Annotated in this window: 47 protein-coding genes and 1 pseudogene; 19 read left to right on the top strand and 29 right to left on the bottom strand. The window is 69.1% G+C overall.

Features of this window, described 5'->3' with window-relative positions:
* Nucleotides 1-333 precede the first annotated feature (333 nt).
* On the top strand, nucleotides 334-792 hold the full coding sequence (locus ACWCP6_RS33305) for a hypothetical protein (RefSeq protein ID WP_450936352.1): 459 nt from the start codon (nucleotides 334-336) through the stop codon (nucleotides 790-792).
* Nucleotides 793-1,726: 934 nt separating this feature from the next.
* Nucleotides 1,727-3,979, top strand: a complete 2,253-nt coding sequence (locus ACWCP6_RS33310; RefSeq protein ID WP_450936353.1) for an FG-GAP repeat domain-containing protein — start codon at nucleotides 1,727-1,729, stop codon at nucleotides 3,977-3,979.
* Between the two features lie 286 nt (nucleotides 3,980-4,265).
* On the opposite strand, the gene ACWCP6_RS33315 is transcribed toward ACWCP6_RS33310, so the two are convergent.
* From ACWCP6_RS33315 to ACWCP6_RS33335, 5 genes are all read right to left on the bottom strand, one after another.
* Nucleotides 4,266-4,730 carry a nuclear transport factor 2 family protein gene (locus ACWCP6_RS33315; RefSeq protein ID WP_450936354.1) on the bottom strand — a complete coding sequence of 155 codons (465 nt, stop codon included), beginning with the start codon at nucleotides 4,728-4,730 and terminating at the stop codon, nucleotides 4,266-4,268.
* A gap of 161 nt (nucleotides 4,731-4,891) precedes the next feature.
* Nucleotides 4,892-5,758: an RNA polymerase sigma-70 factor gene (locus ACWCP6_RS33320; protein ID WP_450936355.1), complete on the bottom strand. Its 867-nt coding sequence runs from the start codon at nucleotides 5,756-5,758 to the stop codon at nucleotides 4,892-4,894.
* Nucleotides 5,755-6,333: a carboxymuconolactone decarboxylase family protein gene (locus ACWCP6_RS33325; RefSeq protein WP_450936397.1), complete on the bottom strand. Its 579-nt coding sequence runs from the start codon at nucleotides 6,331-6,333 to the stop codon at nucleotides 5,755-5,757. The genes ACWCP6_RS33320 and ACWCP6_RS33325 overlap by 4 nt, the downstream gene beginning before the upstream one ends.
* Nucleotides 6,334-6,581: 248 nt before the next feature.
* Nucleotides 6,582-7,433, bottom strand: coding sequence for a putative RNA methyltransferase (locus ACWCP6_RS33330; RefSeq protein ID WP_450936356.1), 852 nt, complete (start codon nucleotides 7,431-7,433; stop codon nucleotides 6,582-6,584).
* Nucleotides 7,434-7,748: 315 nt separating this feature from the next.
* Nucleotides 7,749-7,940 carry a hypothetical protein gene (locus ACWCP6_RS33335; RefSeq protein WP_450936357.1) on the bottom strand — a complete coding sequence of 64 codons (192 nt, stop codon included), beginning with the start codon at nucleotides 7,938-7,940 and terminating at the stop codon, nucleotides 7,749-7,751.
* Nucleotides 7,941-8,298: 358 nt separating this feature from the next.
* Between ACWCP6_RS33335 and ACWCP6_RS33340 the strand changes: the two genes are divergently transcribed.
* Nucleotides 8,299-11,865, top strand: coding sequence for a tetratricopeptide repeat protein (locus ACWCP6_RS33340; RefSeq protein WP_450936358.1), 3,567 nt, complete (start codon nucleotides 8,299-8,301; stop codon nucleotides 11,863-11,865).
* 254 nt (nucleotides 11,866-12,119) lie between these two features.
* Here the strand turns inward: ACWCP6_RS33340 and ACWCP6_RS33345 are convergent, their stop codons facing one another.
* Together ACWCP6_RS33345 and ACWCP6_RS33350 are read right to left on the bottom strand one after the other, a co-directional pair.
* Nucleotides 12,120-13,127 (bottom strand): NADP-dependent oxidoreductase, encoded by a 1,008-nt coding sequence (locus ACWCP6_RS33345; protein WP_450936359.1) that lies wholly within the window; start codon nucleotides 13,125-13,127, stop codon nucleotides 12,120-12,122.
* Between the two features lie 528 nt (nucleotides 13,128-13,655).
* Complete coding sequence (locus tag ACWCP6_RS33350; RefSeq protein ID WP_450936360.1) at nucleotides 13,656-13,862, bottom strand: cold-shock protein; 207 nt, start codon at nucleotides 13,860-13,862, stop codon at nucleotides 13,656-13,658.
* 1,005 nt (nucleotides 13,863-14,867) lie between these two features.
* On the opposite strand from ACWCP6_RS33350, the gene ACWCP6_RS33355 reads away from it, so the two are divergent.
* A complete protein-coding gene (locus ACWCP6_RS33355; RefSeq protein WP_450936361.1) occupies nucleotides 14,868-16,220 on the top strand; it encodes a phosphatase PAP2 family protein in 1,353 nt (450 codons plus the stop codon).
* A gap of 695 nt (nucleotides 16,221-16,915) precedes the next feature.
* Here ACWCP6_RS33355 and ACWCP6_RS33360 read toward each other — a convergent pair.
* Entirely contained in the window at nucleotides 16,916-17,191 is a 276-nt protein-coding gene (locus ACWCP6_RS33360; protein WP_450936362.1) for a helix-turn-helix domain-containing protein, read from the bottom strand.
* A 59-nt stretch (nucleotides 17,192-17,250) separates the two neighbouring features.
* On the opposite strand from ACWCP6_RS33360, the gene map reads away from it, so the two are divergent.
* Nucleotides 17,251-18,018, top strand: coding sequence for a type I methionyl aminopeptidase (gene map / locus ACWCP6_RS33365; protein ID WP_450936363.1), 768 nt, complete (start codon nucleotides 17,251-17,253; stop codon nucleotides 18,016-18,018).
* 59 nt (nucleotides 18,019-18,077) lie between these two features.
* On the opposite strand, the gene ACWCP6_RS33370 is transcribed toward map, so the two are convergent.
* The 3 genes from ACWCP6_RS33370 to ACWCP6_RS33380 form a co-directional block, all read right to left on the bottom strand.
* A complete protein-coding gene (locus ACWCP6_RS33370; protein ID WP_450936364.1) occupies nucleotides 18,078-19,406 on the bottom strand; it encodes an ATP-grasp domain-containing protein in 1,329 nt (442 codons plus the stop codon).
* A 105-nt stretch (nucleotides 19,407-19,511) separates the two neighbouring features.
* Complete coding sequence (locus tag ACWCP6_RS33375; RefSeq protein WP_450936365.1) at nucleotides 19,512-19,871, bottom strand: hypothetical protein; 360 nt, start codon at nucleotides 19,869-19,871, stop codon at nucleotides 19,512-19,514.
* A 128-nt stretch (nucleotides 19,872-19,999) separates the two neighbouring features.
* Complete coding sequence (locus ACWCP6_RS33380) at nucleotides 20,000-20,251, bottom strand: hypothetical protein (protein ID WP_450936366.1); 252 nt, start codon at nucleotides 20,249-20,251, stop codon at nucleotides 20,000-20,002.
* A 67-nt stretch (nucleotides 20,252-20,318) separates the two neighbouring features.
* Here ACWCP6_RS33380 and ACWCP6_RS33385 point away from each other — a divergent pair, with 67 nt between their 5' ends.
* The 6 genes from ACWCP6_RS33385 (at nucleotide 20,319) to ACWCP6_RS33410 (ending at nucleotide 25,890) form a co-directional block, all read left to right on the top strand.
* The gene (locus tag ACWCP6_RS33385; protein WP_450936367.1) at nucleotides 20,319-21,281 is read left to right on the top strand and encodes a hypothetical protein; all 963 of its coding nucleotides are present in this window, start codon (nucleotides 20,319-20,321) and stop codon (nucleotides 21,279-21,281) included.
* A gap of 173 nt (nucleotides 21,282-21,454) precedes the next feature.
* Entirely contained in the window at nucleotides 21,455-21,988 is a 534-nt protein-coding gene (locus ACWCP6_RS33390; RefSeq protein ID WP_450936368.1) for a hypothetical protein, read from the top strand.
* Nucleotides 21,989-21,992: 4 nt separating this feature from the next.
* Nucleotides 21,993-23,216 carry an MAB_1171c family putative transporter gene (locus ACWCP6_RS33395; protein ID WP_450936369.1) on the top strand — a complete coding sequence of 408 codons (1,224 nt, stop codon included), beginning with the start codon at nucleotides 21,993-21,995 and terminating at the stop codon, nucleotides 23,214-23,216.
* Nucleotides 23,213-24,442, top strand: a complete 1,230-nt coding sequence (locus ACWCP6_RS33400; RefSeq protein WP_450936370.1) for a cytochrome P450 family protein — start codon at nucleotides 23,213-23,215, stop codon at nucleotides 24,440-24,442. The genes ACWCP6_RS33395 and ACWCP6_RS33400 overlap by 4 nt, the downstream gene beginning before the upstream one ends.
* A 224-nt stretch (nucleotides 24,443-24,666) precedes the next feature.
* On the top strand, nucleotides 24,667-24,912 hold the full coding sequence (locus ACWCP6_RS33405) for a hypothetical protein (protein ID WP_450936371.1): 246 nt from the start codon (nucleotides 24,667-24,669) through the stop codon (nucleotides 24,910-24,912).
* A 42-nt stretch (nucleotides 24,913-24,954) separates the two neighbouring features.
* The gene (locus ACWCP6_RS33410; RefSeq protein WP_450936372.1) at nucleotides 24,955-25,890 is read left to right on the top strand and encodes a phytoene/squalene synthase family protein; all 936 of its coding nucleotides are present in this window, start codon (nucleotides 24,955-24,957) and stop codon (nucleotides 25,888-25,890) included.
* Nucleotides 25,891-26,075: 185 nt separating this feature from the next.
* Here ACWCP6_RS33410 and ACWCP6_RS33415 read toward each other — a convergent pair whose 3' ends face one another.
* The 4 genes from ACWCP6_RS33415 to ACWCP6_RS33430 all read right to left on the bottom strand — a co-directional run bounded on the left by ACWCP6_RS33415 (nucleotide 26,076) and on the right by ACWCP6_RS33430 (nucleotide 29,414).
* The gene (locus tag ACWCP6_RS33415) at nucleotides 26,076-26,867 is read right to left on the bottom strand and encodes an alpha/beta fold hydrolase (protein ID WP_450936373.1); all 792 of its coding nucleotides are present in this window, start codon (nucleotides 26,865-26,867) and stop codon (nucleotides 26,076-26,078) included.
* Between the two features lie 31 nt (nucleotides 26,868-26,898).
* Nucleotides 26,899-27,222 (bottom strand): winged helix-turn-helix transcriptional regulator, encoded by a 324-nt coding sequence (locus ACWCP6_RS33420; RefSeq protein WP_450936374.1) that lies wholly within the window; start codon nucleotides 27,220-27,222, stop codon nucleotides 26,899-26,901.
* A 131-nt stretch (nucleotides 27,223-27,353) separates the two neighbouring features.
* Complete coding sequence (locus ACWCP6_RS33425) at nucleotides 27,354-28,259, bottom strand: NADP-dependent oxidoreductase (RefSeq protein WP_450936375.1); 906 nt, start codon at nucleotides 28,257-28,259, stop codon at nucleotides 27,354-27,356.
* A gap of 84 nt (nucleotides 28,260-28,343) precedes the next feature.
* Nucleotides 28,344-29,414, bottom strand: coding sequence for an alkene reductase (locus ACWCP6_RS33430; protein WP_450936376.1), 1,071 nt, complete (start codon nucleotides 29,412-29,414; stop codon nucleotides 28,344-28,346).
* Between the two features lie 250 nt (nucleotides 29,415-29,664).
* On the opposite strand from ACWCP6_RS33430, the gene ACWCP6_RS33435 reads away from it, so the two are divergent.
* Complete coding sequence (locus tag ACWCP6_RS33435) at nucleotides 29,665-30,198, top strand: MarR family winged helix-turn-helix transcriptional regulator (protein WP_450936377.1); 534 nt, start codon at nucleotides 29,665-29,667, stop codon at nucleotides 30,196-30,198.
* Between the two features lie 130 nt (nucleotides 30,199-30,328).
* On the opposite strand, the gene ACWCP6_RS33440 is transcribed toward ACWCP6_RS33435, so the two are convergent.
* Nucleotides 30,329-30,688, bottom strand: a complete 360-nt coding sequence (locus ACWCP6_RS33440) for a hypothetical protein (RefSeq protein ID WP_450936378.1) — start codon at nucleotides 30,686-30,688, stop codon at nucleotides 30,329-30,331.
* Between the two features lie 260 nt (nucleotides 30,689-30,948).
* Here ACWCP6_RS33440 and ACWCP6_RS33445 point away from each other — a divergent pair, with 260 nt between their 5' ends.
* Nucleotides 30,949-31,956, top strand: a complete 1,008-nt coding sequence (locus tag ACWCP6_RS33445) for a hypothetical protein (RefSeq protein ID WP_450936379.1) — start codon at nucleotides 30,949-30,951, stop codon at nucleotides 31,954-31,956.
* On the opposite strand, the pseudogene ACWCP6_RS33450 reads toward ACWCP6_RS33445, so the two are convergent.
* Nucleotides 31,938-32,181 (bottom strand): annotated as a pseudogene (locus ACWCP6_RS33450) (transposase); the annotation flags it as partial. The gene ACWCP6_RS33445 and the pseudogene ACWCP6_RS33450 overlap by 19 nt on opposite strands.
* Nucleotides 32,182-32,281: 100 nt before the next feature.
* Here ACWCP6_RS33450 and ACWCP6_RS33455 point away from each other — a divergent pair.
* Together ACWCP6_RS33455 and ACWCP6_RS33460 are read left to right on the top strand one after the other, a co-directional pair.
* Complete coding sequence (locus tag ACWCP6_RS33455) at nucleotides 32,282-32,839, top strand: hypothetical protein (protein WP_450936380.1); 558 nt, start codon at nucleotides 32,282-32,284, stop codon at nucleotides 32,837-32,839.
* Nucleotides 32,839-33,381, top strand: coding sequence for a transcriptional regulator (locus tag ACWCP6_RS33460; protein ID WP_450936381.1), 543 nt, complete (start codon nucleotides 32,839-32,841; stop codon nucleotides 33,379-33,381). The genes ACWCP6_RS33455 and ACWCP6_RS33460 overlap by 1 nt, the downstream gene beginning before the upstream one ends.
* Nucleotides 33,382-33,552: 171 nt before the next feature.
* Here the strand turns inward: ACWCP6_RS33460 and ACWCP6_RS33465 are convergent, their stop codons facing one another.
* The 4 genes from ACWCP6_RS33465 to ACWCP6_RS33480 all read right to left on the bottom strand — a co-directional run bounded on the left by ACWCP6_RS33465 (nucleotide 33,553) and on the right by ACWCP6_RS33480 (nucleotide 36,901).
* Complete coding sequence (locus ACWCP6_RS33465) at nucleotides 33,553-34,356, bottom strand: HEAT repeat domain-containing protein (RefSeq protein WP_450936382.1); 804 nt, start codon at nucleotides 34,354-34,356, stop codon at nucleotides 33,553-33,555.
* 306 nt (nucleotides 34,357-34,662) lie between these two features.
* Nucleotides 34,663-35,709 (bottom strand): threonine/serine dehydratase, encoded by a 1,047-nt coding sequence (locus tag ACWCP6_RS33470; protein WP_450936383.1) that lies wholly within the window; start codon nucleotides 35,707-35,709, stop codon nucleotides 34,663-34,665.
* Between the two features lie 71 nt (nucleotides 35,710-35,780).
* Nucleotides 35,781-36,230, bottom strand: coding sequence for a hypothetical protein (locus tag ACWCP6_RS33475; protein ID WP_450936384.1), 450 nt, complete (start codon nucleotides 36,228-36,230; stop codon nucleotides 35,781-35,783).
* A 14-nt stretch (nucleotides 36,231-36,244) separates the two neighbouring features.
* Complete coding sequence (locus ACWCP6_RS33480; protein WP_450936385.1) at nucleotides 36,245-36,901, bottom strand: hypothetical protein; 657 nt, start codon at nucleotides 36,899-36,901, stop codon at nucleotides 36,245-36,247.
* 490 nt (nucleotides 36,902-37,391) lie between these two features.
* Between ACWCP6_RS33480 and ACWCP6_RS33485 the strand changes: the two genes are divergently transcribed.
* Nucleotides 37,392-38,090, top strand: coding sequence for a TetR/AcrR family transcriptional regulator (locus ACWCP6_RS33485; protein ID WP_450936386.1), 699 nt, complete (start codon nucleotides 37,392-37,394; stop codon nucleotides 38,088-38,090).
* Between the two features lie 6 nt (nucleotides 38,091-38,096).
* On the opposite strand, the gene ACWCP6_RS33490 is transcribed toward ACWCP6_RS33485, so the two are convergent.
* The gene (locus tag ACWCP6_RS33490) at nucleotides 38,097-38,471 is read right to left on the bottom strand and encodes a DoxX family protein (RefSeq protein WP_450936387.1); all 375 of its coding nucleotides are present in this window, start codon (nucleotides 38,469-38,471) and stop codon (nucleotides 38,097-38,099) included.
* 117 nt (nucleotides 38,472-38,588) lie between these two features.
* Here ACWCP6_RS33490 and ACWCP6_RS33495 point away from each other — a divergent pair, with 117 nt between their 5' ends.
* A complete protein-coding gene (locus ACWCP6_RS33495) occupies nucleotides 38,589-39,101 on the top strand; it encodes a MarR family winged helix-turn-helix transcriptional regulator (RefSeq protein WP_450936388.1) in 513 nt (170 codons plus the stop codon).
* 138 nt (nucleotides 39,102-39,239) lie between these two features.
* Here the strand turns inward: ACWCP6_RS33495 and ACWCP6_RS33500 are convergent, their stop codons facing one another.
* The 3 genes from ACWCP6_RS33500 to ACWCP6_RS33510 form a co-directional block, all read right to left on the bottom strand.
* Entirely contained in the window at nucleotides 39,240-40,241 is a 1,002-nt protein-coding gene (locus ACWCP6_RS33500) for a BtrH N-terminal domain-containing protein (protein WP_450936389.1), read from the bottom strand.
* Nucleotides 40,229-41,062, bottom strand: coding sequence for a MerR family transcriptional regulator (locus ACWCP6_RS33505; protein WP_450936390.1), 834 nt, complete (start codon nucleotides 41,060-41,062; stop codon nucleotides 40,229-40,231). The genes ACWCP6_RS33500 and ACWCP6_RS33505 overlap by 13 nt, the downstream gene beginning before the upstream one ends.
* Before the next feature lie 266 nt (nucleotides 41,063-41,328).
* Entirely contained in the window at nucleotides 41,329-42,132 is an 804-nt protein-coding gene (locus tag ACWCP6_RS33510; RefSeq protein ID WP_450936391.1) for a hypothetical protein, read from the bottom strand.
* A gap of 193 nt (nucleotides 42,133-42,325) precedes the next feature.
* On the opposite strand from ACWCP6_RS33510, the gene ACWCP6_RS33515 reads away from it, so the two are divergent.
* Complete coding sequence (locus ACWCP6_RS33515; RefSeq protein ID WP_450936392.1) at nucleotides 42,326-45,166, top strand: AAA family ATPase; 2,841 nt, start codon at nucleotides 42,326-42,328, stop codon at nucleotides 45,164-45,166.
* 208 nt (nucleotides 45,167-45,374) lie between these two features.
* Here ACWCP6_RS33515 and ACWCP6_RS33520 read toward each other — a convergent pair whose 3' ends face one another.
* The gene (locus tag ACWCP6_RS33520; RefSeq protein ID WP_450936393.1) at nucleotides 45,375-46,511 is read right to left on the bottom strand and encodes an RICIN domain-containing protein; all 1,137 of its coding nucleotides are present in this window, start codon (nucleotides 46,509-46,511) and stop codon (nucleotides 45,375-45,377) included.
* Between the two features lie 472 nt (nucleotides 46,512-46,983).
* Here ACWCP6_RS33520 and ACWCP6_RS33525 point away from each other — a divergent pair, with 472 nt between their 5' ends.
* Nucleotides 46,984-47,730 (top strand): VC0807 family protein, encoded by a 747-nt coding sequence (locus tag ACWCP6_RS33525; protein WP_450936394.1) that lies wholly within the window; start codon nucleotides 46,984-46,986, stop codon nucleotides 47,728-47,730.
* A gap of 274 nt (nucleotides 47,731-48,004) precedes the next feature.
* Here ACWCP6_RS33525 and ACWCP6_RS33530 read toward each other — a convergent pair whose 3' ends face one another.
* From ACWCP6_RS33530 to ACWCP6_RS33540, 3 genes are all read right to left on the bottom strand, one after another.
* Nucleotides 48,005-48,349: a VOC family protein gene (locus ACWCP6_RS33530; RefSeq protein ID WP_450936395.1), complete on the bottom strand. Its 345-nt coding sequence runs from the start codon at nucleotides 48,347-48,349 to the stop codon at nucleotides 48,005-48,007.
* Nucleotides 48,350-49,032: 683 nt separating this feature from the next.
* Complete coding sequence (locus ACWCP6_RS33535; RefSeq protein ID WP_450936398.1) at nucleotides 49,033-50,679, bottom strand: protein kinase domain-containing protein; 1,647 nt, start codon at nucleotides 50,677-50,679, stop codon at nucleotides 49,033-49,035.
* Between the two features lie 285 nt (nucleotides 50,680-50,964).
* The gene (locus ACWCP6_RS33540; RefSeq protein WP_450936396.1) at nucleotides 50,965-51,450 is read right to left on the bottom strand and encodes a hypothetical protein; all 486 of its coding nucleotides are present in this window, start codon (nucleotides 51,448-51,450) and stop codon (nucleotides 50,965-50,967) included.
* Between the last annotated feature and the right edge of the window lie 480 nt (nucleotides 51,451-51,930).

Raw genomic sequence — 51,930 nt, forward strand, 5'->3', positions numbered from 1 at the left:
GCTGGAGCGCGGCCAGCGCTCCATCACGCTCTACGCCCAGGCCGCCGCCTACCTGGAGGCGTCCCCGTGTGCGTACGAACACGCCGTGGCCCGCGCGGTTGAGGTTCACGTGGCAGCGGGGAGAGGTGGGTCCGTGCCCAGCGCCCGGGCCGGGAGAAGCTCGCCACCATGCAGCCGGGTCGCTCTCTTTGTGTTGGCAGATTACGTAGTTTCACCGATGTGCCCGGAGTCCGGATCAAGCAGCATCGACTCCGCCATGGGGCCCGGCCGTCTGCCGTCCACCGCAGTGTGCGGCTGCGGAATCCAACGGGGTTGTGGCCGCTCTTCTTCGTCATGACCGATCCAAGGGGTTCCATGCGTTTCCGCGCCCTCGCACTCACCAGCGTCGCCGTCACCACCGCCGCCGTGCTGATCACCGGCTGCGGCTCGACCCCGGCGGAGGACCTCAAAGGCTGGTACTCCTCAGGGGGCTCGGACCAGATAAGGAATCTTGGCGACGATGCGAAGAAGGTCAACGACCTGAGCATGACAACCAGCGATGTCCTCGCGCCCGCCTGTCAGACGCTGCTGGCTCACGTCGCCGCGGCCAAGAAGCACGACCCCATCCCGGACAAGGACACCCAGAGCTACTGGTCGAAGGCTCTCGCGAGCTTCACACGAGGGGCCTCCGACTGCACCGCCGGAGCACGCAAACAGGATGACTCGCAGGTCTCCCAGGGTGTCCGGGAGATCCAGACCGAAGGTATCCCCGACCTTGCGAGCACCGTGTCCATGATCAAGGGCAAGGTCTAGGCCGTTTCGGCCGGACAGTCCGATCGCTGGTCCGAGTGTGCCGTTGACCGACGCGCAGTGGGCGCGGATCGAGCCGTTGCCTCCGGACCGTGGGAGGTACTCCCAGCCGCGTTGTCGGGATCGCCCGCGTACACCCAGTACGCGGGCGACCCTGCGCCTTGCGATGCTCCCCCACAGCCTGAACGGCGCGGGAGGTACCCCCAGCACCAGACGCCGCGAGCCCTGCCCTCCGGGCAGACGGCGCTACTCTGCGGACACGACCTAGCAGTGGTTCATCGAGCCGGGACCCCTGTGAACGTCGGCGAAGTACACTCAGCCGGCGGTCTCGGTGCCCTTGATACGCGCCCAGAACCACTGGTTCCCGTAGGAGTTGGTGTCCCAGCACCAGGCGTACAGCTGTGTTCCACCGTCCATCCACCGCACGTTCCCGCATTCCGCGGCAGGTGCCTTCTTGAGGTGGATACCCTTCTTGGTAGTGAGCACGGCGCTGGAGTTGTTGGTTACGCCCCAGATGTAGCCGCAGTCGCCCGATGCGCTGGCAGTGCCCGCCCCGGTGGTGTGACGAGCCCCGTCAGCAGGGCGGTGGGGCCAGGAGCGTTGCGACTCGCTTCTTGACCCGCATGACTTCCTTTCGCGGTAGCGCATGGACGATGGCGTCCGATGGCATGGATGCGCCAAAGGAGCGAGCCTAGCAGTAATGATCATGGTGCTCGTGGTGGTGGCAGCGCCTCCACGTGGGCGCTGCAGACGGGGGCCGCGCCGGACACGCAAGACCCCGTGGAGGGCCACCCCGGCGCACCCACCCGTACTCCCGGGCCGCTCCCCCCGCCGTCTGCCGCGGGGGCGTGTTCATCGCAACGCCGGAGTCGTCACTCCACTCATATAAGATCCACACACTTTGATCACCAAGTCTGGAGCCTGGGGGGACCGGATCGTGAACTCGCGTGTCATCAGAGGGACTTTCGCACTCGTGCTGAGCGGGAGCCTGGTGGGGGCGTTGACCGCCGAGGCGGCGGCCGCGCAGACCGCGGGCACCGCGGCCGGGGCGACGCCGAAGACGGCGGAGACAGCCACGGTGGGCACCGACCCCGTACAGCCCGGCGTCTGGGGCACGGCCACCGAGCTCGCCCCCGCCGCCCAGCACCGCGTACTGGACCTCCAATCCCGTGCCGACGGCGCCCTCGTCGCCCTGCGCGACCAGCCGCAGGACCCGGCGCACACCGCGGAGGTCCGTCGGCTCACCGTCCAGGTCCGCCCGGCGGGCACCACCACCTGGGCCGCGCCCCAGACACTGTCCACCACCGCCGAGTACTACCTCGGCGCCAGCACCCTCGCCCCGCAGGCCGACGGCTCCTTCGTCGCCTACTGGCGAGAAAGCCTCCCGGGAGGCAAGAGCCTCTTGAAGGCCGCCACCCTGGCCCCCGGCGCCACCCGCTGGTCCGAGCCGACCACCGTCGCCGCTCTCTCCTGGATCGACTCCTCGCCGTTGGTCTTCGGCAGCGCCACCGGCCGCCTCACCGCCGTCTGGGCCGCCCCGGTCCCGGGCGGCCGCGAGCTGCGCATGTCCGAGCGGCCGGCCCCGGGCGACGCCTGGTCCGAGTCCACCGTGTTCGACACCGTCACGAGCGAGGAGGAAGACGGGGAGTGGTTCCTGACCGGGCTGACCGCTGCCGTCGACAAGGCGGGCAACGCGGCCATCGCATGGAATCTCGACGACCGCCCACGCGACGGCGGCGGCATCGCCCCCACGGCCGGGGCCACCTACCACTCCCGGATCATGGAGCGCAAGGCCGGTGCGGCTGCGTGGGGCGATGCCGAGGACCTGACCCCCCTCGCCGGCACCCAGCCTGGTGCTCTCCGCCTCGACGCCGACCCCGCCGGCGGCCTCACCCTTCTGTGGGCGAGCGTCCACGGCCCCGTCCGCTTCGCCCGCAAGGGCACGCCCGGTGACGCGTGGAGCGCCACCGAGCAGACCGGACTCACGGGCTGGTACGCCCCCAGCGCCCTGCCCCGTCCGCTTACCGCCCCGAACGGCGACGTCACCCTCGTGGGGACCGCCGACAAGGCGGTGATCTCCACCACCCGCACCGCCCGAACCGGTTCATGGGGAACCGTCGAGCAGGCCGACGACCGCCGTCCCCTCGGCTCGGCCGTCAGCTCCGGCATCGCCACCGACGGCACCGTCCACGCGGGCTGGACCGTGTCCATCGGCAACGGCTCGTACCGGTTCGTCGCCGGTTTCCGCACCCGCGGCGGCTGGTCGGCCCCCAGGACGCTTGGCACCACCACCGATCACCGGACCGTCGGCGGCACCCTCACGGTCGCGGGCACCCGCCCCACCGCGCTCTGGTACGACAGCTCCGCCCTCGGCGGCCCGCTGCACGCCGTCTCCGGCACCACCCGCCCGATGCCCCGCACCCGGGACTACGGCGACGACCGCCGCGCCGACGTGCTGGCCCAGACCGGCACCGCCCTGACCCGGTACGACGGTGACGCCGCCGGCCACCTCGCCGCGGGCTCCGTGCACAGCGGCGCGGTCACCACGGGCTGGCCCACCGGCACCCGGTTCACCGGCTTCGGCGACATGAACGGGGATCGCCTCAACGACGTCCTCGCCGTGCTGCCCACGGGCGAGGCACGCATGTACGAGACCCCGGCGGGCCGGCTGCCCGCGCCGGTGTCCCCGTACCGCAAGACCGGCACCGACTGGCGTGGCTACGACGTCCTCACCACCCCCGGCGACCTGACCGGCGACGGCCGCGCCGACCTGCTGGCCCGCGCGGCCACGACCGGTGACATCTACCTGTACGCGGGCAACGGCAGCGCCGGATTCGCGCCGCGCGTCAAGATCCGGTCCGGCTGGAAGGCCTACACCCGGGTGATCGGCGCCGGAGACCTCAACGGCGACGGGCATGGGGACGTGCTGGCCCTCGACGGCTCCGGCGAGCTGTGGCGCTACAACGGCAACGGCACCGGCAAGCTCGCCGACCGCGTACTGGTCTTCCGCGACTGGGGCAAGACCTACCGTCAGGTGCTCGGCGCCGCCGACCTGAACGGCGACGCCAAGGCCGACCTGATCTCGGTCGACTCCGACGGCGTGGCCTGGCTCAACCCGGGGACCGGCCACGGCACCTTCGGCAGCCGGGTCCGTGTCGGCTCGGGCTGGGTCGGCCGCACCCTCTCCTGACCGGCGGCCCGCACCGGGGGACACCCCTGGTGCGGGCCCACACCCCCTGTCCCGGAACCCCGCCAAGGCCCGTGCGAGCGTGTCATGCGCCTCCTGCTCCCGGGCGCGGCGGGCGAACCGCCCGCGCACTCCGGTGGCCGTCACATGCCGGTGACGAAGGCTATCCATGCACGGTTGGCGGGAGCGAGGACGTAGTCGTCGGTCGGCTCTTTGAGCGGGGCCGTGGTTGACATGCCGGGACGTTCCGCGTGGGAATCGGGTTGTTGAGCTCTCGGTTCCGCCGCGGTCACGGCTCGCGGACATGCCCGGTCTGTGTGCGTGGCGCTGCGCCTGCCAGTGGGGAGGTGTCGAGGTATCTCACCTCGTAGAGGCGTTCGACGAACTTCCAGCCGTCGGGAGTGCGCCGGTAACGGTCGTGGTAGAGGGCGTAGTTCAGGTGTGAGCTGCCGTTGCGCATGCGCCCGAACTCCGCGATGTACGCGCGGCCGACCGCGGTGTCGCCGTCGATCCGGATCAGGCCCGGGTGCACGGTCTGCACGAAGTAGTCCCAGTGGTCCTGCAGCCGCTCGATCGCGGCGCGGATCTGCGGACGGCCGACGAACTCGGCCGGGATCTGGGGAATCCGCCACGCGCCGTCGTGGGCGAACAGCGACGCGAAGCGGTCGTAGTCGTGCATCATCCCCGCGTCGGTGAACTCGCCGCGCAGCGCCTCGATCTCGACGCGGTCGGCGATGGCCTGCATGTCAGTCATGGTTGATGTAGGTCTTTCCTGTTCGGTGGATGGGTGTTCGTCTCGGTAGTGCGAGGGGACGGCCGCGCGACATGTCATGCCGCCGTACCGCCTCACTTACGTGGGTGTTCCGGGCGGTTCCCATGGCCCGGAACACCCACGGCACCGGAGCAGCGGCGGGTCTATCGGGCGAGTGCGGCGGGTTCGTCGAGCCGGGTCAGCTTCAGCGGGTTGCGCACCACGTAGATCCGGGTGACCCGTCCGTTGTCCACCACCAGGCTCACCGCGGACGGCTCACCGTCGATCTCGATCCGGCCGGCCGGCGCACCGTTGAGCCACACGGTCGTCGCCTCGAACGCGCCCACCACCCGGTTCGCGCGCGCCAGCAGCGGCACCACCGCTTCGGCCCCGTGGAGCGGAGCCAGCGCGGCGGCGGCCAGCCCGCCGCCATCGGCGATCATGACCACGTCCGGCGACAGGACCTCCATCAGCTCCTGCAGCTGCCCGGTGCGCAACGCTGCCAGGAACCGCTCCACCACAGCCTGCTGCTCCGACCGGCTCACCCGCACCCGTGGCCGCCGGGCCGCCACATGCTCGCGTGCCCGCCGCGCGATCTGCCGCACCGCGGCCGCGGACTTCCCGACGGCCTCGGCGATCTCGCCGTAGGGCAGCTCGAAGACTTCGCGAAGCACGAACACCGCCCTCTCCGCCGGCCCGAGCGTTTCCAGCACGGTCAGCATCGCCATCGACACGCTCTCCGCGAGTTCGACGTCCTCGGCGACATCGGGGCTGGTCAGCAGCGGTTCAGGCAGCCACTCGCCGACGTAGTCCTCGCGGCTGCGCGACAGCGTCCGCAGTCGGTTGAGCGCCTGCCGCGTGACGACGCGGACGAGGTAGGACCGCGGGTCACGCACCTGCGACCGGTCGGCGCCGGCCCACCGCAGCCAGGACTCCTGCAGCACGTCCTCCGCATCGGCGGCCGACCCGAGCATCTCGTAGGCGACGGTGAACAGCAGGCTGCGATGGGCGACGAACGGGTCCCCGCTCATGCCGGCGACACCACGCCGGACGCCTCAGGACGCGGGGCCAGCGGAATCTCGCACGCGTCCGAGAAGCCCTGCGACTCGACCCCGTTCGCCACATTGGCCCTCGTCGCCAGGTTGACGTAGGCGATGAACGCGGTGAGTTCGACCATCGCCGCCGGGCCGAGCCGCTGCAGCAGAGCCGCGTACAGCTCGTCGGTGACGGTCGGCGGCGTGTTCGTCATGGCCTCGGCGTACTCCATCACGTCCCGCTCCAGCGGCGTGAACACCTCCGACTCCCGCCAGCGCGGCACCTGGCTCGCCTTGGCCAGGTCAAGGTTGTCGTTCTGTGCCTGGAAGTAGCCCATGTCCAGGCACCAGCTGCAGCCGACCTGCGCCGCAACCGCCATGTGCGCAAACGACTTCAGGCCGGCGTCGGCCGTATCCCACGCGCCCACCCTGCCACCGAACTCCACGCTGTCCTGCATGACCTGGGGACTGTGCCACAGCACCTCGACGTTCTCGGGCACGGCACCGAGCTGCTTGATCATGCTTTCCCTGAGCTCGGGCGGGAGCTCGGCCTTCGCAACGCGCAACACCATCATGTCCTCCTTGGGCGTGTGCCTGTTCGACATGAAGACACCGCCGAACCCGCGGATGTGACACCCGCCGCCGCCACAGCACCGAGGACGATGCCCTCGTCCCGTGAGCGCGAAGCCTCACAGGATTGCGTGAGCAGCACGGGAGTCCGGATCGGCCTGGCGCCCTGCCTTCCCTGCGTTGCGGGGAAGGCAGGGCGCCAGACGTGCCCACTGCTCGTCGGTCAGCGGACGCAGGCGCCCGCTCGTGGTCACCGAGGCCTGTAGGCGGTGGCCAGCACGGAGACGGTGACCCGGTCAGGCAGGAGGCCGTCATCGTTCAGGTCTGCACGGTTCAAGTGGCGTGCGCTCGGCGTCATCCCCACCAGGTCCAGGGCCTCCAACCCGACCAGGGTCATGGGGTACTTCACCTGTTTGGTGGCGATGGCCTCGAAGTAGGGGTCCATCGCCCGGTGCAGGCGCTGTTCCTTGGCCGGGTCGATGGTGACCATCGCAGGGACCCGGCCGCGTAGCTCGGCCAGGTGAAGCCCGGTGGGACGGACCACGATCAGCCGGCCGGCTGGACGGAGTATTCGGTGGAACTCGGCTGGATTGCGCGGGGCGAACACGTTCAGCACCACGTCTGCCATCTCGTCGGCCAGCGGGAAGTGACGGAAGACGTCCCAGGTCGCCGCAGCGGCTCGTTCATGGGATCGGGCTGCCGAGCGCAGCGCGCGCACCGACGTGTCCAGGCCCAGACCTCGGGCGCCGGGCAACTGGTCGAGAACGCCGGCCAGGTAGTAGCCCGTACCGCACCCGACGTCGACGACCGTGCCCCTCGCCGGCGCGTAGTCGGCCGCCAGGCGGGCCACGGCCTGGCGGATGGGCGCGTACCTGCCGGTGGCCAGGAAGCGGTCCCGAGCCTGGACCATGGCCGCGTCGTCACCGCTGGTCGCGCGGGTGCCGGTCAGGAGGCCGGCATAGCCGTGGCGGGCGATATCGAAGGTATGGCCCGCCTCACAGCGCAGTGCTCCGCGGTCGGGGTGCAGACGGAGCGTGCGGCACGTCGGGCAGCGCAGCAGGTGGAGGAACAGTTCGAGGGCAGGGGGAAGCAACACTGGCATGAGGCACTCCTGGCAAGGCTGAAGGGAAGAGACCGTGCCTGCACGCACACACAGAAAGTCACTGCCTCAGGAAGGAACGGGCAGTGCGAGAAAGGTGGTTCGCGTAGCAGGCACACCAAGGAGGGCGACGTCGTCCGACATCGCCCTCAACGCCTTCCGATCACAGGAAGCAGCAGTGCGGGGTGCTCATGAATGCCACGCCATGAGTCTACGAGCTTCGACGAAGCCCTTCATGCCCGCCGAAGTTGGGAAACCCGGCCCAGCGGCCCGCCGACCAGTTCCGCGGTGGACGCCGTGGCCAGGCCCGCAGGGTCGTCAAGGCCTCTGTGTGATCGAGGAGTTGCTGATCCTGCCTCGGCCGGTGGCTTTGGCGACGGCCGCGGCGTCGTCCACGTTGACCCTCAGATTCGACACCTCGGCTGCGCTGCCGGCGGCTTCGATGTGCACTTCGGCGTCCGCGCCGTGGGCGATCCTCGTACGGTCAATGATGCCGCGACGCCGCGTCATGAGCCGCGCTCCCGGCTGTGTATTCGACGGCCTGCGCGCGACTGAGGCCACGGCGACTGCGGCACCGGCGACGACCAGGACCACGGCTGCGGCAATCAGAGCCGGACTCCGCTGAGCCGTGACCAGGTTGGTCACGAACCCAGTAGCGGCTGACAGCACCACCCCAACCGCCGCCAAGGTCTTCGGTCCTGGCATAGGCATGGCCACCCCCGGGCTGTGACGGTCCACGCGGCGGCAGCACAACGGGCCTGTCACCGCAAAGACACATCCGACATCTTCGTTTTCGCCCTACCATCATGACCGATAGTCGGCGTGGCAGCTCTGCGTTGCCAGAGACTTTGCCACTGGAGGGCCAACCATGGCACAGGTGTTCACCGACCGCCGGGAAGCGCTGGCTGCGGTCGCACGGCTTAGCGGTGCGAAATCCCCGCTGCGGGTGCTGGTGGTACAGGGCGTGTCCGGAACCGGCAAGTCCACGCTGCTGCGGCATGTGCTCCGCAACAGCGGGCGTGGCTTCCGTCCGGTCCGGCTGGACGTGCTCGATGTGGTCCTGGCGCCGTTTCCGGTGGAATCCGACGTGGTGTTGCACCTGGTCAGGAGCCTGGCCGCCCAGCTGGCAGCGGCCGGGCCCTGGTGGCGTCGGCGGCGCCTGCGCCGCCAGGCCGAGGGCATCGGGGCCGGACATCCGGCCAGCATCACCATGATTGCCAGCGGGCGGGGGCAGATCACGGGTGTCTCGGCGGTCGCCGACGGGGCCGCACCGGCCGAGCAGCGTCGGGAGGCGTGGGTGCAGGCGATGGTGCGCATCGCCGCCCGGGTGCGCCGCCCGGTTCTGTTGATGGTGGACACAACCGAGTTGCTGTATGTGTTCGACGACGCTGCCCGGGAAGACCGTGCTCGGACGGCGATCGGCGTCGGTGACTGGTTCGTCCGGGACGTGGTGGTCCGGCTGCTGCACTCCTCTCCGCAGCTGCGGGTGATCCTGGCCGGGCAGGACCAGTTGGCGATGACGGGCCTGCCTGATTCGGCATGGCAGGTGCTGGAACTGGCGGCCTGGAGCGAGGACGACGTCGTCGACCACTTCGCAGCACTGGGACTTGGCCGGGAGCAGTCGCGCCTCGCCTACACGATGTCCGGCGGTATGCCGCTGATCGCGGCTGCCATCGCCGACGTATGCCGGGGCGGAGTCGATGGTGAGGTCGCGGCGCTCGATCAGGCGGCCGGGCAGCCGGTGCCGGCCTGGCTGGCGGACAACATCTTGGGCCGGCTGTCGGCCGAGCAGCGCCTGCTGGTGGAGGCCGCCTGCGTGCTGCGGGTCGTCACCGAGCCGGCGCTTGCCCACCTGATGGGCGACACCGAGCTGAGCAATGGTTGGTTCGCCGCGCTGGCTCGGCACAATCTCCTGCAGATGGCGCCTGCCACGAACCGTGCACCTCGCCTGGTCATGAACGGCACCATCCGTCGGTGGCTGTTGGAGCACGTGGCCCGCGCCGACCGCGACCAGGTCCCCGGCCGCCGGCAGCTTCCTCGCCGGCATCGGGCCGCTGCCGAGTTCTACGCCGTCCTGGCTGACGGGGTGCTCTCGGCGGAGGAGATGTATCACCGCTTCTCGGCGGGCGACACCGACCGGACCAGACATCGGCAGTGGGAGCAGGCCGTCCTGGCGGCCGTCGCCGGTGGCCGTCTGGGTGACGCGCTCGCCCTGGCCCAGACCGCCACCATTGCGGCCGCCGAACCGGCCCAAGCGTCCGTGCCAGGCACGGCGTTGGCGCTGTCGTCCCACGCCCAAGCGCACATCGCCGTCCTCCAGGGCCACCTGGACCAGGCCGGTCGGCTGGCCGCCGACGCCGACCGGCACTACCGGCATGCGACCGATCCCGCTGGGCAGGCGGCGATCGCTTGGATGCGCGGCGAGCTGGCCTGGCGCGAAGACCGCTACCACGACGCCGCCACCTGGTGGCACCGCTCACTCCACACCCCCGACGGCATCATCGATCCGACCGACCGCGCCGATCTGGCCCTCGCACTGGCGGAAGCAGTCTGTCGCAGGGGCGACCTGACCGCTGTCGAAGCTGCCGCCGACGTCGCACGCCTCGCGGCCGCCGACGCCACCACTCCCCCAGCCGCACCGGTCCAGCAGGCGACCGAAACGCATGCGGACCGGCTACCACTGATCCCGCTCAGCACGGCCGCCGCAGCCCAGATCCTCCCCGTCACCCTGCTGCGCCTCCAGGCCACCGGCGCACTCGGAACAGGCGACCAGGCCCGCGCCGATACCCTCATCACCCAAGGTATCCACCTGGCACGCACGCTCGGCGAGCCTGCCAGGCACGAACACGCCCTGCTCCAAGTCCTGCACGCGAATGCCGCGCTGCTGCGCAACGACCTCGAGACCGCGGAAGCGGCAGTGGAGCAGGGGTTGCAGGTCGCCCGGAGCTGTCCGGACGCCCGGTGCCGCGTTCAACTCCTGCTCGAGCAATCGAGTTTGGCCCTGACCAGAGCACGCTCCGGCCCGGCCCTGCCCGCACAGCCCGACCTCGCACCAGCAGCGTTCCGGATATCGCTGACCGCCGCCGCCGAAGCAGCCCACCAGCGCACCCTCAGCGGGCGGTACGCCCAAGCGGCCCTGGACCTGGCCCTCGACCTCACCGACCGAACCGGCCAGGCCGACGCGCTGAACCGTCTGGGGAATCTGGCCCAGGACAGCGGAGACCTGAACACCGCCGAACAACACCACAAGCACGCCCTCGCCCTCTACCGACAGACCGGCAACCTCCTCGGCCAGGCCACCGCGCTGGACAACGTGGGGGATCTGGCCCGGGACCGGGGGGAGCTGGATACCGCCAAGCAGTACCTCGAGCAGGCACTCGCCCTCTACGAGCAGACCGGCAACCGCCTCAGCCAGGCCAACGCACTGGACCAGCTGGGACACGTGGCCCGGGACAGCGGAGACCTGAACACCGCCGAACAACACCACAAGCACGCCCTCGCCCTCTACCAGCAGACCGGCCACCGCTCCGGCCAGGCCAACGCAATTGGCAACCTGGGGATTGCCGCCCAGGGCCACGGGGAGCTGGATACCGCCGAGCAGTACCTTGAGCAGGCTCTGACCATCTTCCGGCAGACCGGCAACCTCCTCAGCCAGGCCATCTCACTGGACCAGCTGGGGAAGGTGGCTCGGGACCGAGGAGACCTGAACACCGCCGAACGCCACCACCAGCAGGCCCTGGCCCTCTACCACCAGACCGGCCACCGCCCCGGCCAGGCCCACTCATTGGACAATCTGGGACATGTGGCCGATGACCGCGGGGAGCTGACAACCGCCAAGCAGTACTTCGAACAGGCACTCACCCTCAATCGGCAGACCGGCAATCGCCATGGCCAAGCCCACGCACTGAACAACCTGGGACATGTGGCCCGGGCCCGAGGGGACCTGAACACCGCCGAGCAGTGCCTCGACGAGGCACTTGCCCTCTACCAGCAGACCAGCAACCGCCCCGGCCAGGCCCACGCACTGAACAACCTGGGATACGTGACCCAGGACCGAGGGGACCTGAACACCGCCGAGCAGCACTTCGAGCAGGCCCTCGCTCTGTACCACCAGACCGGCAGCCCCATCGGCCGGGCCACCGCGATGGACGGCCTCGGACATGTGGCCCGGCAGCGAGGGGAGCTGAACACCGCCAAGCAGCACCACGAACAGGCACTCGCCCTCTACCACCAGACCGGCAGCCGTGTCGGCCAGGCCATCGCGCTGAAAAACCTGGGACATGTGGCCCGGGACGGCGGGGACCTGAACAGCGCCAAGCAGCACTACGAACAGGCCCTCGCCCTGTACCAGGAAATCGGCAGCCCCCTCGGCCGGGAACAAGTTCTGCGCTTCATCAGCCGACTCGGCGGTCCCGACTCACCACCCAGCCCGTGATGACGGGCGCCGTCGCCGTCAGCCCTCGGGCAGAACGACACGGGCTCGATGGGGTTCGTGGTGCCCAGGCGGATCCAGTGCTCGGCGGGGAAGTCGTAGAAGGTCCAACGCCGGCGCCGGCGGCTCGCACGGCTGCCTCCGCCTGTCCAAGTCCGACGCCCATTGGTTCTGCGGCCAGGTCAAGCCGGTCGGCCCCGTGCCAAGGCCCCGGCCGGCAGAGGCCACGCCGACGTCAACCTGGGCCTCGGCCGCGGTCATGGCAGCTCCAGCACCAGCTTGCCGACGTTCTCGCCGCGGAAGAGCATGTGCAGCGTCTCCGGGAAGTCGTCCACGGTGCCTCTCACCACGTGTTCCTTGACCTTGATGCGGCCGTCTCCGATCCAGGCGGAGATCTCCTGCGCGGCCTTGGCGTACTGCCTGGCGTAGTCGAAGACGACAAAGCCCTCCATACGGGCCCGACGCACCAGCAGCGTGAGGTAGTTGGAGGGGCCCTTGACCGGGGTGGCGTTGTTGTACTGGCTGATCGCACCGCAGACCACCACACGCGCGTGCATCGCCAGCCGGGTCAGGGCGGCGTCGAGGATGTCCCCTCCGACGTTGTCGAAGTAGACGTCGATGCCGTCGGGGGCCTCCCGGCGCAGCGCCTTCCGCACATCCTCGGCGCGGTAGTCGATCGCCGCGTCGAAGCCCAGTTCGCCGGTGAGCAGTGCGCACTTCTCCGGCCCTCCGGCGATGCCGACGACCCGGCAGCCCTTGGCCTTCGCGATCTGCCCCACCATGGTGCCGACGGCGCCGGCCGCCCCCGACACCACGACGGTCTCGCCGTCCTTGAGCGCCCCGACGTCGAGGAGGCCGAAGTACGCGGTCATGCCGGGCATGCCCAGTGCGCCGAGGTACGTGGAGGGCGGAGCGAGGGAGGTGTCGATCTTCATCGCGCCCTTGCCGTCGGAGACCACGTGCTCCTGGACGCCGAACGTGCCGACCACGTGATCGCCCGGCCGGTAGTCGGGGTGCTGGGAGGCGGTGACCTCGATGACCGACCCGGCGCGCATCACCTCACCGATGCCGACCGGCGGCAGGTAGGAGGGGCGGTCGTCCAGCCAGCCGCGCATGGCCGGGTCCAGGGAGATGACACGCGTCCGGCCCGCGAACTGGCCCGGGCCCGGTTCCTCGACGGGCGTTGAACGGTGTTCCCAGTCCTCGGGCTTCACTTCGCCCACGGGGCGGGCTGCCAGACGGATCTGGCGGTTGGTCGCAGACATCACGTCTCCTGTCGTTCACGGTCCATGATGAGGGTACCGACCAGTTGGTATGTCATGAACAGTGACGTTCGCCACGCGCCATGAGCGGGCCTTGTCGGTCTGCCCATCAGCGGGCCCTTCCGGTCTGCGGTGGGCGAGCAGCTCGCGGCGCTCCCGGTAAAGCGGCAGTGGTCGTTGAAGGTCAGCCGACTGATGCCGGACCCGCCCGCCACGAGCATGGCGACGACGGCGTTGACCGCGGCCCGGTTCCGGCCGACCGTTCCCGCGACCGGAGCTGGAGCCGGCCCAGGCAAGGAGCCACGGCACACAACGACGGCGGGCTCACCACTGCGGGCGCGGCGAAGGCCGAGTGGTGGTCCGTGCAGGGGCCACATCGTCCGGTCCACCGATGCGCACCGGTGCACCTTGGATGCGGGGACGTTTGTAGCCCTGCACCGGCCGCTTGGATGCCCTCGGCGAATCAGCAGCGGGGCTCCGTCCCGGCGACCTCGCGGCCGGGACGGAGCCCCTTCGCACACCTCGGCAGCACTACGCCTGCCGGACGACGCTTTCCGCCTGCGGCCCCTTCGGCCCCTGCGTCACGTTGTACTCGACCTTGTCACCCTCGTACAGCTCCTTGAACCCGGTCGACTGGATGGCCGAGAAGTGGACGAACACGTCCGGTCCGCCGTCATCCTGCTGGATGAACCCGAATCCCTTGTCGGCGTTGAACCACTTCACTACACCTGTTGCCATCGGTCTGAGTCTCTCCTTCAACGCCGCCGCACGAGCGGCACCTGAGGCCAAGGCAGCCCGCTGCTGCCTGCTTTCACCAACTGAATACCCCTCACGGAGTGGATCTCCAAGCATCGGCGGACAGCAATTCGTCAACAGGCTCAGGGGCGCGGTTAAGGGGAGTCGCAGACCGCGGGCATCGGGCAGATGCGCCGTATCGCCGCCCTCGGTACGGCCGGCACCGCTGGATCGCCGCTCACGCCCTGTCCTGGCTGGGCGTCTGCCGCCGTCTGCACCGCCGCTACGCGCGCATGGTCGAGCGCTTTCTCGCCTTCGTCGGTCATCGCCAGCGCCCTGAATCTGCTGTTCGACCGATGGCGACCATGCCGCTCTCGACTCATGGCTGCGACAGTCGTTCGGATCGGAGGAGGTCGGCAGCAGCGCATGATGACGGCGCGGCGCCCGGAGCGCGGCGGACCGTCGGTGGCCCTTCACCGCGCCCTCGGCGCCCGGGGCGATCAGTATCGGCGACCTGCCGCTGCTTCCCGGAGGCGCTGCCGCTCGGGTTGCCTGCAGCGCGGATCGGCGCCGAGCTCCTCCTGGACGACGGTTCCGGGCTCCGTGCTCCGGGAACAGCGGGCCGGCGGCCGGCCGCGCCAACGTCATGGAAGCCGCGGCGGCTTGGCCCACCGGCTGCAAGCCGGAGCCGCCGTGCCCGCAGAAGAAGTCGCACGAAACGTCGCCCAGGGGCCGCCGGCCACCCCGTGACCCCTCGATGCTCCCCGTGCGTCGAGGGGTTCATGGTCATACCGAGACCCCTGGGTCATCGGGCGAAGGATCGACCGACGTTCGCGTTACCCGTAACCAACGAAACCCACCCACAGCTCTCCGATAGCATGTTCGAACTCACGACGATCACTCTCATCACCCGTCCCTTCACCGGAAAACCGTGCTATCCACCACAAACAGTGACCTAGTCAACTAAATAATGAATCGGCCATTTAATTGATATCCATAGCATCGCGGGTGTTTTCGCGAATAAACAGAAGAGTTGCGGTCGCCGCATGGCGTCAACCACGGGCGATACTGTGGGCCACAGCGGGCCTGACGACCCTCGGGTTCCTCATCGCACTGGAGATCGCCGCACGCCACTACGGCCTGCCGGGGCCAATCACCAACCAGGCGCGAGAGGTGATATTCGCCCCCAAATCGGGGCCGCTGCTGTACGCCAGTATGGCGTTGATGATGGTGGTGCTCACCAAGCGGCAACGGTTCATGGCGGCCGGTGCCGCGATCGGCATCGACGTCGCCTTCTTTCTGGTGCGGTGGGCGGTCGGCGCAAAGGCGACCGACGGACACCCCTTCGGCAACGGCGCGTTGTGGGTGATTTTGGCCTATGCGGTCATCGCTGTCACGCGCCGCACAGGCCAGGAACGCGTCCTGCTGCTGAAAGGTGTCGGGCTGGGTTTGCTGCTGGTGACCGGCCGCAAGACGGGCGACACCTGGCTACTCATCACGTCGAAGACCAACCCGACAGTTCTCGACCAGTACGTGGCAACCGCCGATCATGCGCTGGGAGACCCGTCGTGGCTGGTAGGCCGGATTGTCAAGGCAACCGGTCCGATCGGCACCCATGTTCTCGACCTGGTCTACATTCAGCTTGCGGTGGCTGCGGTCATCGTCACGCTCTACCAGCTGCGCAATGTGGCGGTCGAGCGCCGCTTCCCGCGCCATCACCTGGTGCGCACCTTTCTCGTCATCGGCGTGCTCGGGCCCGGCATCTACATGATCTTCCCGGTGGTCGGTCCGATCTTCGCGTACGGCACCGGCGCCTTCGGCACCGGCGGCGGGCACTGGGCGGTGGCCAACCTGTGGCCGAACACGCCGCCGACCCACGCCCCGCACCAGATGGTCTTCGACGAGCTCACCCCACGCAACTGCATGCCCAGCCTGCACACAGCGTGGGCCACCGCGATCTTCATTCATTCGCGCACGGGCCCACGAATCCTGCGATTCGCAGGCACCTTCTGGCTTGTAGCCACGCTTGGCGCAACGCTGGGCTTCGGCTACCACTACGGAGCGGACCTCGTTGCCGGCGTGGTGTTCACACTCACCATCGAGGCGGCGTTGCGCTCGCTCGAACGTGGTTGGGATCGGTCAGGAATCGAGCTGGTCGCCTACGGCACAACGGTCTTCGCCGCGCTCTTGGTGTCGTATCGCTATCTGCCGGTGCAGATGGCCGGACATCCGTGGGTGTTTGGGCCGCTTGTCATTCTGGCGATGGGCTCAGTGATCCACGGCTACATACGGACCACCACATTGTGGGAACCGAAGGCCGCACCAGCGAGGCAACCGAATCCGCAACCCGAACTGGTTTGAGTCATGTCGAGCAGGTCTCGCAGCACTGGGGACGACCGCGATCGGCACAGTCACCGCTTTCACCGGCACGGCCACCGCATCAAGGTGAAGTCGAACCGCTGACGCCCCCCCCCACGCGGAGCCCTGCTGCTCCGTGGCGCGACCCAGCCAGGTCCGCCGCGCCCACGGGCGACGCCGCGCCTACCGGCGCCGCGGACCTGGCTACGCGCCTCGCGCCTCCGATCGCCGTGGAGCGCCGTACGCCCGATCGCCGTGGAGGGCCGTACGCGCGGAGCCTTTTCGCGTCCATTTCCAGCTCCGAGCGTCACCGCATCCCGACATGGAACAGCGCCGCCACGGTGGCGGTGAACAGATCACCGATGACCGAAGGCTGACGGTGTCGAGGCCGCGGGCCTCCGCGGCCCCGCCCCTCGACCAGCAGCAACGGCGCGTTCTCCCGCTCCTCATGCCCCGGAGCCGAACCGTTCAGCGGGGTCAGCAGCGCATGCGCCCGACCCTCCCCGGCGGGGGCTTGCCCTCCCCGTAGACCGCCGCAACCGGCGAGCGTGAGGGCGAGTGCCGTAGCCCTCTACGGCACTGTCACGCCCCGCTCGCCGGTCGCCGTGGGACCGGCTGCCACGAGCTCCTGCCGCGCCGTCACCTCGCGGGCCTCGCCGCCCGCTCGCGCTGGGCGATGCCGGGCGCCGACCCTTTTCTCATGCAGAGAGCGCCGACTCCTGCCGGTACGGATCGTGAGCGCACGCGGCCGCCAGTTCGTCCAAGGACAGGTGCAGCGCGGCGGCCAGGGCTGCGACGGTGAAGAAGGCCGGCGTCGGCGCCCTGCCTGTCTCGATCTTGCGCAGCGTCTCCGCCGAGACACCTGCCGCTGCGGCCACCTCCGTCATGCTCCGGTCGCCGCGCGCCTGACGCAGCAGTGCGCCGAACCGCTCGCCGCGTTCTCGTTCCCATGGGGTCAGAGGAGTTCTCACCATGACCGTGATACTAATACCGGTATAAGTATTGGGCAGCCTCGAGGGGAGAGTCACGGCACATGGTGGAGATCAAGACCGATGAAGCGCTGGAAGCGATGCGGGAGGCCGGACGTGTGGTGGCCCAGGCGCTGGCCGCCGCCCGGAAAGCAGCCGGTACAGGGGTGACCCTGCGGGAACTCGACGAGGCAGCCCGCACCGTCCTGGCAGACGCCGGAGCCCGCTCGCCCTTCCTCGGATATCGCCCGTCCTTCGCCCCGACCCCCTTTCCCGCCGTGATCTGCGCCTCGGTCAACGACGCCGTGGTGCACGGCATCCCCACCGGCTACCGCCTGCGGGACGGTGATCTGGTGAGCATCGACTGCGGCGCCGAGCTCGACGGCTGGACCGGCGACGCCGCCATCACCTTCTCCGTCGGTACACCGCACCCCGCCGATCTCGACCTGATCGACGCCACCCAGCAGGCCCTCGACGCCGGCATCGCCGCCGCCCAGGTGGGCAACCGCATCGGCGACATCTCCCACGCCATCGACACCGTCGCCCGCAAGGCCCGCTGCGGGATGCCCGCCGACTTCGGCGGGCACGGCATCGGCCGCCGCATGCACGAGGACCCCCATGTCCCGAACCGAGGCCGCCCCGGCCGCGGCTTCCCCCTCCGCCACGGCCTGGTCCTCGCCATCGAGCCCATGCTCATGGCAGGCGGGCAGGACACCTACCGCGCCGATGCCGACGGCTGGACCCTGCGCACCACCGACGGCAGCCGGGCCGCCCACATCGAGCACACGGTCGCCATCACCGACGAGGGCCCGCGCATCCTCACCCTGCCCTGATGCCGTACCCACCCGCTGCGCGGCACGATGCGGCTGCTCAGACCCCCTGAGATGCAGCCCTACGCGTCAGCCGGCACCATGACCGCCGGTGTGACGGCCCCGGTTGTCGCCGACCACGGAGGTGCCCCGGCAGCCGCCCACCCCGCCATCGCCGACGAGGACGGTGCAATGTCCACGTCGATGTGCTGTGCCATACGGTCCAGCGCACTGTGACAGCTCGACGCGTCGGGCCCCAGGACCACGCAGTGCGCGATCCGGTCGACCGGGGTTGCGTGGGGACCGGACGTGACGTGGTTGCCGACCTGTTGGGTGAGGACGACACCGTCGAGGAGTGGCTGGCAGGCTCCGCGCGGGTCCAGGGCGAGACGGCTTATATGGCCGGTTGCGTTCGCGTAGAGGAACTGGATGGCGGCCGCTCGCTGCTGGGTCGGGGCGAGATGCGGAGTACGACCGGTGGACAGGTCGGCGGCGATGCGCGGCAGGTCGATGCCGGTGGCGCGCTTCACCAACAGCGGAACGAGGTCGGCGGCGAGGTGGGCGCTGACGTCGGTGACGCAGGGGCCCCTGGAGGTGAGCCTCATACGGACACTGACCACTCCCAGTGTGATCCCCAGTGCCCGTACAGCGCGGGTGACGACCCGGCGGAGTACGGGGTTGTGCAGCAGTGGGTCGTGTGCGAAGACGGAGTGACGTAAGGCCTGTTGTGTTGGGGGCGGCCCCAGAACGGTGCGGGTGACGGCCGTGATACGCACATCCTCGTCATCCAGAACGACCGTTTCGGCGGACACTTCTTCCCCGTCCAGATATTCCTCGACCACGGCGCTTTCATGCCGGTCGGCCGCGAGTCCTGCCACGGGTCGGGTGACCAGCTCATAGGCAGTGCGGGCCTCGTTGCGATCGTGCGCTTGTACGGCGATCGCACCCGTCCTCCGGGACGGCTTGATCAGGACCGGGCATCCGAGCAGCGCGGCGTGGGCAGCCGCCGATTCGGCATCGAGCACCTCCGCCCAGCGTGGCTGTGGCACCTTGTGCCGGGTGAGTTGCCTTCTGAGTTCCGCGAGGTCGCTGCAGGGGACCAGGGACTCCACCGAAGTGGTGGGCGTCCGGAGCAGTCCGGCGATGCGCGCCGTTGTACCAAGGTGCTCCGGCACGTAGGTGAGCGCACCGCGCAGTTCATGGCGGGTCCGGTAGCTTCTGACCGCCGCGAGGGCAGCGGCAGGGTCCGCAGGATCGGCCGCTATGTGGTGGATGAGGTACGGGCGCGCCCACGTCGGCGCCAGGGCGTCCAGGAGCACCACCGGGTGTGAGTCGGCAATCTGCTTCAGGTGGAACTCACTCCCCGCAGCGCGGGTACCGCCGGCTCCGAGAAGGCACACTGGTTCGGACATTTCTACCTCTGAGAAGTCGGTACGAGCCTGACCACCGGCATGTCGGTGACGCATCGCGCCGCTGCGGCGATACCGGAGGGCAAGTGCCCGGGGTTCCTCGTGCAGTCAGGCCGCAGGCATCGACGCCAGGGACCCGGAACGGCTCTCCGTACGTGCACCGCCCTGGGACCACCGCGGGCAGCCGCCGTGGTCGGCGTCACGGTCGTACGAACGGTCGCGCGCCCTGCCGGCGATCCGTCTGTCGAGTGGTCGGGGGAGGTAGGCGACGGCCTGTGTGGATGCACCGAACTGCTCGAGGAGACCGGAGGCGGACGCGGTCCACTCCCCTGCCGGGGCCTGCCGCTCCCCGAGCTCATTGCACTTGGCGAGGAGCTCCACCATCAGGCGATTGAGTTCGGCCGTATCTTCCTTGGTGAGGTCGCTGTCGTTCAGTTGATGCGCGCTCCGTGCGGTCGACGCGCGCATGAACACATCTCCAACCCGATGCTTGAAATACAAACGGACGACTAGTGGCCGAACGGCCACTCGGAGGAAGGGATCATCCTTGTCACCGCATGGCCCTCCAGGATCGTGCTAGGCCAGGGCATGCAGTGTCAACGATCGTTTTCAGCTACTAAATGATGGTTGAATTCACGATAGGTGCAGCACCAGGAGGTCCGGTCGGCGATCCGACCCATGACCACCTCGCTTCGGACGCCTCTCATCGGGACACCACGATGCAGTGCCGGCCGGGCAGTGACCCGAACTGCGCTGTCTGCCAGCACGATTGATCGCGCCACTTCAACGCCCTTTTTCGGCGACAAATGATCGTTGATGACCGCGACGGACGGACAGTAGGGTTTCATGAGCACAGCGAACCCGACCGCTCCGCACCCCGGGAGTACCTCCGTGGGCTCTGTCCCATCTCTGCCGATGACGCTTGAACGTCTCGAGGCGCTGTGCAGAGAACGGGGCATGGACCGATCGGAACTGCTCGACCCCGGGGCACTGGCAGCCAGGACGGCCTTGCCCGAGGACACCATCAGCGTTCTGCTGCGGGGTGGTCGGGTTCCGGCCGACACCGTGCCTTCCCGGGTCAGCGCGCGCATCAAGGCCCTGGCGGATGCCTACTTGACGCATACCGGCAAGCCGATGTCGGACCTGGCCGGCAGCATCTCCCGGCAGCTGGGGGTTTCCGCGTTCTGGGCGCGCCAGGTGTGCTCGGGCACCAAGGTGCCCAGCGTCGAACTGCTGCACGGCTTGGTGGGCTTCTTCGGGGTCGAGGGCGGCGAGGCGTTCTTCACCGCGCCGGCCTCCGAGGCTCTCAACCGCGCGCTGCTGCCCATGCTGGCCGCGCTGCAGCAGACGCCGGTCCGGCCGGACATCACGGTTCCGGCCGCCTCGCCGGCGGGCTACGGGGAAGTGGTGGCCTCACCGCGAGAACCGGACGTCGACACCCGGCTGCCGCTCGCACAGCCGGAGTCCGCCGCCGCGGATCTCCCGGCAAGGCTGAACCGCCTGTTCGAGGTCATGCACCCCAAGGACCGTGGGGCCTACACCTCCCACGAAGTCGCCGAGATCATCACCGCGCGCGGCGGCAAGATCACGGCAGCGGACATCGACCAGCTGCGCAACGGCACGGGGGACGCGCAGACCGACGGGCCGTTCGAAGCCCTTGCCGACTTCTTCGGCGTGCCGGTCGGCTACTTCGTCGACGACGAGGTAGCCGCGCAGGTCTCCGCGGATCTCAATCTGGTGGACACACTCAAATCCCAGGGCATCGGACCCCGTCAGATCGCCCTGCGGGCAGTTGCCGATTTGGACGAGGAGGCGCTTGCCTCCCTGGTCCCGGTGATCCAGCACCTTCAGCGGGCAAGCAAAAGGCAACGAATGTGAGCCGCTGCTAGCACAGTCCACGAGGATGCTCTGCAGCTGTCCGAGTGGGGTCTCGTGGCTCATGCGGGCTGCCACCGCTGCCGGTCGAGCCAGCCGCCGCGGAGGTCAGAGGGAGCACGAGGGTGATCTTTGTTCAGTGGCAGTGGGCCGTTGGCCACCCGGGGGGAGCGGGAATGAACGACAGGGAACTGCGTCGCTACTGCGCCGATCTGGTCCAGCAACTCGATCTTCCCAAGCCGTTCAACATCAACGCTCTCGTCGACCAGATCGAGGAACGCCGCGGACGGCCCATCTCGCTCCTGCCGATGCCACTCCCCGCCGACCGCGGCCTGTGCGGCATGTGGGTCGCCACCCCCGAGGTGGACTACATCATCTACCAGGCGCATGCCAGGAAGGCGCACCAAGGCCACATCGTCCTCCACGAGATCGGCCACATGCTGTGCGAGCACGAGTCCACCCCGGCGGAGCAGGAAGAGATATCCCGGCTCCTTCTGCCGAACATCGACCCGGCGCTCGTCCGCACCGTCCTCGGGCGAACCTGCTACGACCGGAGTGAGGAGAAGGCCGCCGAGCTTGTGGCCTCGTTGATCCCCCTCCAGGCCACCAACGCCGCTCCCCTGCCGACGACAAGCCTTCCGGAGAACATGGTCAACCTCGTCAGCCATCTCGAGCGCTCACTGGGACGCAGCTCCGCACAAAGGACATAGTCGAGTGTTATTCATCGTCGTCTACGGGACGCTCTCCGTGATCACGTGGAGCGCATTCGCCTTCAAACTCAAAGACCTCGTCCGCGACTGGCGCAACAAGGAGCTGCAGCTTCTGTGCCTGGCGATCAGCACGTTCGCTGCGCCCTTCTTCTTCGCTGCCCCGCCCGTCTACGTGCGCGTCGACGCCCTACTGGGCATCAAGAACATCGCCACGCTCGTCATCTACTCCAGCGTGGCCGTCTGCACGACGTCATTCCTGGCCCTCCTCGTCAGCTGGTCATCGGCCCAGTCGAAGGTCCGGCTCCGCCACCGGCTGATCCTCGGGTACGCCATCACCACGATCGCGGCGATGGCCACACTCTTCTTCCTTGGCACCGTCGACGATGCAGAACACCCCATCGACTTCGATGTCCACTATGCGCAGACTCCGTACATCGCGGAGTTCCTGCTCGTCTACCAGTGCCTTTACACCGTCAGCATGGCCGGCCTGATCCGTCTGTGCTGGCGCTACTCCACGATCGTCGACAAGCCGTGGCTGCGCCGTGGCCTGCGCACCGTCGCCGCCGCCGCCATCGCCGGCTTCGGCTACTGCCTGCCCAAGTTGGTCTCTCTCCTCTGGGGCATGGTCGGACACTCGCCTCTCGACCACGTCAACTCCGTCGTGGCCCCCATGTTCGCGAGCGTGTCGGCTGCCCTGTTCGCGATCGGCTTCACCATGCCGGCCTGGGGCGTCGCGGTCAGCAGAGCCCGGACATGGGTATCCGACTACCGCACCTTCAGACGGCGCCACCCCCTGTGGCAGGCCATAACGGATGCCTTCCCCGACGTCGTCCTCGTGGCTCCGCCGGCCTCCCGCAGAGAGCTGGCGCGCGAGCTGCACTTCTTCCTCGGCCGCCAGGTGATTGAGATCCTCGACGGCGAAATGAGGCTGCGCCCGCACTTCGACACAGAGGTACGCCGCGCGGCCCGCGAACTGGCCGAGGCTCGCGGCGCCACCAGCACAGAGGCCGACTCCGTGGCGGAGGCCGCACAGATCACGGCAGCCCTCCACATGCGCGCTTCCGGCCAGGGCACACAACTCGGACAGGAAAACGACTTCATGGACACCGCCGACGGAGACCTCCACGAGGAAGGTGCTCGCATCACCCGCGTCGCCGATGCGTTTCGGACCTCCCCCGTGATCCCCGCCGTTGTCGCGCGGCTCCAGCCATCGCGGGCGGACGCTTGACCCACACCATGACGCTGTTCGACGACACCCTCCTCACCGATCCCCACGGGGCCTTCGCCGGGCTTCGCAAAGACGGTGCGGTCCACCGCACGACGACTCCGGACGGTGAACCCGTGTGGCTCATCACCCGGTACGCCGAGGCCCGGGCAGCCCTGGCGGATTCGCGGCTCTCACTGAACAAGAAGAACGCGAAAACCAGTGGCGAGTACGTGTCGTCGATGCCCCCTGAGCTCGACTTTCACCTGCTCAACATGGATCCGCCCGACCACACCCGCCTGCGCCGCCTCGTCGCAAAGGCATTCACTCCCCGTCGCGTCGAGGACCTCCGCGTTCGCATACAGAACCTGGCCGACACACTCCTCGCCACATGTACGGGCCCGCGCATGGACCTCGTCCCCGCCCTGGCCGTCCCGCTGCCGATCGGCGTCATCTGCGAGCTGCTCGGCATTCCGGAGACAGCACGGCGCGACTTTCGGACCTGGACGGACACGCTCTTCTCGCCGGCGCCGGGAGCAGCAGCGGAGTCGCGTACGGCGATGCGGCAGATGCATCGATTCCTCAAGGACGTCATCGATGACAAGCGACACAGCCCCACCGATGACCTTCTGTCCGCCCTCGTCGAGGCGCGCGACGAGGGCGACTCACTCACCGAGCCGGAACTCCTCTCCCTCGCCTTTCTCACTCTGTTCGCCGGCTACGACAACGCTGTGCACCTCATCGGCAACACCGCGCTGAGTCTGCTGCTGCACCCCCGGCTGCTCACGGCAGTGCGGGGTGGCGCCGTCCCGATCCGGGCGGTGGTCGAGGAGACGCTGCGCTGGAACCCGCCCTTCGCACTGGCAGTGCGTCGCTTTGCCCTTGAGGACGTGACCATCGGGAACGCTGTCATCCCGGCCGGCAGCCGAGTTTGGGTCTCCATCGCCTCGGCGAACCGGGACGAGCGGGAGTTCCCGTCTCCCGAGGTGTTCGACCCGGGCCGTGCACCGGCTCACCTGGCCTTCGGCCACGGAGTGCACTACTGCCTCGGCGCACCGCTCGCACGGCTGGAAGCCGAGATCGCCATACGATCCCTCCTGAAGCGCTTCCCCGACCTTGAACTGGCCGTATCGGCCGATGAGCTGGAGTGGTGGCCGACGTTCCACAAGCGGGGACTGAGCAGCCTGCCCGTACTGACCCGGAGCGTGTCGCAGAAGGCTGCGGTCGCGGCATTTCCCTTGCAGACGTGAGGTGTTGAGAGCTGAACGGCCGTGGGTGAAGACATTCGCATCTGCGGCCGCTCCTCGCCGTGCCACCGGGTCCAATGGGCCTTCCAGGGAAGCCACGAGCGCAAGGTAGGGTCCGGTGAGGGCCGCAGCTGGTTCCTGCGGCGCAGCACATGCTGGATCGGGCGGCGCTCGCACCTGCCCGGAGGGGGGACCTGTTGTACCGCGCTGTGGTTCTGGGTGGGAGTGTGACGGTCAACGCCGCCTGGCAGCTGTCCACCACCGCTGATCTCGCTCAGCCACATGTGACCGGCCCCTACCCACGTGGCTATCGCTTCCTGCGCTGGGCCGGAGACAGGATCACGGAGGCGTCCGTGAGGGACCCGGAGGTCAACCACACCTACATGGGCGTGCTCCACATGCTGATGCATCCCCGCGCCCTCACCCACCCTCGCGTGCTCATGCGGACGGCCTGGGTCCTCCGGAACCGCTGACGGTCCCCCACGGTCGGACGAGCCCCAAGAACAAGGAGAGACGTGATCAGGTGGTCCGCGGCCCTGGACCAGGGTGGCATCAGCAATCCGTCGCTACGCCGCGACTACGACGCGCAGCGCCGGATCGTCCGGCGATTCGCGCCCGCCGAGTACCTGGCCGTGCGGATGCTGCTCCCCGCACGGCTCCATCCGCCGGTGGTCGCCGTCGTCGCCTTCATGCATGCGACGGACGAGCTGATCGACCGTGGCGACGTGGCTGCTCGGCGCGATGCACTTCAGTCCTGGGACCGTCGGGTCAGGGAAGCACTGAAGGGAAACAGCACCTCCGGCCGGCCGATGCTGCGGACCCTCGCCGACACCACGCACCGGTACCCGCAGATGGCCGAGCGCATAGAGGCCTTCCTCGACGGAGCGCCGGCCGAGGCCGAGTGGACCGGCTTCGAGAACGAACACGACTTCCAGGCATATGTGGACGGCTACTCACTGCCTGCCTTCATGCTCTCGGCCTCACTGCTCGTGTCCTCGGCATCGGCGGAGCATGAGGCCTTCCTGGGCGGGTGCCGCTCGCTCATCGAAGCCATGCAGCGCATCGACTTCCTTGCCGACCTCGCGGAGGACGCAGAGCAGGGACGGGTCGGGATTCCACGCGAGGAACTGACCCGGGCCGGCCTGGATGTGGAGACCATACGGAGCCGGCCGTCGGCATGCAGGCCCTCGGTGGAACGACTTGTTTCTGTTCAGGCGAACGCCGCCCGCACCGCCCTCGCTGCGTGCGCGGATCTGCCCCGTCTCGTCGAGCGAGAAAACCAGCCCTTCCTGCGGGCTTTGATCGCCGTGCAGGCGCTGCGACTGCACGAGGTGAAACGCAAGGGAGCCCAGCTGCTGGAACGTGGGGCTCAACCACCCGCTGTACCCGCGCTTCGGCTCCTCCTGCGGCACTACGTCGCAGCTCGGCGCGTACGGCGCACACCGTCGTAGGACTGGCGCCGTCCGTGGCGGATCAAGGCCAGCCCGTCGTCCACCGTAGGCCGGCTGCCGCGGGCTCGGCCTGGCTCCGCTGGTATCCGGTATCTCCCCACGTCCTCTTCGTGCTTGGGAGCAGTGGTGAACCCACGCGTGGGGCCGGGCCGCTGTTGCCCTGCCGGCCCCACGCGTGCGTGTGGTCAGGCGCCGTGCTGGTCGAGGAAGGTGGTGATGAGCTTCTGCCATTCCTCGGGCTGTTCCACCATGGGCAGGTGGCCGGTGGGTATCCCGACGAGCTGGGCGCCGGGGATGGTGTCGGCGAGCTGGTGGTGCAGGCGGGTGGAGGTGAACCAGTCCTGGGTGGTGGAGATGACCAGGGTGGGCGCCTGGATGCGCGCAAGGTCGTCGCGGACATCGAACCGACCGGCGAGTTCGGCGTGCTCGGGGGTGCCGTCGGCGATGCCGGCGGCGGTGAATGCGAGGGCCTGCTGGATCTGCTCGTCCGGCATGGCTTCCAGGGCGTCGGCGCCGACGGCCATCATGACCAGGAACTTGGCGAGCAGTTCACGGTCCGTCTCGGCCAGCTTGTGCCAGATGGATGTCGCGAGAGCGAGCCGGTTGTCGTGGAAGGGGAAGGTCGCGGTCAGCACGACGGCGGTGACACGCTCGGGGTGGCGGGCGGCCGCGCGGATGGCGACGGGGCCGCCGAGGGAGTAGCCGGATACCGCGAACGTGTCCATGCCCTCGGCGACGGCGGCGGCCACGAGCTGGTCGGCCAGGTCGTCCAGCGACAGCGGAGTGCTGGAGCGGGGGGTCTCGCCGCTGCCGGGGTAGTCGATGCCGACGACCTTGTGGTGGGCTGCCAGGCCCTGGAGGATCGGGCCGTAGGTGTTGTCGATGCTGCTGCCTGCACCGTGGGCGAGGGCAAGGCCCGGGCCGGAGCCCAGGACGGTGCGGGCGAAGGTGGCCTCGGGCAGAGGGCGTGCGGACATGGGGAGTTCCGATCTCTGAGGAGTGACGGGATCAGGGTGTACGGTGCTGCGACCAGCAGCGGATCTGCTCCAGAGCGGGCAGCAGGGCCCGGCCGTCGTCGGTGAGCGTGTAGGTGGCGGGCCCGGGCGGGAGCTGGTCGTGGGTGACGAGGCCGGCGTCGAGGAGTCCGCGCAGCCGGTCGGCGAGCATCTTGGTGCTGATGCGCCCGATGGCGGTGCGCAGTTCGCCGAAGCGAGCGGGGCGGGTGGCCAGGGTGTGGAGGATGATGCCGTTCCACTTCCGGCCGAGGACCTCGAACGCGGTGGTGAGGTCCGTATCGGCCGTCAGCGGCGCGAGGGTGGGCCAGGGCGCCATCGGTTCGTCGGTCCGTTCGTTCCTGGTGGTGCGGCATGCGGGAGATGGGCCGCAGCCGGCCGGGGGATTGCCGGCTGCGGCCCCGGGGCCGCCTCGCCCGTGTGAGCAGCACGAGGCGGCGGTGTCGGGTGTCAGGGCAGCAGGACGGCCTTGCCGTGGTTGCGGCGGGCTTCCAGGTCGGTGTGGGCCTGCACCGCCTCCGCCAGTGGGTAGGTGCGCCAGATCGGCACGGTGACCTTGCCGTCGGCGGCCAGCTGCACCAGCTCCCGCAGGGACTCTCCGGGCTGGTCGGCGCTGCCGGCGCTGAAGCGGACGCCGTGGTGCGCGGCGGACATGTCGGCGATGGTGATCACGTGCGCACTGTCACCGCTCAGGGCCACGGAGTCGGCGAGCACTCCGGCGCCGGAGGCGTCGAGGACGAAGTCGACTCCCCTGGGAGCCGTGGCCTTCACCCGCTCCGCCCAGCCGTCGCCGTAGCGGACAGCGGTGGCTCCGAGCGCGGTGACGCGCTCGATGTCGTGCTCGCCGACGGTTCCGATGACGGTGATGCCGCGGGCTGCGGCGAGCTGCACCGCGATGACGCCGACGCTGCCGGCGGCGCCGTGGATGAGCAGGGTCTGGCCCGCCTGCACCCCCAGCTGCTCAAGGACACGGATCGCGGTCCGGCCGACCGTGACCAGTGATGCGGCGGCCTCCCAGGACAGTGCCTCGGGTTTGGCCACCGGCTGGTCGAGCAGGGCGTACTCGCTGTAGCTGCCGCCGGCGGTGGCACCGAGGACCTCGTCCCCCACGGCGGCATCGGCTCCCTCGCCGACGGCGTCGACGACACCGGCCGCGTCCAGGCCGGGTGTCACCGGAAAGCGGGCCGGGAAGGAGCCGGCCAGCAGGCCGGATCGGATCTTCATGTCGAGAGGGTTCACGGAGGCCGCCCGCACCCGGATCCGGACTTGGCCGGGGCCCGGCTCCGGCGCGGTGACCTCCGACAGCCGCAGCACCTCGGGGGCGCCGTACTCGGAGAATGTGATCGCTTTGGACATCAGGAACTTCCAGGTAGGCAGGTGGGGAAGGAAACCGCACGCGTCTCTGACTCACCGTGCGGTCCCCTGGGGCGTGGTCGCCGCTCAGGCGGTGAGGGTGGGGTAGTCGGTGTAGCCGCGGTGGTCGCCGCCGTAAAAGGTGGTCTGGTCCGGGGTGTTGAACGGACCGCCGACGGCGAGGCGCCTGGGCAGGTCGGGGTTGGCCAGGAACAGCGCCCCGTATGCCACCATGTCCGCGCTGCCGTCCTCGACCAGCTTCAGCGCGTCGGGGCCGGTGGCATCGGGGTAGGTGAACGGGTTGAGGACGAACGTGCCGCGCCATGCCGTGCGCAGACGCACCGTCAGGTCGCGGTCCGGGCCCTCCATCAGGTGCAGATAGGCCAGGTCCAGGCCGGCGATCCGGTCCAGCAGAGCGAGGTAGACATCGCCCGGGCTGTCCTCGGAAATGTCGTTGTACGGGTTTCCGGGCGAGATCCGCAGGCCCACACGGTGGCTGCCGATCGCCTCGGCCACTGCCGTGACGACCTCGACGGCGAACTGGATCCGGCCCTCGGTGTCGCCGCCCCAGGCATCGGTGCGCCGGTTGGTGTTGGGGGCGAGGAACTGGTGGATCAGGTAGCCGTTGGCGCCGTGGATCTCCACTCCGTCGAACCCGGCTTCGATGGCGTTGCGTGCCGCCGCGGCGAAGTCGTCGATCGTCTGCCGGATCTCCGCATCGCCCAGCTCCCTCGGCGTCACGTACTCCTTCGGCCCCTCGTGGGTGAAGACCTGCCCCTTGGCGGCGACCGCCGACGGGCCCACCGGAACGAGGCCGTCGGGCAGCAGGCTGGGGTGTCCGATCCGTCCGGTGTGCATCAGCTGCGCGAAGATCGCACCGCCCTCGCGGTGCACGGCGTCGGTCACCGTCCGCCATGCCTGCACCTGTCCCTGGGTGTGCAGGCCGGGGGTGTCGGGGTAGCCCTGGCCGACGGGCGAGGGCTGGATGCCCTCCGTGACGATCAGCCCGGCGGCGGCGCGCTGCGCGTAGTACGTCGCCATGAGCTCCGTCGGCTCGGCACCGGGCCCGAAGGCACGGCTGCGCGTCATCGGCGCCATCGCGACGCGGTTGGCCAGGGGCCTGCCACCCAGGACGATCGGATCAAAAGCAGTGGTCATGGTCTCTTCCTCGGGATGAGTGACGTTCTGTGGTTCAGGCACGCCGCTGTCCGCGACAGCAGATGCCTGTCCGAACAAGTAAATCACCTGTCCGAACAGGTAACGCACACGGATCCATTCCCAGGATCAAATGTGAAGCAGATGACACTCCCCTACCTGCACATATGTGCCGCGAGACCCCGGGCTGACCTGCGGGGACGCGAACCGGACGGGTAGAGTTAAACTGTCTGAGCAGGAAAGTGAGGAAGAGATGACCCAGTCCACGCCGGAAGCCGGGAACAGTCCCGTGGAGATCGGGCAGGAAGCCACCGTCCCGATGCCCGCCGCGGCCGGTGGCGGGCCGGTCAGTCACGCGATCTTCCGCCTGGCCCGCCTCCACCGCATGTTCGCGGGACAGCTGCTGCGCCGCATCGGCCTGCACCCGGGTCAGGAGCTGGTCATGATGCACCTGTGGGAACTCGGCCCCCAGCGGCAGGCCGACCTGGTGCGACTGATGGACTCCGACGCCGCCACCATGACCCGCACCGTCCGGCGCCTGGAGCAAGCCGGCTTCGTCCGCCGCCGGCCCTCGCCCACCGACAAGCGCGCCTCGCTCATCGAGCCCACAGCCGCCAGCCACGCCCTGCGCCGCGAGGTCGAGCAGGTCTGGAGTCAGCTCGAAGAGATCTCGACGACAGGCCTCTCGGACGACGAACGCACCGCAGCTCTACGCACCCTGGAACGCCTGGAGCAGAATCTCGTCCGAGCCGCCGCCGATCCCGCAGACGCCGGAACGGAGCGTTAGCGCCCGACGGCCACAAAAGGGCAACTCCCAGCGAGGACTGACGGACCGTTGGCGATCAGCCGTTGGTGCGGGTCTGCCGGCCCCTCAGCCGGGACCCGGATTCAATCACCCCGGCCTACGGTTGCCTGGCTCAGTCGACGTCGACGTTGTCCATGAGCGCGAGACGGCGGGAGAGGACTCGGAGGCAGGCGTCGACCTCGATGTCGGTGAGATCACCGCCGGCCTGGCGCAGCACCGCGCGCTCGCGGTCGATCACCGCGGCGATGGCGGTCCGGCCCCGTTCGGTCAGCCGGATGAGGGATGACCTCAGCTCTTCGGACGCCAGGCCACGCTGTGCCTCATCCACGCCACCTTCGCCGGGGGCCCGCACCGCACCCTCGACGACCTGGACCCCGGGGTTGTCGGCCGCCTGCGCCGGTCCACCCGGCGCCGACGCCACCAGGCCCGCGCCCACCACAGCCACTACCGCCGCCGGACAGCCCTCCGCCATGAAGATCACGATCTCAGGCCGGAGCGCCCCATTCGCTTCTCCCCCGCGCGAGGGAGCCGGATGGTCCGCGCGTCGGATGTGACCCGTACAGGTGCGGAGGAATCTTGAGTGTGAGCAATGCGGAAGCGGAGGTCACAGTGGCTGTTCCCACAAAATCGCAGAGGCCTACCGGCTCCAGCCCGGCGTTGGAGGACGCAGGGTGGCGGGCGTGGTCGCGGCGCTGGCCCATGTGGGCACCGTATGCCGCCGCGGTGTGGGGCGTGTTGTTCGCCGCGGTCGAGGTCACCTGGGCCACCTCGGGTGCCACTGTGCCCTGGTCGCCGGACGTCGCGTACGCGCCGGCGGTCCAGCTGTTCCTGGCCGCCCTCGCCGTGCCGACCGCTGGAGCCTGTCTCGCCGGCACCCGGACCCTCGCCAGGCGTGGCCAAGTGATGGTGGCTGCGGCGCTGATCCTGGCGATTCCGGTCTTCACGATGGGGATGGCCAGCCTGCCGGCGTACTTCGTGACGCTGGTGGCGCTCTCCGGGGTGGAGAGCGCCACCGGCCTGGCACACGACCTGTTGAGTGCGGCGGGAGCTGCGCTGCTGATCCTCGTCGCACTGTCGTACCGTCGGCGACTGCGCGGCAGGTGCCCGCGGTGCGGACAGAACCACGCGGGGGGCTTTGACGGTCCGCTCGCCCACCCCGTCCCTTCCGTCGCGTCGAAGCGAACCCGGGTCGTGGTGTACCTGTTCATGTGCGGGCTCCTGCCGTGGGCAGGGGTCAAGACCGTCTGGACTCTGGGTGGCGATGCGCTCGGCGTGACAGCGCAACGGTGGCGGGAGATGAACGGGGGCTCGTCGGGATTCGCGAAGGCCCTCGCATCGGTGGGCATCGATGTCACCGTGCTGGCCGCGGCGGCCGGGATCTTCCTGCTGCTGGGCCTGCTGTACCCGTGGGGACAGGTGTTCCCGCGCTGGACTCTGGTCCTCGCGGGGCGGCGAGTTCCGCGCCTACTGCCCTTGCTGCCGGCCTGGTTGAGCGCCGTGGGCCTGTCGGTGTACGGAGTCGTCCTGCTGGTCTACGCCCCGCTCACGGCCACCGGAGTGCTGCCCAGGATGGAACCGTCGGGCGCTTTCGCCACCGGCTCCGGGATTACCTGGATGGTCATGTTCGGCGGTCTGGCCTTCGGCGGCCTGGGCTTCGGTCTCATCGCGGCCGCCCGTTCCTACTCCGCCCGGACCCGCCCCATCTGCGCCAGTGCCGCCACCCGGGTACCGGCGGCGTAGTGGTGGGCATGCACGGACGTCGAGTCGACCGAGACGTCCCAGCCGATGTCGCCGGCCGCGTCCGCCTCGGCCCGGACCCGCTGGAGGGTCATCTCACCTGTCGTCCGCCGACCAGCGGCTATGCCGCTCGTGCACCGTCTTCCACGGTCCGTACCGTTCCGGCAGATCACGCCACTGCACGCCCGCGCGCATCCGGTACAACACCCCGTTCACGACCTGGCGGTGACCGCCGAAGACCACACGTCGACCCGCACATCAGGACCTCCACCGGCCGGCGAACTTGCCAAGTTGGAAAGCTCAAGCCATACTTTCCAACATGGAAAGTATGGCGGAGTTGCCCACTCCCGAAGAAGCTGCTGCTGCCCTGGCCGAGGCGGAGACCTCGCGGGCACAGTTGGCCGGCGGCTTCGTACTGCCGTCCTTCTTCTACAGTTCGATCGGCGTAACTGTGGCGATCCAGATCGCCACGGCCGCCGTTGAGGTCGCCTTCGATACAGGCTGGACCCGATTGCTGTCGATCGCCGGAGCCGCGATGTTCGCCCTGACGGCGGGCATCCAGCTGTTTCGGTTCCGGCGGCTCAACGGGGTGCGGATCGGGGGACTCACGAGCCGCCTCGTGCTCGGAACGGGGTGGGCTGCAGCGACCTCGTACGCGCTGGCTCTGGGCGCCGCGTTCTGGGCTGCCCTCGCCGGGCTGTGGTGGCTGGTGGCTGTCTGCGCGTGTGCTGGGGGCCTGGCCTACACGTTGAGCGGCCGACGTTGGTTGCGCGTCTACAGAGGAGACCCGGCGGCTCACGCTCGTGCCGAGTCGGCCGGGTGGCTGGTGGTCATCCCGGCCCTTGCGCTGGCCGCGCTGGCGCTGCTGGTGTTGGTCGGCCGCTGATGCCTGAGCTGGATGCCAACCTGCACGCACCGGCCCGGCTGAGGCTGATGACCATGCTGACCGCTGTGTCCGAAGCAGAGTTCTCGACCATTCGGGACAGTCTCGAGGTCAGCGACTCGGTGCTCTCCAAACACGTGAGCGCCCTCGCGTCGCTCGGCTACGTCAGGAGCCGCAAAGGAGTTCACGGCGGTCGCCGAACCACGTGGATCTCGCTGACTGCGCCGGGCCGGGCCGCCCTGAGCACCCACATTGCCGCACTGCGAGAGGTCATCGCCGGGGAGCATGCTGATCCGGATCGCCGGACTGATCTTCAAGAGGCAGCGGATCCGATGAGGAACCGGCTACGTGAGCTGCGGGCCGCGCGGCGCTGGAGCCAGGCGGACCTGGCCGACCGCCTCGACGTGTCCAGACAGGCGGTCGACGCCATCGAAACGGGCCGCTTCGACCCGAGCCTGCCCCTGGCGTTCAAGATCGCCGCCGTGTTCGAGAGCCGGATCGAGGACCTGTTCTTCCCCCCCGAAGACACCGGCGCCGAGGCCTGATCGTCCGGGCCGGCCCACAGCTGCTCTGCACCTTCCACCGACCCGCGGCGTGTACCGCGTCCGCTCCTCATCCGGCATGACCCACTGGAGGTTTGCCACGAGAGCTCAAGGACCCGTCCCCACGCCCAGGCCACGGCGGCTTGCAGATGATCGATTCCCATGGGTCAGCGGTCACCACGGCTCACGAACCGCCTCCACCGCCTCGCGGACATCCGGGTGCGGGTCGTCTGCGAGACCGTCCAGCAGTTCAGCGACCCCGGGGGTGGACCAGCGGCCGACCGCCCACACCAGATCCTCCCGCACACCGGGATGGGGATGGACAGCAAGCTGCGTCAGCTGGGCGAGCGGGCCACGTCGACGCATACCGAACCAGTGCAGGGCCTCGCGCAGCACGGTCGGGTCTCCGGGGTCGCCGGCCTCCGTGAGCCTGGCGAGCAGCACCCTGGTCGGGGGCGCCGGACCGTCCAGCGGATGCGGCAACCGTTCTCGCAGGCGCCGCGCCCCGTACTCTCCGCGCACCCGGCATCCGGCACAGGTGCAGGGGCGGACGCCGTGCGCGTCCGGCCGGTACCGCCAGCCCACAACCTGTGGCGCGGCGCGGATCCGGTGCACTTCACGCGACCTGATCGCCCGGGGTACGAACACCTCCCACCCACGCGGGTCGTCCAGCGCGGCAATCCGCTGCACCGCCTCAGCCGCGGAGACGACCGCCTGGGCGTTCCGCGTCCGGTCCATGTAGCGCCCGACCAGCACCTGCTGGTCGTCGTCCAGTCGCACGTGGACGGCCACAAGCCCTCCCCGCCTGCCGAAACGGGCCAGTTCGCGCAGCCATTGATGGGTGAGGGTGTACGACGGCAGCACCGGGAAGCAGTACACCCCGCGCATGCCGCCCTGGCCATGGCTCACTGCGCGGATCCCCGTCCGTCGGATGCGCGGCGCGCTCGCCGCCGACGTCAGGTGCACGAACATTGCCATGCCTGGCATGTTAGACGGCCGGCCCTCACCGGCCGCGCGTCCATGGGAGCAGGCCCATGGGTGACGACGTGCCTCAGACACCCACCGGGCCGCGGCCTCACTCCGGCCGGCGAACCGTCACCTGCGTGCTGTCGGCGGAAACGGATTCCGACATGCCCCCTGCCCAACGCAATGGTGTCTGTTCCGGCGCCAGGAGCGGGAGTTGGACACCGACCGTCGCACGACACGCGCGCTCCGCGGGCGTCACGGGAACAAGCCCTCGGCCCTGAACACGCACATCCCGACCGCCGTGGTCATCGCTGAAGGTCACTCTTGCCGCTGCAGGGTACGGGTATCGGTGTTGGCGCCGCAGAGGACGACACAGACCTTCTCGCCGCCGGCGGGCCGGTAGCAGTCGCGGACTGGCCCTGGCCGGCTCGACAGGTCCCTGGCGGGCGCGTGGTGGTCGGGGGCGGTGAGTGCGGCGAGTGCTGTGGCGGCTCCGTGTTCGACGGCGATACGGCGGTGGTCCCACAGCGCCTGGCGGGCGCGCACGATCTCGGCGTCAGGTACGAGGACGGAGTGGACGCGGTCCTGCTGTGCGGCGTGCAGGGCCATGGCCGAGGTGCGGCGGGCGCCGAGTGAGTCGGCGGCGACGGAGTCCACGGCGACGTCGATCGGGCGGCCTGCCTGGAGTGCGGCGTTGAGTGCGCGGCAGTCCTGTGGTTCGACGGCGACGGTGCGGATGCCGTGGTGCTGTGCAGCGGTCGCGACCCCGGCGAACAGGCCGCCGCCACCGACGGCGACGACGACGGTGTCCAGGTCGGGGATCTGCTGGTGGATTTCCTCCAGGAGGGTTCCGGCGCCCGCGGCGATGAGGGGGTGGTCGTAGGCATGGGAGGCGAGCGCGCCGGTTGTGGCGACGAATTCTTGGCAGCCGGCGAGTGCCTCGGCGTATTCGCTGCCGGTCAGGCGGACGTCGGCGCCGTAACTGCGGAGTCCGGCGATCTTCACCGCGGGAGCGGTCTCGGGAAGGAAGACGGTGGCGGGGATGCCCTGTTGCTGAGCGGCCCAGGCGCAGGCCAGGCCTGCGTTGCCGCCGGAGGCGATGGTCACTCCGGCGTCCGGGAGAGTGCCGGCGTCGCGGTGGGCCTGGAGGAAGTTCTGCGCACCGCGGGCCTTGAAGCTGCCGGTGTGCTGCATGAACTCCAGGGCCAGCCAGACCTCGCAGGGCTGTTCGGGCCGGTCGTCGAGGGGCTCACGGTGACCGGTGCGGATGGCCCCGGGGTCGAGCGGGGTCAGAGTGACAGGGCGAACGCGGCCGGCGATACGGGTGCCGGCGGCCTTGATGTCGCCGTAGGCGAGGGTGGGCACGTGTTGCTCCTACGATGGTGGGTCGGGACCAGGCGCTGGGCCGACCGGTAGCGGTCGGGCCCAGGAAGGCGTCACGCGACGCGAGCGACGATCTCACGCACTTTCATGAGGGGGCCGACGAACGTGGCGGCGTCGTGGTCGAAATGCACGGACACCCGCGAGAGGCTCTCCCCGCCGGCCCACTTCAGTGGCCTGATCGCCCACAGCATTGATTCCGGCCCCATGAATTCCAGGTGGTCACCATCGGTTTTCAGTGGCGCGTAGTGATGCTTCAGCATGTCGGCCTCGAGGCGGCTCCTGAATGCCTCTCGGTCGTCGACTTGAACGCTACGCTGCACGACACGGAGGAGCCGGACCATGATCACGAACGAGAAGACGGCATAGGACGCGCCGGTGAACAGTCCGCCTCGGAAATCATGGAATATCGCTCCGCACACCAGGCCGACCAGAACCCCGGAGACCGTGTAATAGAGCAGCAGGGCCGGGACGGTGTTGCCCCGGTCCGTCGATCGCCCGGACATACGCACTTCTCCCTTCAGGAGGTAGGGACGTGGCCGGCGACCGGCATGTGGAGGCTGTCGAGAAGCTGCTGGTGCACCGCCGCCATGGGCTTCTCCTTCTCCTGGGTGCCGATGGTCACGGTCTGGATGAAATGGTCGCCGTCGTCGATGAAACGCGCGGAGCCGATGGTGCCGTCGTCGGCCCGGAGCTGGGCATCGAGGGCGTGGCGGCCGTCAACGGTGGCCTCGTGGCTCTCCGTGCTTTTCAGTCTGCCGCTGGGCGACGAGTCCTGGTTGTAGCCGTCCAGGAAGCCGTGAAGACCCTGATCGAGGTTCTTCCGGGTACCGGGCACTTCGAAGACGGCGAAGCCGACGACCGCGTCATCGGTCTTCACCATGTAGAGGCGACCCGTCATACCGTCGGTGGGCTTGGTGAACTGGCTGACAACGGGCTTCCCTGGAAGCCGGATCGTGATGCCGCTCGGCGGGTCGGTGGTTTCCGCCCATTGTGTTGCGTCGGCGCTTCCGTGATGACGGTCGCCGTGGTGATCGGCGATCATCATCGTGACCGGCTTGGGGTGCGGCGTCGCCGCCGCGGTGAACGTGCTCCCTGGCAGGAGTACACCCGCAGAGATGACGGTGGTCGAAGCGGCGAGCAGGGCGAGACGCTGGAATCGAGAGCGACTGGTCATGAAAATTCACATCCGGTGGCGCCAGGAGGCTTGGGGAGTGGACAGAGACTGTCGATGGATACTGGGTGCGCGGTTCACGGCTGTTTGGCCGTGAAGTGCATGCGTCCATTAGGCCCGGGTGCTCACCTCGCGTCACGACACGGAATCGCGTGACAGGAGAATTCGGTACTTGACGGATGGCAGAGATGAGCAGAAAATCCGCTGCTCATGTCGCCGCGGCGGGGACATTTCCTGTGCGGTGCCGGCACCGCACGGGCTCCTTCGAGGCAGGCCGCACGGGCCGGCACCGGTTCTGCTCACCTGCATCCACTCACCCGCGCAGGCGTCGCCCGCGTTCCGGGCGAGCCGCGAGGGTGGCCAGGGGCCGGTCGGCGGAGGATGTGCTGTCCACCGCGGTGAACGGGGGCGAGGGTCGGGATGCGCGGCATGTCGCCTCCGTGAGGAGCCGGAAGCCCTACGTAGCGGTACGGTGTACCGTACGCTGACTCGCATGCCAAGGCAATCCGCTTCCCTGGACCTCGCGACCCCCGAGCGCATCGCTCAGACCGCCCTGTCGATCGTGGATCAGGACGGACCCGCAGCTCTCAGCTTCCGCAGTCTGGCCACGGCACTGGACATCTCGGTGGCCTCGCTTCAGCGCCGCTGCAACGACCTGGCCGGCCTCCTCGACCTCGCCACCGACCACCTGGCCGCCCGGCTTCCGGACATCCCGCCCGGCACCGACTGGGCCGGCGCCACCGAGCAGCGCTTCACCGCGCTGTACAAGCTGCTGACCGCCCACCCGGGCCTGCTCACCCTCCGCGGCGGCCGCCCCTGGCTCGGTCCGCAGCTGCTGAAACGGCTGGTGGAGCCCCAAGTCGCCGACTCCCTGGCAGCGGGCATGCCCCCGGAGGAAGCGATCGCCGCGTACCGGCGCATGTACCTGCTCACCCTCGGCAGTGCCAGCTTCGTCGACCACCGCGACCCCAAGGCCGTCCAGGCGTCCACCCGACAGGCACTGGCCGCACTCGACCCCGAGGAGTTCCCGGCCCTGACCGGACACCTGGCCGCGATCCTTCCCGCCGTCGTCGACCACGACATCTACTACGGCGCACTCCGCCAGCTCATCTCAGCCGCCGACCCAGCCCCGGGCTCCGCGAAGACCGCCGACCGGGATGCGGACCCGACCACAAGTGAAACGCGCAGATGAGGAGTTCTAGAAGGAGTACGGACCGAGGCGGCCCCATGCCAGGACTGCCGCGAGTGCGAACAGGACCACATTCACGGCGATCATCTGCGTCTCGCTGCGGCGGGCGTGCACGACGACGGCGCCGACCATCACCGCCGCCAGACCCAGCGCGGCCATGGGCACCAGTACCGGTGCGATGCCGAGCGCAGCGGGCAGGACCAGCCCGACCGCGGCCAGCACCTCCAAGCCTCCGACCAGCTTCACCGCCTCGGCGCTCACGTCCTCGGTCCACCCCATCCCCGAGGCGGCCAGCTTCTCCTTCGACCGGGACAGCTTCATCGCCCCGGCCGCAAGGAACGCCACCGCGAGCACGCTCGCGAGGGCCCACAACACAATGTTCATGACGCTCAACACCCTTCCATGACTTAAAGCGTTAACTGAAGACTAGGATGTCATCACTTCACGATGCAAGTCATCGGGGAGTTTGATCACTTAAGGAGTGAAGTTATACTCGCGGGCATGGAGACCCCGCAGGAGCCCCGTTGGCTGGACGACGAAGAAGATCGGGCATGGATTGCGCTCAGCAGCATGCTGATGCGACTGCCCGCGGCGCTGGACGCCCAGCTGCAACGCGACGCCGGCCTGAGCCACTTCGAGTACCAAGTGATGGCTGGGCTGTCCATGGTTCCCGACCGCACCTTGCGCATGAGCGAGCTGGCCTCGTTCGCCGAGGGCTCCCTGCCCCGCCTGTCCCAGGTCGTCGGACGGCTGGAGAAGCGCGGCTGGGTGCACCGCAGCCCCGACCCCACCGACGGCCGCTACACCGTGGCCACCCTCAACGACGAGGGCTTCGACAAGGTGGTCGCCACCGCGCCCGGTCATGTGGAGGCGGTCCGCACCTACGTCTTCGACGCCCTCACCCGAGCGCAGATCCGCCAGCTGACCACGATCGGCCACCGCATCGTCGGCGCCATCGACCCCGGTCACCCCCTGGTCAGCGGGACGGTCGACCGGCTGCGCCGCAGCAAGTGACCGCTCCGAAGGCCGGCGCGTCGGACATCGGCCTTCGCCGGGGAGGAAGAGCTCGCCATCTGCACCACGGGCCACGGCCAGTCGGTCAGCACACCGAGGCCGGCCCGTCCGTCCGATTGCTCCTGGCTCAGGGCGGGATCACGTGTGGGCATTGCTCCTCAGGCGGCTCAGTGCCCGCATGGCCTCGCGCTCGATGCGTGAAAGATCGCCGAGAATGGTGCCTGCCCGTACGAGGCACTGCGCATCGCCCGATGCACCGGCTTGTGTGATCAGTGCTGCGACTTCCGTCCACAGGACGGCTGCCTCGGCGTACAGACCGTGCCCGGTGCGCAGATGGCTGCTGTCGAGCTGCTGGGTGCATTCGGCGAGGAAGTCGCGGTAGAGGTTACGGAACAGGGCGCCGCCGGTGCCGGCCTTCTCCATCAACAGGGCAGTCTGCGGCAGGTCCCGTTGCGGGTTGTCGGTCCGCCGGAGCCATGTGCGTACCTGCTTGCCGGCCTTTTCGATGCCGCGGTGGCCGAGGTTGGCGATGGGCGGATTGAGGAAGGCATCGGCGCAGTCGGTGATGGCGGGAATGATCCGGGCCTGCGGGGAGGGCAGGTTCCTCGGAGGTGTGAGGGTGAAGGACCGGTTCCTGGCGGTCATCGGGCCGCGTGCGGCCCTGGCCTGGGCGAGGCTGGTCAGGCTGGTGGATACCGTTCCGCCTTGCTGTTCGGTGTCCACCAGGTGGGCGTCCTGGTCGTCGTAGCCGTACATGGCGACGACATGACCGCCGAAGTGCACCTTCGAGGTGAAATAGTCCAGGTAGTAGCTGTCGAGCTGCAGTCCGACGGGGTGGCCGGCGTCGATGTGAGCCACCACGTTCTCCCATGCCCTGCGCGGGGAGGTGGTCTCCTGGACCAGGAGCTCCAGCCCGAGTGTGGTGGCCAGGCTTCTGGTGAGGTCGAAAGGCTTGACCCGTCCCCCGAGGAAGGGGAAGCCCATGTTCTTGCTGTCCCAGTAGATGAAGGACAGACCGGTACCGAGACCGAAGAGCATGGGCTCGGACAGATCGAGCCCATGGTGCCGCAGCAGCACCCCCAGAGCTGTCGTCTCGCAGTGCTGCGTACCGCGGGCATCAATGTCTGTCACCGTGGCCATGCCATGTTCTCCTGGACGGGAATGATCAGCCGGGTCATCAGTTCCTCTTGCGGTGCCTCCGCCGGCCCGACGAGATAGGCCTCACGTACGGGAGCCTGCGGGCACAGCCCGCGCTCGTGAATTGCGGCGAAGAGCGCGTTGTAGGCCAGGGGAAGCTGGGCATAGGGCCCGATGTGCACGGTCTCGGCAACGGGTCCGCCGGGCAGCGCCTCAAACTCCAGGCCGGGTGGCCCTTCCCCCTGCGGCACATGCGGGATCTGCGGGGTCTGCACTCCGACGGCGATCTCCATCCGCTCCGCCAGGTCCAGCGGATACAGCCCCCACAGAGGCGGCTCCCATGCGATGTCGGCCTTGCCGAGCCCGGGCAGGAGCCGGCCTACGCACTCCTCGACCTTCTCCCCGATCTCCGCAGAGGTGCAGACCGTTCGCACCACTGCCAGCCGTCGCTCCGGCTCTCTGCCCATAGTCACCTCGTACCCGGGCAGGCCGCCCTCCGCCAGCCGCTCCAGCATCTCCAGCCGTGTCTGGTCCCTGCGGATCCGCTCGGCCAGCCGGTCCCGCTCAGCGCACAGGATCCGTGCCCTGGACTCAGGCTCGGCCGCCAACGCCCGGGCGATCACTGCCAGGGGAAGATCCATTTCGCGGAGCAGCGCGATGGTCAGGGCGTCACGTGCCTGTTCAGGTGCGTAATAGCGGTAGCCGGAGCCTGCGTCCACGCGGGCCGGAGCCAAGAGCCCCATCTCGTCGTAGTGCCGTAGCTGCTTGACGCTGAGCCGGCACCGGCGGGCGAAGCGCCCGATGGTGAGAAGTTCGTCGTCCACGCCATCATCGTGGACTCTCCCACCGTGGGAGAGTCCACCGCTGCACCCATTGCGGCCCGGACAGTTGATGTGCCGATCCTTGAGCGGGGAGGACCGGGCAACGTCCTCGCCTCGGATCTCGCGACCCTCGGCGCGGAGCTGGGGCTACACGGCACCCCAGGATTTCATTGCCTTTGGTGAGTCTGCTGTGGCAGACGAGTGTTTCTGCCCTGTTGCCCGAAGGCGCTGTTGACCAGGCTGCGGGTGCCGTTGGCGGCGGGGCTCGGTCAGTTGCCTTCCCCGTAGGTCATGAACCAGTGGGTGTCGAAATAACCGGCCATCGTGAACCGGTGGTGCGGGTCGACGAGGATGCGGCAGACGAACTCCGCGGCTTGGCAGTCGAAGGGGACGTCTTTGTTGTCGAAGGACCGGACCACGACGGGCCAACGGTCGGGGTCGTCGCCGTCGGCCCTCCAGCAGTACAGGTCCTCGTGCTCAGTGCCCGCCCAGATCAGCAGTCCGTCCTCTTCGAGATCCGTCCACGGCTCCTGGTTCAGGTCCAGGTATCCGTCGAAGGCGCCCTTGCCGAACGTCTCGACCATGCGCTTGTAGTCGCTCGGCAGCGCGGTGCCCAGGCGCGACTCCATCTCCGCCCAGTCCATGTCCGGCCGCTGGGCGGGCTGTGTCCAGCCGGTGATCCGTCTGAGCCGCTCCATCCAGTCGACGTCCTCGTCCTCGTCCGGAACGATCGCCAAAGGTTCCGGCATCTTCCTGTGAGCGACCACCAACACCGTCCGCTCGACCCCCTCGGCGTCGCGCGCCGTACCCGTGCCGACCCACTGATCCCCGTACGCCCACGCCCGTATCTTCACGACCCTGTCCTCGAAGGGGACGAGGAGAGCCGCGCCCCTGGAATCGTCGACCGTCGGATCGGTGAAGCCGTCGAGGACGAGGGTGCGCGGGGCGCCGTACCTGTCGCTGAGCAGGTCGGTCAGGTCCTGTGGGTCCAGGTCGCTGGGCAGGTACATGTAGTCATTCCCCGGGCCGAGTTGGGCCAGGAGGTCGTTGACGGTCGCTTGCGTGAGCTTCATGGCGGACAGTGAAGCGCACCGCACTGACACTGGGCGTACGACGACCAGGCCATTGCTGCGGTCGCGGCGTCCTGTGCGGCACCGGTACCTGTTCGGCCGCAGGAGGCACATGTCCGCGTACTGGTCGGCGGTGACCCCAATCCAAAGTGATGTGCTATTAATCCCTCGGATTACACGGCAGGGGGCCACGGCAGTGACGTCTTTCGAAGGTCATCTCAGGGGTCGTGCGGCTGAGGCGACGGTCCTGTCGCGATCGGCGGAGTCCGCGTTCGCGGGCGAGGGGAACGCCGTGTTCATCGTGGGCGAGGCCGGGCTGGGGAAGACGGCGTTACTCGAACAGGCCGGGGCGGCCACGGAGACCCTGGGAATCCGGGTGCTGTACGGGAGCGCCCGGAGTCTGGAACAGTCATGCCCGTTCGCCCTGATCTCACGCTGCCTGCGGCTGGAGGAGGCTCCCGACGACGCCCTGCGGGCCCGGGCCGCCGAGGTGTTGCGTGGCGATGCCCGCTACGGTCTGCCCGGCGTCACGAGCGAGGCGGCCGGCGTGTATGCCGCGACGACCGAAGCGTTGCTCGGGCTGGTCGACGAGCTGTGCGCCCAAGGGCCGCTGGCGCTGTTCCTCGACGACCTGCAATGGGCGGACTCGGCCAGCCTGGCCGTGCTGCGGAAGCTGGTGCTTTCAGCGCCTCAACTGCCGCTGCTGGTCGTGGGTGCCCACCGCCCCGATCCTGGAGCCGCCGAAGCGGACCGGCTGTCCCAAAGCCTCGTCTCCCGGCACCGTACCCGGCTGGAGCTGACACCCCTCGACGAACAGGCCGTGTCGGCGCTGCTTGCGGACCTGTGCGGGCGGGAGGCCGGACCTCGGCTGCTGCGCATGGCGGAAGGAGCCGCGGGCAACCCGCTCTACATCACGGAGCTGGTCGCCGCGCTCGAGCGCGAAGGGGCCATCGAGACCCGCGGGGCCCTTGCGGACACGGCCGCCGGCTGCTCGCTTCCGCCGCTGACGGCGCTGGTGGCGCACCGGCTGCGCCATGTACGTGACGACGTGTTGCAGGTCCTGCGCGTTGCCTCCGTGCTCGGCACGGGTTGCACCACCGCCGAACTCGCCGCCGTCGTCGGCCTTCCGATGCCGGACCTGCTGGCTGTCCTGGAGGAGGCCGAAGCCTCCGGAGCCCTGCGCGACTCCGGCCAGGGCTTGCACTTCCCTCATGAGCTCCTCCGGCGCGCCCTGTACGACGCCGCTCCCGGCACGGTCCGGGCGATGCTGCACATGAGGGCGGCACGATGTCTCTCGGAGGCCGGTGCCGCGCCCGAACGCGTTGCCGAGCACCTGCTCCACGGGCCACCCAGCCCGGAATTCCTGACCGGCTGGCTGACGGAATCCGCGCCACGACTCACTGCGAGGGCGCCGGATCTGGCGCTGCAGCTGCTCACCACGGCACTCGAACTCATCGACCCCTCGGACGCCCGGTCCGGCCATCTCCGCCTGTACCACGCCCTCGCGCTGCTGTCCTGCGGCCGTCTCGCGGAGGCGGAGGAGAGCGCCCGGTGCACGCTGGCCGGCGCGTCCGCCCCCGGGCTCGACGAACTGCTGCGCTGGGTCATCATCCAGTCCGCGTTCGCTCGCGGGCGGCCGGACCGTGCACTGGCAGAGGCACGAGCCGGATACAGGAACGCAGACACTTCGGCGATCGAAGTCGTGCGGCTGCAGGCGTTCAGCGCGGTGTGCCTCTTCGCGCTGGGCGACCTCGCCCAAGCCGGCTCGGTCGCCTCGCGCGCCCGACGCGCCGCGGACGAAGCCGGGGACGGCTCCGCCCTCGCCCACGCCCTGCACGTCCTGGCGGCGAAGCGTTTCCTGGAGACGCCCGACGCCGAGGCGGTCGAACTGGCCCGGCAGGCGTCGCGCGTCACTCCTGACGCGATGCATCCGGCTCAGTGGATCGGATTGCAGCTCTCGCTGGTCAACTGCTACGCCGATCTCGATCTCGGCCAGGACGCCCAACGGAGCCTCTCCGCGGTCCGGGGGCCGGCGGAGCGGATCGGCGGAGTGTTCCTGCCCTGGTACCACCTGTCCTGCGCGCTCGCCGCCTTCCACGCCGGCCGCTGGGACGATGCGCTGGCGGAGGTCGAAGCAGGTCTCGGCTGCGGAGAGCAGGCGGCCATGAGCCGGTCGCTGCGAGCGGTCGCTTCATTGATCGCGGTGCACAGGGGCCGACTGAACGATGCCGAAGCACACCTGAACGCAGCCTCGTCGGCACCGGGCGACGAGACGATCGCGGCCTTCTACGAGTATCTGCCGTTGTGCGCGGCTGCCCTGCTCGACGAAGCGCGCGGTGACACCCGGAGCGCTCACGACCGGCGCGCCGAGGCCTTCGACCAGGGCGTCGGCCATCTGCCGGGGCGGTTGATCCTCTGCTTTCTGGCACCCGATCTGGTGCGCCTCGCCCTGGCCCGGGGAGAGCGCGCGAACGCCCTGCGGTACGCCTCCGCCGCGCAGCAGCGGGCCGAGCACAGCCGCGGGCCGTACCACCTCGCAGACGCCTACCGCTGTCAAGGTCTGCTGTCCGACGATCCCGAGCTGCTCCTGGAGGCGGCCCGCTGCTACCAGGACGCCCCACGGCCGCTCAACGCGGCGTACTGCCGTGTCGACGCCGCGGAATTGCTGGCCCGTGGCGGGCGCCTGGACGACGCACGGGCGCAGCTCGATCAGGCACTGGACGTCTTCACGCAGCTGGGCGCGGTGTGGGAGGTGGCTCGGGCGACCGCACGTCTGCGGGCCGTCTCCGTCCGCCGTGGTCCCCGCGGGGCACGAAGCGGCGTCCGCCAGGGCTGGGATGCTCTCACACACACCGAGTACCTGGTCGCGGAGCACGTGGCCGACGGCTGTTCCAATCCCGAGATCGCGGCCCGTCTGTCCATCGCACGCAGCACCGTCAGCACCCATGTGTCCAGCATTCTCAGAAAGCTGGCGATGACCTCGCGGGTCGAACTCGCCGCGGAGGTGATCCGGCGACGCAGGTCGGGAGGACAGTGACCTCCGCGGCACAGGGGTCCGGTCGCGCTCGGCGGGTGCACGCTTCATCGGCGTTCAGCACGCGACCGGCACCCGGATCATCGCTTCGCAGACGCATCGCCGATGGGGACGCGGGCCGGATCGTGCGTGTTCCCCGGCTCCGGACACGGCGCCGGGGAACGGCTGACGGCCTGCCGTCAGTTCACCTGGTGGTGGTTCTCCACGACGGTCACCGGTTGTCGGCGCACTCCTTGGCGGTGCTGTCGCTCGTGCACAGCACCAGATCGCTGCTGCGGTCGTCGGTGCCGTCGACGGCGGGGACGGTCGCGGTGCCGTCGCCGGACCAGGTCTTCCCGAGGTCGTTGGTGAACGTCCATCTGCCCGTCACCGTCTTCATCAGCTGCCCCCGCATGGCCCAGCTGTAGCTGCCCGGCTTGACGGATATGGTGTTGGCGTCGCTCACGGTGTTGGTCTGGGTCCATGCGTGGTCGTAGTGGGCGTTGATCGCGGTACTGACCTTGGCCGTGACGACCTCGATGTTGACACCGACCTCGCTCGTGACGGTGATGGAGCCTCCCACCGAATTGGTCTCCGACGTGGTCTGCGTCCATGTGATGGTGCGGTCCGCGGGGTCGGTCGTGTTGTTCCACACGTTGGAGCTGACGCGCTTCAGGTTCCCCACGGATGCGGTGCTGTCGCCGGTGACCGCGTAGTCGCAGGACTTGATGACACTGGAGTTGTTGCTGCACTGCTTGAGTGCGTACGCGGTGGCCAGGTCGGCGAGGGTGGGGCCGGTGGCCCCCGGGGACGGCGTCGGCCCGATGGTCCACTCCTGGTTGGCGCTGCCGTGGCAGTCGTACAGGCCCACGACCGTGCCGTCGCCCGCCCCGCCGAAGACGTCCATGCACTTGTCGGTCTTCACGTTCCGGATCATGTAGTAACCCCCTGAAGCGTCCGAGGGCTGGAGGTACCAGTTCTGCTTGCTGTTCGTCGCGTCGCAGTACTGGGGCTCGACAAGGTGGTTGTTGTCGGTGTTGAAGTCGATGCACTTCTGCGTCTTGTCGTTGCGGATCAGGAAGCTCCCGTCGCCGTTGGGCACGAAGCTCCAGTTCGCCATCGGCCTCTTGTTGACGACGATTTCCGTCCCGTAGTCCGCCGAATCCTTGGCGAGGTCCAGCGAGGGTGCCAGGCCGTCGTCCGCCGTCAGGCGCGGGGACAGCGACAGTCCCGCCGTCGTGGACGTGTCCGCGAGGGCCGTCCCGGTCGTGAGCGGGGACACCGCGGCGGCCAGCGCGGTGACCGCAACCGTGACGAGTGCGGCTGTCGCGCGCCGTCCCTGGCCGTGGGGGGTTGACTCGGTGCTCATGGTCTTCCGTTCTCCTTCGGCAACTCTTGCCTGCCGGACCGGCTGCGCGATCCGACCCCGTACCGCAGCGGTGTTCTGTACGCAGGAGGCCAACGCCCGTTCCCTGCGGCGCAGTTCGCTGCGGGAGTGCCAAGGTAGGGGCGCCTCCCGCGGCGCTACATCCGTCAACTGAAGGAGGAATTGGTAGCGCACCGGTACGGCCGTGACGCCGGACCAGCGCGGGGATCCCGCCGGAGCCTGCGCAGCGGGCCGGTCCGTGGTGCCGAGCGGAGGCGCAACACCCGGAGCAGTACCCGGCCGAGCACACCGGATGCGCGCCCGGGCCTCGACTTCGTCCGGGAGCGGGCCACTGACTGGAATAGCACATTCCGGCCAAGCTTGGTGATCATTTGGCCAGTGAACCCTGGCTTCGCGCCAGGCAGCCGCCTTACGTTCTTGCCATCGCACTCATCGGACCAACTCAGGGGGAAGCATGTCCGCTCAGGACGCCACGAACATCCAGCATGTGCAGCACGCACAGGACACACCAGCAGTCGGCACCGATCAGCAGCCGGCGCCGCCGGCCCGTTCGGGGAGAGCCGCCGCGGTCGGCTGGATCCTCACCATCGGCCTCAACGTCGTCGCTCCGATCCTCACGTACAACACACTCCGCGACCACGGCTGGAGCGAGTTCGCCGCACTCCTCGCGGGTGGCGCCTGGCCCGTCCTCGACAGCGCCGTCCACCTTGCGTGGCGCCGCAAGCTCGACGAATTCGCCGTCGTCACCCTGGTGTTCCTGGTGATCACAGCCGTGGTGTCCCTCGTCGGCGCGCACACGGCCCGCACTCTGCTCATCAAGGACTCTGCCATCACGGGGCTGTTCGGGCTGCTGTGCCTGGCATCGCTGCTGGCGCCGCGTCCGCTGATGTTCTACTTCGGCCGCAAGTTCGCGACCGACGGCACTCCGGCGAGCACGGCCTGGTGGAACGGGCTGTGGCAGTTCGAGGGCTTCCGCAAGACCATCTTCACGATGACGACCGTCTGGGGCGTGGCCTACTGCCTCGAGGCCGTGGTCCGGGTGGCGCTGGCGTACACGCTCAGCGCGGACGTCATGGCGAATCTGAGCACAGTCCTGATCTACGGGGTCCTCGGCGCCCTCGTCCTGTGGACCACGCTGTACGGCAAGCGGTCACGGCGGAGGGGCGAGGAACGCGCCGCCAGGGCCGCTGCCCAAGCCTGACCCGACCGACGGCGGTCAGGGCAGGGCAGGGCGTGCTGCGGCACGCGGTCTGCCCGGTCACCGCGGTGCTGGACTCCATGTCGCCGGGCTCGTTGCAGGCCGGCAGCGCCCAGGCATTGCGGAGGGCAGCGAGCTTCGCGAAGAGCCACCCGCCGACCCATCACACCACCGGGTTCCGGCAGCGGCCCCGCCCCCGACCGGGACGGGGCCGCACCACTTCCCGTCCATCTCTGCCCGGTGTCCTTCGCGCTGTGGCGGGCAGGGTGGACGCGGGTCACGGCTGCTGGCGGAGCCCGATGACGTTGCCGTCAGCGTCCTTGACGGAGGCGACCAGCAGGCCGCCGCCGACGTCGTGCGGCTCTTCGTGAGCCTCGGCACCGGCGGCGAGGAGGGCCTGGTGGGCGGCAGCGATGTCCGGCACGTCACGGAAGCAGACCGGGCCGGTGACGCCGCGATCCTGGCCTGCGGGGACGAGGCCGATCTGCTGGCCGTCGATGTCGAAGCCGACGTAGTACGGCGAGTCCGTCGACGGTTCGACACCGAGGAACGTGCCGAAGAGCGCCTTGGCCCGGGCGAGGTCCTTGACCTGGTAGATGATCACGGTGATGCCACTGCTCATGGCGTGGGTACTCCTGCGTCTCGGGGAGGTGTCGCAGCGGTCCTGCGGAATCCGCCGGTGATCACACGGTAGGCGGGGGCGGGGGCGGCCGCGTCTCCGAAACCGACCGATCGGCCGGTGCGGGCGGCCGCGCCGCGCTCACCGCCGCTCGCACGGATCCCACGCGCCCAAAGCCGCCGGCTCCCTTCCAGCCAGCCGCTTTGCCTACAGGACGCAACTCGCACCGGCTGTCGAACGGAGCCCACGAAGCATCCCTGCCGTCACACTTCCGAGTCGCGTCCGTACGAGAAGCCGCCGACTGGGCCCGGCGTGCTCACTCGGTTGCCCGTTCGTGTCAGCGGAACGCCGGCAGCCGGGCGTGGTGGGGTGATGCAGGCGGCGAGGACCGGGGTCGATCGGATGCTTCCGTGGGAACCCGCTGTCGGTCCCCGGGTCCGGGCACGGGTGGTGCCACCAGTGGGACCGGAAGCCGACTCCGGTCGCGGCTGGGTCCGACGTGGCAAGCCCCGGCAGGCGGAGAGGTCACTGACCCGCGAAGTGGGGCCGCTTTCGTCGTCGAGGGCACGGAATCCCTGCCCCTGACGCTTTGGCGTGTCCAGGAGCGGAACGGAAAGGGGCGGGCCGGGGAGCCGGGCAGTGCCCTGCGCCCCGGGGTGAAGCTCATTGGGCTGCCGCACGGCTCATCACTCGGCCGGCATCACCTTCTTCACCCTGCCCTGGGTGTCGGCCTCCAAGTAGCCGCTCTCGTTGTATTCGTTGCTCAGATAGACCGCCATGCCCGCGGGAGTGCCGAAGATGTTGTTCGGCTGCCGCACCGTCAGGTAGCGGCTTGTCGGCTTCTCGACCTTCAGCTCCTTCTCCGCCCGGGCGAGCAACGTCGGCACGGCGTCCCATCGGAAGTTCTTCACGCTCACCGGCTCGTCACCACCGGTGAGCGTGCCTTTGATGATGCCCTTCTCCGCTGCGCCGCCGGGACGGTACATGTAGCTGACGTGCCGGGTCTGGCTGCCGGGCACCATCATGTCGGCCGATGCGTGGTCCGGATAGATGGTCAAGTCACCGAAGCGATCGCTTCCCGATGCATCTTCGAAAGCCTTGATCACGATCCGTATGCCCTTGGGGGTGAGCAGGTCGGTGGTTGCGGCTTTCGCAGGTGTTTTCGTCGAGCCCTTGTCGCTCGAGTCGTCGTGTTGTGCCGGTGTCCGTGTCTGCCTGACCGTTCCGGAGGAACCCGCCGAGTCCTTGGCGCCGGTACCGGGCAGAGCGGCCCAGGCCAGCCCTCCCGCCAGGACAGCACCCACTGCGATGGAGGCGACGGCGATGCGGCGTGTCCCCTGGATGCGAGCCGGAGGCACTGCAACCGCCGTCGTCGGTGGTGGGGGAAAGGGTACGGCGTCGTGTGGTGGTGCCAGTGGGTAGGAGGTCGGCTGTTGCATGCCGGGAACGGCGTCCTGCGGCGGTGCCGACGGGTACGACGTCGTCCTGTCGCCTGCCTCTGCCACAGCTGCCAGCATCCGGTCGACGGTCTCCGGGCTCGGCCGTGCAGAGGGATCCCGTACCAGCACGGCCTCCAGTACGGGGGTCAGGGCCCCGGCCTTCACGGGCGGCGGTACCTGCTCCTGGAGTACGGCGGCCAGCGTGGCCAGCGTCGTTCCCCGGCGCAGCGGATGATGGCCCTCGACGGCCACGTACAGCATCATCGCCAGCGACCACAGATCGGCCGCGGGTCCGCCGAGGTCGCCCGAGACACGCTCCGGGGCCATGTAGTCGGGCGTGCCGATGATCGACCCGGTGGCGGTCAGGGCGGTGGCCTCTCGGATCGCCGCGATGCCGAAGTCCGTGAGCACGGGGCGACCGTCGGTGCGGAGCAGGACGTTGGCGGGTTTCACGTCACGGTGCTGCACGCCTGCGTCGTGGGCGGCGCGCAGGGCGTCGAGTACGCCTCTGCCGATGCGGGCGGCCTCGGCGGGGGTCATCGGCCCCCGGTCCAGTCGATCGGCGAGCGATCCGCCCTCGACCATTTCCATGACGATCCAGGGATACGTGCCCTCGCCGCCGTCGACGATGTGATGAATGGTCACGACGTTGGGGTGCTGGACCCTGGCGAGAGCACGGGCCTCGCGCAGAACCCGCTCACGCAGCATCCCTGCCGTGCCGGGGTCGTACTCGGCGAGGTCCGGGTCGGACGGCCGGACCTCCTTGACAGCCACGTTGCGGTGCAGCAGGAGGTCGCTGGCACGCCACACCGTGCCCATGCCACCACCACCGAGCCTGGTCTCGAGCTCGAAGCGCCCGTCGATGACGCGTCTGCCACTCTCCTTGTTGTTCATGGCGAGGAGCTTAAGTGACGCGGTGAAGTGCCGGATCACGAAGGCGAGCAGTGAGCTGAGCACCCGGACGTGGCCTCCCCTTCAGGGGCTCGGCGTCGATGAAGAACACCGGCCCCGCAGGGCCGACACTGCATCGGAGAGAGGTGCCGACTGCCACCCCGTACGGCCCGGGCACCGCAGTGTCCGGGACCCACGCCGGTGCAGCACGATCCGCGAGGAACATCGGCGCGGTCCGCGCGAGCGGCGGGTGCGCAGTGCGCCGGGTTCACACGTGCACTCGCGGTCCTACTCGGAGAACGCGTACGTCCGGACGGGGTCGAGGTGCAGCTCGTAGGGCCCGAAGCAGTCGGCTGCGAGGGTCGCGACAGGAGCGCCGCAGGGACAGGCTCGGTTGAGTCCTTCGTTGCCGGTGGGGCCGCAGCACCCGTTGCTGTTCTTCCAGTTGGGGAGGGGCCGAAGATCGGGTGCGTCGTCGGGATGCACCAGCACGGTGCCCCGGCTGCCTGCCGAGATGACGAAGCCCTGGTCACGACAGACCAGAGGCCCGCGCAGCTGAGCGGGCTTCGGGTTCTCCTGATCGTCTTGAACGACAAAGGGAGGTCCCCAGGGCTCGGGGTCGATCGCGTAGTGGCCCTGCGCCATGGTGGAAGGAGCCCGGCGGGTCTCCTCGTCCCTGTCGTGCTCGCCGTGCGGGGCGTCGGGGACAGTGGCGAGTTCGGTCAGTTCCGGTGTGATCGCGATGCCGCACTTGGAACAGAGGAAGAGGGTCATTTTGTCTTTGTAATGCTCAGGGCTGTTGTTTCGCACCCTCGTTTCACTTCCTCGGGCCGACGCGAAGCCTCGCAACCGATTGGCGGCGCCCGGGCGCCGCCATGCAAGGGCAGGCCCGCCCTGCCGGAGCGGTAGGGCGGGACCAGTGGACGCAGGTTCGGTTGATGTTGAAGATCAAGCTCAGTCTGTGCAGATGGTGCCGGGGGCGGGCAGCGCGCGGGTGGTCAGGCGTCACCGGACCGACCGGGCTACAAGGCGCCACAGGACCACAAGGCCGGACCGGCCCCCCCCGGCCCCCAAAGCACCGCCGGCACCACACACATCACCCCCTCGTTCGGAACCACCACGACACTGGCCGACGGGCGGCCCGGCGGGCTGGCCGACAGGCGGCCCGGCGGGCTGGCCGACAGGCGGCCCGGCGGGCTGGCCGACAGGCGGCCCGGCGGGCTGGCCGACAGGCGGCCCGGCGGGCTGGCCGAC

This window comes from Streptomyces sp. NPDC002004, assembly GCF_053593975.1.

Excerpts from the sequence above, each read along its gene's own strand:
- ACWCP6_RS33480 (WP_450936385.1), bottom strand. The coding sequence starts at position 36,901 with ATGACCAGTCGCTCTCGATTCCAGCGTCTCGCCCTGCTCGCCGCTTCG.
- ACWCP6_RS33350 (WP_450936360.1), bottom strand. The coding sequence starts at position 13,862 with ATGGCAACAGGTGTAGTGAAGTGGTTCAACGCCGACAAGGGATTCGGG.
- ACWCP6_RS33440 (WP_450936378.1), bottom strand. The coding sequence starts at position 30,688 with ATGGCGGAGGGCTGTCCGGCGGCGGTAGTGGCTGTGGTGGGCGCGGGC.
- ACWCP6_RS33315 (WP_450936354.1), bottom strand. The coding sequence starts at position 4,730 with ATGACTGACATGCAGGCCATCGCCGACCGCGTCGAGATCGAGGCGCTG.
- ACWCP6_RS33460 (WP_450936381.1), top strand. The coding sequence starts at position 32,839 with ATGCCTGAGCTGGATGCCAACCTGCACGCACCGGCCCGGCTGAGGCTG.
- ACWCP6_RS33305 (WP_450936352.1), top strand. The coding sequence starts at position 334 with ATGACCGATCCAAGGGGTTCCATGCGTTTCCGCGCCCTCGCACTCACC.
- ACWCP6_RS33370 (WP_450936364.1), bottom strand. The coding sequence starts at position 19,406 with ATGTCCGAACCAGTGTGCCTTCTCGGAGCCGGCGGTACCCGCGCTGCG.
- ACWCP6_RS33425 (WP_450936375.1), bottom strand. The coding sequence starts at position 28,259 with ATGTCCAAAGCGATCACATTCTCCGAGTACGGCGCCCCCGAGGTGCTG.
- ACWCP6_RS33325 (WP_450936397.1), bottom strand. The coding sequence starts at position 6,333 with ATGGTGTTGCGCGTTGCGAAGGCCGAGCTCCCGCCCGAGCTCAGGGAA.
- ACWCP6_RS33360 (WP_450936362.1), bottom strand. The coding sequence starts at position 17,191 with ATGGTGAGAACTCCTCTGACCCCATGGGAACGAGAACGCGGCGAGCGG.
- ACWCP6_RS33415 (WP_450936373.1), bottom strand. The coding sequence starts at position 26,867 with ATGTCCGCACGCCCTCTGCCCGAGGCCACCTTCGCCCGCACCGTCCTG.
- ACWCP6_RS33435 (WP_450936377.1), top strand. The coding sequence starts at position 29,665 with ATGACCCAGTCCACGCCGGAAGCCGGGAACAGTCCCGTGGAGATCGGG.
- ACWCP6_RS33465 (WP_450936382.1), bottom strand. The coding sequence starts at position 34,356 with ATGGCAATGTTCGTGCACCTGACGTCGGCGGCGAGCGCGCCGCGCATC.
- ACWCP6_RS33430 (WP_450936376.1), bottom strand. The coding sequence starts at position 29,414 with ATGACCACTGCTTTTGATCCGATCGTCCTGGGTGGCAGGCCCCTGGCC.
- ACWCP6_RS33525 (WP_450936394.1), top strand. The coding sequence starts at position 46,984 with ATGTCCGCTCAGGACGCCACGAACATCCAGCATGTGCAGCACGCACAG.
- ACWCP6_RS33500 (WP_450936389.1), bottom strand. The coding sequence starts at position 40,241 with ATGGCCACGGTGACAGACATTGATGCCCGCGGTACGCAGCACTGCGAG.
- ACWCP6_RS33375 (WP_450936365.1), bottom strand. The coding sequence starts at position 19,871 with ATGCGCGCGTCGACCGCACGGAGCGCGCATCAACTGAACGACAGCGAC.
- ACWCP6_RS33530 (WP_450936395.1), bottom strand. The coding sequence starts at position 48,349 with ATGAGCAGTGGCATCACCGTGATCATCTACCAGGTCAAGGACCTCGCC.
- ACWCP6_RS33485 (WP_450936386.1), top strand. The coding sequence starts at position 37,392 with ATGCCAAGGCAATCCGCTTCCCTGGACCTCGCGACCCCCGAGCGCATC.
- ACWCP6_RS33490 (WP_450936387.1), bottom strand. The coding sequence starts at position 38,471 with ATGAACATTGTGTTGTGGGCCCTCGCGAGCGTGCTCGCGGTGGCGTTC.
- ACWCP6_RS33385 (WP_450936367.1), top strand. The coding sequence starts at position 20,319 with ATGACGCTTGAACGTCTCGAGGCGCTGTGCAGAGAACGGGGCATGGAC.
- ACWCP6_RS33540 (WP_450936396.1), bottom strand. The coding sequence starts at position 51,450 with ATGACCCTCTTCCTCTGTTCCAAGTGCGGCATCGCGATCACACCGGAA.
- ACWCP6_RS33510 (WP_450936391.1), bottom strand. The coding sequence starts at position 42,132 with ATGAAGCTCACGCAAGCGACCGTCAACGACCTCCTGGCCCAACTCGGC.
- ACWCP6_RS33520 (WP_450936393.1), bottom strand. The coding sequence starts at position 46,511 with ATGAGCACCGAGTCAACCCCCCACGGCCAGGGACGGCGCGCGACAGCC.
- ACWCP6_RS33420 (WP_450936374.1), bottom strand. The coding sequence starts at position 27,222 with ATGGCGCCCTGGCCCACCCTCGCGCCGCTGACGGCCGATACGGACCTC.
- ACWCP6_RS33535 (WP_450936398.1), bottom strand. The coding sequence starts at position 50,679 with ATGAACAACAAGGAGAGTGGCAGACGCGTCATCGACGGGCGCTTCGAG.
- ACWCP6_RS33390 (WP_450936368.1), top strand. The coding sequence starts at position 21,455 with ATGAACGACAGGGAACTGCGTCGCTACTGCGCCGATCTGGTCCAGCAA.
- ACWCP6_RS33345 (WP_450936359.1), bottom strand. The coding sequence starts at position 13,127 with ATGTCTGCGACCAACCGCCAGATCCGTCTGGCAGCCCGCCCCGTGGGC.
- ACWCP6_RS33330 (WP_450936356.1), bottom strand. The coding sequence starts at position 7,433 with ATGCCAGTGTTGCTTCCCCCTGCCCTCGAACTGTTCCTCCACCTGCTG.
- ACWCP6_RS33335 (WP_450936357.1), bottom strand. The coding sequence starts at position 7,940 with ATGACGCGGCGTCGCGGCATCATTGACCGTACGAGGATCGCCCACGGC.
- map (WP_450936363.1), top strand. The coding sequence starts at position 17,251 with ATGGTGGAGATCAAGACCGATGAAGCGCTGGAAGCGATGCGGGAGGCC.
- ACWCP6_RS33340 (WP_450936358.1), top strand. The coding sequence starts at position 8,299 with ATGGCACAGGTGTTCACCGACCGCCGGGAAGCGCTGGCTGCGGTCGCA.
- ACWCP6_RS33455 (WP_450936380.1), top strand. The coding sequence starts at position 32,282 with ATGGCGGAGTTGCCCACTCCCGAAGAAGCTGCTGCTGCCCTGGCCGAG.
- ACWCP6_RS33380 (WP_450936366.1), bottom strand. The coding sequence starts at position 20,251 with ATGAAACCCTACTGTCCGTCCGTCGCGGTCATCAACGATCATTTGTCG.
- ACWCP6_RS33475 (WP_450936384.1), bottom strand. The coding sequence starts at position 36,230 with ATGTCCGGGCGATCGACGGACCGGGGCAACACCGTCCCGGCCCTGCTG.
- ACWCP6_RS33495 (WP_450936388.1), top strand. The coding sequence starts at position 38,589 with ATGGAGACCCCGCAGGAGCCCCGTTGGCTGGACGACGAAGAAGATCGG.
- ACWCP6_RS33320 (WP_450936355.1), bottom strand. The coding sequence starts at position 5,758 with ATGAGCGGGGACCCGTTCGTCGCCCATCGCAGCCTGCTGTTCACCGTC.